41 protein-coding genes are annotated in these 57,671 nt (G+C 71.7%); 31 read left to right on the top strand and 10 right to left on the bottom strand.

Features of this window, described 5'->3' with window-relative positions; all coding sequences use genetic code 11:
• Window positions 1–238: 238 nt before the first annotated feature.
• Entirely contained in the window at window positions 239–3,190 is a 2,952-nt protein-coding gene (locus ACFRIC_RS27070; protein ID WP_382790585.1) for a glycoside hydrolase family 3 C-terminal domain-containing protein, read from the bottom strand.
• 361 nt (window positions 3,191–3,551) lie between these two features.
• Here ACFRIC_RS27070 and ACFRIC_RS27065 point away from each other — a divergent pair, with 361 nt between their 5' ends.
• From ACFRIC_RS27065 to ACFRIC_RS27040, 6 genes are all read left to right on the top strand, one after another.
• Window positions 3,552–5,231: a Tat pathway signal sequence domain protein gene (locus ACFRIC_RS27065; protein ID WP_382790582.1), complete on the top strand. Its 1,680-nt coding sequence runs from the start codon at window positions 3,552–3,554 to the stop codon at window positions 5,229–5,231.
• A gap of 26 nt (window positions 5,232–5,257) precedes the next feature.
• Window positions 5,258–6,310 carry an ABC transporter permease gene (locus tag ACFRIC_RS27060; RefSeq protein WP_382790579.1) on the top strand — a complete coding sequence of 351 codons (1,053 nt, stop codon included), beginning with the start codon at window positions 5,258–5,260 and terminating at the stop codon, window positions 6,308–6,310.
• Window positions 6,307–7,242: a carbohydrate ABC transporter permease gene (locus ACFRIC_RS27055; protein ID WP_382790575.1), complete on the top strand. Its 936-nt coding sequence runs from the start codon at window positions 6,307–6,309 to the stop codon at window positions 7,240–7,242. Before ACFRIC_RS27060 ends, ACFRIC_RS27055 begins: the two co-directional genes overlap by 4 nt.
• Window positions 7,243–7,371: 129 nt before the next feature.
• Complete coding sequence (locus ACFRIC_RS27050; RefSeq protein ID WP_382790573.1) at window positions 7,372–9,378, top strand: beta-galactosidase; 2,007 nt, start codon at window positions 7,372–7,374, stop codon at window positions 9,376–9,378.
• Window positions 9,375–11,651 (top strand): glycoside hydrolase N-terminal domain-containing protein, encoded by a 2,277-nt coding sequence (locus ACFRIC_RS27045; protein WP_382790571.1) that lies wholly within the window; start codon window positions 9,375–9,377, stop codon window positions 11,649–11,651. The genes ACFRIC_RS27050 and ACFRIC_RS27045 overlap by 4 nt, the downstream gene beginning before the upstream one ends.
• Window positions 11,652–11,687: 36 nt before the next feature.
• Window positions 11,688–12,404 (top strand): hypothetical protein, encoded by a 717-nt coding sequence (locus tag ACFRIC_RS27040; RefSeq protein WP_382790569.1) that lies wholly within the window; start codon window positions 11,688–11,690, stop codon window positions 12,402–12,404.
• A 57-nt stretch (window positions 12,405–12,461) separates the two neighbouring features.
• Here the strand turns inward: ACFRIC_RS27040 and ACFRIC_RS27035 are convergent, their stop codons facing one another.
• Window positions 12,462–14,510, bottom strand: coding sequence for a TIM-barrel domain-containing protein (locus tag ACFRIC_RS27035; protein ID WP_382790566.1), 2,049 nt, complete (start codon window positions 14,508–14,510; stop codon window positions 12,462–12,464).
• Between the two features lie 157 nt (window positions 14,511–14,667).
• Window positions 14,668–15,681 (bottom strand): LacI family DNA-binding transcriptional regulator, encoded by a 1,014-nt coding sequence (locus ACFRIC_RS27030; RefSeq protein WP_382790564.1) that lies wholly within the window; start codon window positions 15,679–15,681, stop codon window positions 14,668–14,670.
• A gap of 416 nt (window positions 15,682–16,097) precedes the next feature.
• Between ACFRIC_RS27030 and ACFRIC_RS27025 the strand changes: the two genes are divergently transcribed.
• The 8 genes from ACFRIC_RS27025 to ACFRIC_RS26990 all read left to right on the top strand — a co-directional run bounded on the left by ACFRIC_RS27025 (window position 16,098) and on the right by ACFRIC_RS26990 (window position 26,570).
• Window positions 16,098–18,029 carry an acyl-CoA dehydrogenase family protein gene (locus ACFRIC_RS27025; protein ID WP_382790561.1) on the top strand — a complete coding sequence of 644 codons (1,932 nt, stop codon included), beginning with the start codon at window positions 16,098–16,100 and terminating at the stop codon, window positions 18,027–18,029.
• Between the two features lie 252 nt (window positions 18,030–18,281).
• Window positions 18,282–19,538, top strand: a complete 1,257-nt coding sequence (dxr, locus tag ACFRIC_RS27020) for a 1-deoxy-D-xylulose-5-phosphate reductoisomerase (protein ID WP_382790559.1) — start codon at window positions 18,282–18,284, stop codon at window positions 19,536–19,538.
• Entirely contained in the window at window positions 19,535–20,839 is a 1,305-nt protein-coding gene (locus ACFRIC_RS27015; RefSeq protein ID WP_382790557.1) for a M50 family metallopeptidase, read from the top strand. The genes dxr and ACFRIC_RS27015 overlap by 4 nt, the downstream gene beginning before the upstream one ends.
• Before the next feature lie 170 nt (window positions 20,840–21,009).
• Window positions 21,010–22,167, top strand: coding sequence for a flavodoxin-dependent (E)-4-hydroxy-3-methylbut-2-enyl-diphosphate synthase (ispG, locus tag ACFRIC_RS27010; protein ID WP_382790554.1), 1,158 nt, complete (start codon window positions 21,010–21,012; stop codon window positions 22,165–22,167).
• A gap of 296 nt (window positions 22,168–22,463) precedes the next feature.
• Window positions 22,464–23,225 (top strand): SDR family oxidoreductase, encoded by a 762-nt coding sequence (locus tag ACFRIC_RS27005; protein ID WP_382790551.1) that lies wholly within the window; start codon window positions 22,464–22,466, stop codon window positions 23,223–23,225.
• A 105-nt stretch (window positions 23,226–23,330) separates the two neighbouring features.
• On the top strand, window positions 23,331–24,179 hold the full coding sequence (locus ACFRIC_RS27000) for a GNAT family N-acetyltransferase (RefSeq protein WP_382790548.1): 849 nt from the start codon (window positions 23,331–23,333) through the stop codon (window positions 24,177–24,179).
• Between the two features lie 61 nt (window positions 24,180–24,240).
• Window positions 24,241–24,807, top strand: coding sequence for a GNAT family N-acetyltransferase (locus tag ACFRIC_RS26995; protein WP_382790546.1), 567 nt, complete (start codon window positions 24,241–24,243; stop codon window positions 24,805–24,807).
• Window positions 24,808–24,878: 71 nt separating this feature from the next.
• Window positions 24,879–26,570: a proline--tRNA ligase gene (locus tag ACFRIC_RS26990; protein WP_382790543.1), complete on the top strand. Its 1,692-nt coding sequence runs from the start codon at window positions 24,879–24,881 to the stop codon at window positions 26,568–26,570.
• 436 nt (window positions 26,571–27,006) lie between these two features.
• Here ACFRIC_RS26990 and ACFRIC_RS26985 read toward each other — a convergent pair whose 3' ends face one another.
• From ACFRIC_RS26985 to ACFRIC_RS26975, 3 genes are read right to left on the bottom strand one after another with little or no spacing between them, the layout of a single operon-like run.
• Window positions 27,007–27,966: an aminoglycoside phosphotransferase family protein gene (locus tag ACFRIC_RS26985; RefSeq protein WP_382791266.1), complete on the bottom strand. Its 960-nt coding sequence runs from the start codon at window positions 27,964–27,966 to the stop codon at window positions 27,007–27,009.
• Window positions 27,967–28,005: 39 nt separating this feature from the next.
• The gene (locus ACFRIC_RS26980; protein WP_382790540.1) at window positions 28,006–28,479 is read right to left on the bottom strand and encodes a ferritin-like domain-containing protein; all 474 of its coding nucleotides are present in this window, start codon (window positions 28,477–28,479) and stop codon (window positions 28,006–28,008) included.
• Complete coding sequence (locus ACFRIC_RS26975; protein WP_382790537.1) at window positions 28,476–29,120, bottom strand: hypothetical protein; 645 nt, start codon at window positions 29,118–29,120, stop codon at window positions 28,476–28,478. The genes ACFRIC_RS26980 and ACFRIC_RS26975 overlap by 4 nt, the downstream gene beginning before the upstream one ends.
• Before the next feature lie 251 nt (window positions 29,121–29,371).
• Between ACFRIC_RS26975 and rimP the strand changes: the two genes are divergently transcribed.
• From rimP to ACFRIC_RS26930, 9 genes are all read left to right on the top strand, one after another.
• Window positions 29,372–29,869 (top strand): ribosome maturation factor RimP, encoded by a 498-nt coding sequence (gene rimP / locus ACFRIC_RS26970; protein ID WP_382790534.1) that lies wholly within the window; start codon window positions 29,372–29,374, stop codon window positions 29,867–29,869.
• 2 nt (window positions 29,870–29,871) lie between these two features.
• Window positions 29,872–30,870: a transcription termination factor NusA gene (gene nusA, locus ACFRIC_RS26965; RefSeq protein ID WP_355765230.1), complete on the top strand. Its 999-nt coding sequence runs from the start codon at window positions 29,872–29,874 to the stop codon at window positions 30,868–30,870.
• A gap of 101 nt (window positions 30,871–30,971) precedes the next feature.
• A complete protein-coding gene (locus ACFRIC_RS26960) occupies window positions 30,972–31,250 on the top strand; it encodes a YlxR family protein (protein WP_351869824.1) in 279 nt (92 codons plus the stop codon).
• A gap of 147 nt (window positions 31,251–31,397) precedes the next feature.
• Window positions 31,398–34,541: a translation initiation factor IF-2 gene (gene infB / locus ACFRIC_RS26955; RefSeq protein WP_382790531.1), complete on the top strand. Its 3,144-nt coding sequence runs from the start codon at window positions 31,398–31,400 to the stop codon at window positions 34,539–34,541.
• Window positions 34,542–34,762: 221 nt separating this feature from the next.
• Window positions 34,763–35,056, top strand: coding sequence for a DUF503 domain-containing protein (locus ACFRIC_RS26950; RefSeq protein WP_355767996.1), 294 nt, complete (start codon window positions 34,763–34,765; stop codon window positions 35,054–35,056).
• Between the two features lie 43 nt (window positions 35,057–35,099).
• Window positions 35,100–35,555 carry a 30S ribosome-binding factor RbfA gene (gene rbfA, locus ACFRIC_RS26945; protein ID WP_382790527.1) on the top strand — a complete coding sequence of 152 codons (456 nt, stop codon included), beginning with the start codon at window positions 35,100–35,102 and terminating at the stop codon, window positions 35,553–35,555.
• A complete protein-coding gene (truB, locus tag ACFRIC_RS26940; RefSeq protein ID WP_382790524.1) occupies window positions 35,552–36,457 on the top strand; it encodes a tRNA pseudouridine(55) synthase TruB in 906 nt (301 codons plus the stop codon). The genes rbfA and truB overlap by 4 nt, the downstream gene beginning before the upstream one ends.
• A 318-nt stretch (window positions 36,458–36,775) precedes the next feature.
• Window positions 36,776–40,702, top strand: a complete 3,927-nt coding sequence (locus tag ACFRIC_RS26935; protein WP_382790521.1) for a serine protease — start codon at window positions 36,776–36,778, stop codon at window positions 40,700–40,702.
• A gap of 181 nt (window positions 40,703–40,883) precedes the next feature.
• Window positions 40,884–41,837, top strand: coding sequence for a bifunctional riboflavin kinase/FAD synthetase (locus ACFRIC_RS26930; RefSeq protein ID WP_382790518.1), 954 nt, complete (start codon window positions 40,884–40,886; stop codon window positions 41,835–41,837).
• 126 nt (window positions 41,838–41,963) lie between these two features.
• Here the strand turns inward: ACFRIC_RS26930 and ACFRIC_RS26925 are convergent, their stop codons facing one another.
• Together ACFRIC_RS26925 and ACFRIC_RS26920 are read right to left on the bottom strand one after the other, a co-directional pair.
• The gene (locus tag ACFRIC_RS26925; protein WP_382790515.1) at window positions 41,964–45,815 is read right to left on the bottom strand and encodes an SCO5717 family growth-regulating ATPase; all 3,852 of its coding nucleotides are present in this window, start codon (window positions 45,813–45,815) and stop codon (window positions 41,964–41,966) included.
• A gap of 525 nt (window positions 45,816–46,340) precedes the next feature.
• Window positions 46,341–46,637: a DUF397 domain-containing protein gene (locus ACFRIC_RS26920; protein ID WP_382790512.1), complete on the bottom strand. Its 297-nt coding sequence runs from the start codon at window positions 46,635–46,637 to the stop codon at window positions 46,341–46,343.
• 264 nt (window positions 46,638–46,901) lie between these two features.
• On the opposite strand from ACFRIC_RS26920, the gene rpsO reads away from it, so the two are divergent.
• The 5 genes from rpsO (at window position 46,902) to ACFRIC_RS26895 (ending at window position 52,407) form a co-directional block, all read left to right on the top strand.
• The gene (rpsO, locus tag ACFRIC_RS26915) at window positions 46,902–47,189 is read left to right on the top strand and encodes a 30S ribosomal protein S15 (RefSeq protein ID WP_037741887.1); all 288 of its coding nucleotides are present in this window, start codon (window positions 46,902–46,904) and stop codon (window positions 47,187–47,189) included.
• Between the two features lie 362 nt (window positions 47,190–47,551).
• A complete protein-coding gene (locus tag ACFRIC_RS26910; protein ID WP_382790509.1) occupies window positions 47,552–49,768 on the top strand; it encodes a polyribonucleotide nucleotidyltransferase in 2,217 nt (738 codons plus the stop codon).
• Window positions 49,765–51,144 (top strand): M16 family metallopeptidase, encoded by a 1,380-nt coding sequence (locus tag ACFRIC_RS26905; protein WP_382790506.1) that lies wholly within the window; start codon window positions 49,765–49,767, stop codon window positions 51,142–51,144. Before ACFRIC_RS26910 ends, ACFRIC_RS26905 begins: the two co-directional genes overlap by 4 nt.
• 26 nt (window positions 51,145–51,170) lie before the next feature.
• A complete protein-coding gene (gene dapB, locus ACFRIC_RS26900) occupies window positions 51,171–51,923 on the top strand; it encodes a 4-hydroxy-tetrahydrodipicolinate reductase (RefSeq protein WP_382790502.1) in 753 nt (250 codons plus the stop codon).
• A gap of 31 nt (window positions 51,924–51,954) precedes the next feature.
• Complete coding sequence (locus ACFRIC_RS26895; RefSeq protein ID WP_382790499.1) at window positions 51,955–52,407, top strand: hypothetical protein; 453 nt, start codon at window positions 51,955–51,957, stop codon at window positions 52,405–52,407.
• An 83-nt stretch (window positions 52,408–52,490) separates the two neighbouring features.
• On the opposite strand, the gene ACFRIC_RS26890 is transcribed toward ACFRIC_RS26895, so the two are convergent.
• Window positions 52,491–53,048 carry a hypothetical protein gene (locus tag ACFRIC_RS26890; RefSeq protein WP_382790496.1) on the bottom strand — a complete coding sequence of 186 codons (558 nt, stop codon included), beginning with the start codon at window positions 53,046–53,048 and terminating at the stop codon, window positions 52,491–52,493.
• Window positions 53,049–53,138: 90 nt separating this feature from the next.
• Entirely contained in the window at window positions 53,139–53,378 is a 240-nt protein-coding gene (locus tag ACFRIC_RS26885) for a hypothetical protein (protein ID WP_382790494.1), read from the bottom strand.
• A 293-nt stretch (window positions 53,379–53,671) separates the two neighbouring features.
• On the opposite strand from ACFRIC_RS26885, the gene thyX reads away from it, so the two are divergent.
• The 3 genes from thyX to ACFRIC_RS26870 all read left to right on the top strand — a co-directional run bounded on the left by thyX (window position 53,672) and on the right by ACFRIC_RS26870 (window position 57,342).
• On the top strand, window positions 53,672–54,412 hold the full coding sequence (gene thyX, locus ACFRIC_RS26880; RefSeq protein WP_382790490.1) for an FAD-dependent thymidylate synthase: 741 nt from the start codon (window positions 53,672–53,674) through the stop codon (window positions 54,410–54,412).
• 211 nt (window positions 54,413–54,623) lie between these two features.
• A complete protein-coding gene (dapA, locus tag ACFRIC_RS26875) occupies window positions 54,624–55,523 on the top strand; it encodes a 4-hydroxy-tetrahydrodipicolinate synthase (RefSeq protein ID WP_355767956.1) in 900 nt (299 codons plus the stop codon).
• A 133-nt stretch (window positions 55,524–55,656) separates the two neighbouring features.
• Complete coding sequence (locus ACFRIC_RS26870) at window positions 55,657–57,342, top strand: ribonuclease J (protein ID WP_382790487.1); 1,686 nt, start codon at window positions 55,657–55,659, stop codon at window positions 57,340–57,342.
• Window positions 57,343–57,671: the final 329 nt, after the last annotated feature.

The raw sequence follows: 57,671 nt of genomic DNA, 5'->3' as shown, positions 1-57,671 counted from the left end.
AGACCCACCCGAGGCCGACGGCCCGAGCCCGACTGTGCGGGGGTTCGGGCCGTCGGCTTTTCCCTTTCGGGCATGCTCCGCCCGATGCCGGGTCCCGTCGTGCGAGGTGGACCCGGGGCCTCGGACGTGACCGAAAACGGCGTGTCTAGTGGCAATCGTTTTCAGTTAACGTCGGGAAAGAGGGGCCCGGCACCGATGCCTTCCGGTGCCGGGCCCCCGTGCCGGCCTCTCCGGACCCTCAACCGGAGAAGCCGACGTGCGCGAGCCGGAGCCGGCCGCGCAGTCCGAGGCGGACGTCGCGGACACCCGCGGCGGTGAACGCGGCGGTGAGAACGCGGTAGTCGTAGGGGCCGTCCGTCCCGCTCGACGCGAGTTCGACGGCAGGACCGGAGCCCGGCGGTTCCCCGGTGACCGGGTCGGGGCCCTGCACGGCGGCCGGCGCGAGAGCCTGCGTCGACACGCGCACCGACGGGCCTTCGTCCAGCGAGACCTCCACGACCCCCTCGCCCGCCACCTCGACGACCACACCGCCGACGCCCGCTCCGAAGTCGCAGCCCAGATAGAGGAGTTCGCCGGAGCCGCCGTCCACCGTGGTCACCGCGTCGCCCGCCGACCTCGTACGGTCGACGATGGCGATGCCGGTCTGTTCGTCGAAGTCGGCCGCGTTCAGGCCGTGTTCGCGCACCGGACGGAACGCGCCGGGTTCTCCGTCGAGTTCGACGGTCCCGGTCAGCCGGACGTCGTCGCTGGATGCCCCGACCAGCACCTCGTACGCGCCGGGTTCGAGGCGTCGGCGGCCGCAGGCCACGTCCCAGAACTCCATCTCGGAGAGCGGGAGTTCGAAGGTGACGTCGGTCGAGGCGCCCGGGGCGAGCCGGATCCGGCGGTGCGCCGCCAGCGCGCGGCGCGGGCGGGGCGCGGACGGCGCGACCGCCCGGGTGTAGAGCTGGACGACCTCGTCGGCGGTCACGGCCCCGGTGTTCGTCACGGCGCAGGAGACGGTCAGTGCGTCGTCCCCGCGGAGGACCCGCAGGTCCGCGTAGGCGAACGAGGCGTAGGACAGCCCGTGCCCGAACGGGAAGAGCGGGGTGCCCTCGAAGTAGAGGTAGGTCTGCCGGCCGCCGATCACGTCGTAGTCGAGCAGACCCGGCAGGTCGTCGTCCCCGGCGTACCAGGTCTGCGGGAGCCGACCTGCGGGGGAGACGTCCCCGGCGAGGACTCGGGCCAGCGCGGTGCCCGCGGCCTGGCCGCCGTGCGCGGTCCACAGCAGGGCGGGCAGACCGGTGTGGTCGACGGCGTACGGGTAGGCGGAGACCAGGACCAGCGCGGTGTGCGGGTTCGCCGCGCGGGCCGCCTCCAGCAGACGCCGCTGGTGGGCGGGCAGCCGCAGCGTCGTACGGTCCTCGGTCTCGCGGCCGTTGATGTGCGGGTCGTTGCCCGCGACGACGAGGACCACGTCCGCCGAGGCGGCGGCCCGCGCCACGGCGTCCTCCCCGCGCTCGGTGAACTCCACCTCGAAGATCTCGGCCTCCCGGGCGTCCCGCCCGGCAACCTTCACGCCGTCGGCGGCGACACAGACGTATCCGCCCGTCCCGAGGTGCTTCAGGAGGTGGCCGCTTCGATGGGGTGCGCAGGGTTCCAGCCGGAAGGTCTCCTGGACGACCCAGCCGCCCGGCTGTTCGGCGGAGGCGCGGAGGAATCCGTCCTCGGCGACCGACAGGTAGCGGCCGTCGGGGGCACGCAGCGTGAGGACGCCCTCGCCCCAGTCGGTCAGCGCCAGCTCGGTGCCGACGGCGTCGGCGGTCAGCGGGGGCAGGTCGGTGCGGCCCGCGATCAGCGCCGGATCGAGGGCGCCCTCGGCACCCCGCGCCCCGGCACCCCGCGCCTCCTCCGACGCGTCGTCCACGGTGGGCACCGCGAGGCACCGGCCGGACGCGGTCCTCAGGAGTACGCGGTCCACGCCCTCGGCGAAGTCCACCCGCTCGGCGCCGAAACGCTCGTACAGGCCCTCCAGCGGTGTCGACCGGTGGAGGAGCGTGCCGCTGTACCAGTCGAGCTTGCACTCGTCGGCGAGCAGTCCGACGACGGCGAGGCGGACGCCGGGGCGCAGCGGCAGCAGTCCGTCGTTCTTCAGCAGGACGACCGCCTGTTCCGCGGCCTCGAGGGCGAGCGCGCGATGAGCGGGCGTGTCGAAGTCCCCGGTGCCCGCGTACGGGTCGAGTTCCGGGTCGAACTCGCCGAGCCGGAAGCGCACGGCGAGCTGGCGCCGGACCGCGGTGTCGATGTCGGCCTCGGTCAGCAGGCCGCGCTCCAGGGCACCCCGGACGCGTGCGGTGATCCGCGAGCCGTCCGTGCCGTGGTCGGTGAAGCTGTCGACGCCGGCGAGGAGCGCGGCGGCGGTCGCCTCCTCGTGGGTGTCGAAGTAGTGCTCGGAGTCGGCCAGGTTGGAGGGCGCGCCCGCGTCCGAGCAGACCAGCAGTTCCTGGTCGGTCCAGGCCCGCAGGTGCTCGCGCAGATACGGCGAGACGTGGTTGGGGCGGCCGTTGACCAGGTTGTACGCGGGCATGACCCCGGCGACGGCGCCCGCCAGGACGGTGTCGCGGAAGGCGCGCAGGTCGTACTCGTGCAGCACGCGCGGCCGGACGGAGGAGGACGAGGTGTCCCGGTCCGTCTCGTTGTTGTGCGCGAGCCAGTGCTTGAGGACCGGTGCCGTGCGCCAGTAGACCGGGTGGTCGCCGCGCAGTCCGCGGGTGTAGGCGGTGGCGACGGCGGAGGTGAGCGCCGGGTCCTCCGAGTAGCCCTCCTCGTTGCGGCCCCACAACGGGTGGCGCAGCAGATTGACCGTGGGGGACCAGACGTTGAGCCCCACGCGGTCGTCCCGGGTGCGCATCGCGCGGGCCTCCGCGGCGACCGCCTCCCCGATCCGGCGCACGAGCTCCGTGTTCCAGGTCGCGCCGAGCCCCACGGCCTGTGGGAACACCGTCGCCGGGCCCATCCAGGCGACCCCGTGCAGCGCCTCCTGGCCGGTGCGGAAGGCGGCCACCCCGAGCCGCTCGACGGCGGGCGCGTACTGGTGCAGGAACGCGATGCGCTCCTCCAGGGTGAGCCGCGTCAGCAGGTCGTCGATGCGCTTCGCGAACGGCAGGCTCGCGTCACGGAAGGGCGGCATCGGTGGCATCTCTTCGGGCACGTGGTGATCCCTTCGCGGTGGGGCATCGAAGGTCTTTCGAAGCGCTTCGATGCTCGATCGACCGACGGGTGGGTGTCAAGACACCTGACCGCACGGCCTCCGTTTCTCGCCAACGGGGTCAAGTGCCATATGGACATGCTCTGTTGTCCGAGCCTCCGAGGAATCTTGGGAGCGACCCTTGTGCACCCCCAGGCGTTCACTTAACCTCGCAGCAACATCGAAGCGCTTCGATTGTCGGGCTCCCCTCTTCCCGGGAACAGTCCCCCGAGGACCGCTTCAGCTCAGGCAGATCCACTCAAGACACCGCAGCCGACGGCTCCACCGCCGGGTGTCCTGCTGTGCGCCATGAAGGGTTGACGCAATGACGCCGAACTCCGCCCCATCCGCCCCCAGCCGGAGAAGCTTCCTCGCCTCCACGGCGGTCGCAGCGGCCGCCGTGGCGGGCGGAACGCCCCTGCTCGCCGCGTGCGGCGGAGGACAGGACGGCAGCAAGGACGGCACCACCTCGGGGAAGGACGCCCAGAAGATCCTTCCGGCGTTCGTGGCGTCGAGCATCGTCACGCCCGACCTGCCGTCGAAGAACGGATCGGCGGCCGGCTTCACCAGGGCGATCGACCTGGACGCGCTGAAGACGTCCGTCCCGAAGAAGCTGGGAACCGGCGGCGACCTGAAGATCATGTCGCCGTTCTGGGGCACCCCGCCGGCGGGCGACAACGCCTACTACACGGCCATGAACGAGGCCATCGGCATCAAGGCGACCTGGCAGAACCAGGACGGCAACACCTACGACGAGAAACTGGGCGCGGTCCTCGCCTCCAGCGACATCCCGGACGTCGTGGTCGTCCCCGGCTGGAACCTGAACGGCAGGATTCCGAGCGCCATCGACGCCAAGTTCGCCGACCTCGGCCCGTACCTGTCGGGCGACAAGGTCAAGGACTACCCGAACCTCGCGGCCGTACCGACCGACGCCTGGCAGCGCTCCATCTTCGGCGGCCGGCTCCGCGCGATCCCGATGCCCGCCTCGTACGTCACCAACATCGCGCCCTTCTACCGCAAGGACGTCTTCGCCGCGAAGGGCTACACCCTCCCCAAGTCGCCCGACGAGTTCCTGGCCTGGGCGAAGGAGGCCACCGACGCCAAGGCGAAGGTGTGGGCCTGCGACGACCTCAAGTGGACGGCCTTCAACATCTACGGCGTCCTCAACGGCAGCGACAAGGCCCTGTGGTGGGACCTGAGGGACGGCAAGCTCGTCAACCGGATCGAGACCGACGCCTACCTCGAAGCCCTGGAGTGGACCCGCAAGCTGTACGCGGCGGGTGTCGTCCACCCCGACGCCAAGGCCGTCAAGGGCGACGCGTCCAACCGCTTCACCGCGGGCCAGTCCCTCGTCTTCAACGGCGACCTGTCCTACTGGTACGGATCGACGGCCGAACAGCGCACCCAGAAGACCGGCTTCGAGATGGGCGCCTTCGACATCTTCGGCCCCGACGGCGGCGACCCCACGCTCTGGGCGACCCAGCCCGCCGGGATCTTCACCTTCGTCAGCAAGAAGGCGTCCAAGCAGCAGATCAAGGACTTCCTCGCGCTCGCCGACTTCTGCGCCGCCCCGTACGGCACCAAGGAGTACATGCTGACGGTCTACGGCGTCGAGGGCACCGACTACACCGTCAAGAACGGACTGCCCACCAAGACCACCAAGGGCACCAACGAGGTCAACGGCGCCTACGACTACACCGGGGACCCGGCCGCCTACCTCGCCCACCCCGATCTGCCCGAGATCGCCAAGCTCCAGGTGGAGTGGCAGCAGCGCATGGGCGCCTTCACCAAGAAGTCCTCCTTCTACGGCCTGACCATCACCGAGCCCAGCCGGTGGACCAACCTCGCCAACGACTTCGAGCAGCTCGAGGACGACATCGTCCGCGGCCGCAAGAAGATCGCCGACATGCAGCAGGCCGTCGCGGACTGGAAGCAGAAGGGCGGCGACGACCTGCGCGCCTGGTACAAGAAGCTGCTCGACGACAACGGCTCCACGGCCAAGTGACCCGGAACTGAGGCAAGGAGAAGGCCGTGTCCCACAGCACGGTGCCTCGGAGCAGGGCCGGGGCCAGGGCGGGCGAGAAGGCGCAGGACGGGAACCCGCCGGACGGCGCGGCCGCGGAGCCCGCCGCCGGGAGCGCCCGGCACGGCGCGGGAAAGCAGGCCTTCCGGCTGCGGTTCAGACGCGACCGCACCCTGATCCTGATGACCCTGCCCGCGGTCGCCCTGTTGCTCGTCTTCACCTACATACCGGTGCTGGGCAACGTGGTCGCCTTCCAGGACTACGACCCCTATCTGAGCGACAACGGCTTCGTCGCCATCTTCGAGAGCCCCTGGACCGGACTCGAGAACTTCCAGCGGATCTTCGCCGACTCGCAGTTCTGGCACGCCGTGCAGAACACGTTCGTCCTGTTCTTCCTCCAGCTCGTGCTCTACTTCCCGATCCCGGTCGCCCTCGCCCTCCTCATCAACAGCGTGGTCAGACCCCGGGTCCGGGCCGTCGCCCAGGCGGTCATGTACCTCCCGCACTTCTTCTCCTGGGTCCTCGTCGTCACCGTCTTCCAGCAGATCTTCGGCGGCGCGGGGATCATCGCCCAGACCCTGCGCCGCCACGGCCACCAGGGCATCGACCTGATGACCGACCCGGGGATCTTCAAGTTCCTGGTGACGGCCGAGGGCGTCTGGAAGGACGCGGGCTGGGGCATCATCGTCTTCCTCGCCGCTCTCGCGTCCGTGTCGCCCGACCTGTACGAGGCCGCCGCCATGGACGGGGCCGGCCGCTGGCGCCGGATGTGGCACATCACCCTGCCCGCCCTGCGCCCGGTGATCGCCCTCCTGCTGGTGCTGCGCGTGGGCGACGCGCTCACCGTCGGCTTCGAGCAACTCCTGCTCCAACGTGACGCGGTGGGCCCCGGAGCCTCCGAGGTCCTCGACACCTACGTGTGGTGGAACGGCATCCGCAACCAGGACTTCGGCTACGCCGCGGCGGCCGGACTGATCAAGGGGGTGGTCGGCCTCGGGCTCGTCCTGGCGGCCAACAAGGCCGCCCACCTCATGGGCGAGCAGGGGGTGTACGAGAAATGACCGCCGTGACCCGGGCACCGGGCGACAGGCACCGCCGCTGGGCGGCGCCGCCCCGGCCGCCCTGGGAGGAGGAGCCGTCGAAGGCCGGCCTCGCGGGCAAGGGGATCGCCCTCGGCCTGGCCGCCTTCGCGATCCTCTTCCCGCTGTGGATCGTCGTCGTCACCAGTCTCCAGTCGAAGAAGACCATCGACGCGGCCGGCGGCCTCGTCGTCGTCCCCCAGGGCGTCACCTTCATCGCCTACCGGGAACTGCTCACCGGCGGCCAGGTGCAGCGCGCCGCGCTCGTCAGCGTCGGAGTGACCCTGACCGGAACCCTGTTCAGCATGGCGGTCTCGGTGCTGTGCGCGTACGGCCTCTCCCGGACCGGGTCGCTCGGCCACCGCTGGTTCCTGATGCTGCTGCTCGCCACGATGTTCTTCGGCGCCGGCCTCATCCCCACCTATCTGCTGGTACAGGCGCTCGGCCTGACCGACACCTATCTCGCGCTGATCCTCCCCAGCGCCGTGAGCGTGTTCAACATCCTGGTGCTGCGGGCGTTCTTCATGGGCATCTCGCCCGAACTCGTCGACAGCGCCCGCATCGACGGCGCGGGCGACTGGCGCATCCTGTGGCAGATCGTGATGCCGCTCTCCCGCGCCGTCCTCGCGGTCATCTCGCTGTTCTACGCGGTCGGTTACTGGAGCGCCTGGTTCAACGCCTCCATCTACCTGAGCGACCAGGACATGATGCCGCTGCAGAACGTCATGATCCAGTTGGTGCAGAAGCAGGAACGGCCGGTCGGCCTCGCCACCCAGATCAACACCGGCCAACTGTCGCCGCTCGCCGTCCAGATGGCCGTCATGGTGCTGGCGCTGCTGCCCGTCGCCGTCCTCTCGCCCTTCGTCCAGCGGCACTTCAAGAAGGGCATGCTCACCGGCGCCGTGAAGGGCTGACCCGGCCGGCCCTCCCCGCCGGGACACCCCAACCGCCCGCGCCATCCCTCCAGCTCGCCGCGGCCGGCCTGCTCCTGACCGGCGGCCGGCCGCGGCGGACCACATCTCTCACCCCGATCGAGGTGGCTCATGCGCACGCCCCCAGGAACCGGCGAAGAGACCGGGCGGCCGAGTCTGAGCGACGCCACCCGGGGCCGCATCCTGTTCGGCGGCGACTACAACCCCGAGCAGTGGCCCGAGGAGATCTGGCACGAGGACGTCCGCCTCATGAAGGAGGCCGGCGTCAACTCCGTCACCGTCGGGGTCTTCTCCTGGGCGAGACTCGAACCACGCCCGGGAGCCCGCGAGTTCGGGTGGCTGGACCGGCTGATGGACCTGATGCACGAGCACGGTGTCGGCGTCGTGCTCGCCACCCCCACCTCCTCGCCACCGCCCTGGATGGGCCGGCTGCACCCCGAGACCCTGCCCCGGGACGAGGACGGCCGCGTCGAATGGTGGGGGTCACGACAGCACTTCTCGCACTCCAGCGCCGTCTACCGCCGCTGTGCCGCCGCCATCACCGAGGACCTCGCCGCCCGCTACGCGGGCCACCCCGCGCTCACGATGTGGCACATCAACAACGAGTACTGCACCTTCGACCACGGCGACGAAGCGGCCACCGCTTTCCGGCGCTGGCTCCGGAGGAGATACGGCACCGTCGAGGCACTCAACACGGCCTGGGGCACGGCCTTCTGGGGCCAGGCCTACGACGACTGGCACGAGGTGATCCCACCGCGCCGAGCCCACTACATGAAGAACCCGACGCAGGTCCTCGACTTCAAACGGTTCACCTCCGACATGCTCCTGGAGTGTCACCTCGCCGAGCGGGACATCGTCCGCCGCCACAGCCCCGGCATCCCGGTGACCACCAACTTCATGCCGATGTGGGTGGGCCAGGACGCCTGGCGGTGGGCCCGGGAGGAGGACGTCGTCTCGGTCGACCTCTACCCCGACCCGCGCGACCCCCTCGGAGCGCAGCACGGAGCACTCGTCCAGGACATGACGCGCTCCCAGGCGGCGGGCGGCCCCTGGATGCTCATGGAACAGGCCGCCGGAGCGGTCAACTGGCGCGGGGTGAACCACCCCAAGCCACGCGGGCTGAACCGCCTGTGGTCCCTGCAGGCCGTGGCGCGCGGCGCCGACGCCGTCTGCTACTTCCAGTGGCGCCAGTCCCGGCAGGGCGCCGAGAAGTTCCACTCCGGGATGATCGGCCACGCGGGGGAGCGGGGCCGTACCTTCCAGGAGATCAAACGGATCGGTGCCGAACTGGCACTCCTCGCACCACACGTGACGGGCACCCGGGTCGAGGCGGACATCGCGGTCCTGCACGACTGGGATTCCTGGTGGGCGGGAGCGCACGACGGCCGGCTGTCCGCGGAGAACGACTGCGCCGAGGTCGTACGGGCCTGGCACCGCGCCCTGTGGGAGGCCCACCTCACCACGGCGTTCGCCCATCCCGAGCACGACCTCTCCGCGTACCGGATGGTCGTCGTGCCCCAGCTCTACCTGCTCACCGACGCGGCCGTCGAGAACCTCCTCGCCTACGCGCGCGCCGGCGGCACACTCGTCTGCGGCTTCCTCACCGGAGTCGCGGACCAGGACGACCGGGTGCGGCCGGGCGGCATGGACGAGCGGCTGCGCGCGCTGTTCGGCATCCGGGTGCTGCACGAATGGTGGCCGCTGGACGCGGGGGAGAAGGTGGCGTGCGACGGCTTCACGGGCACGCTCTGGTCCGAGGAGATCGAGGCCGAGGACGCCGCGGCCGTCGAGGCCCGCTACCGCGGCGGCGAACTCGACGGACTGCCCGCCGTGCTCCGCAGGGGCACCGCCCGCTACCTCTCCACGCTCCCCGAACCGGCCGCCCTGCGCGCCCTGCTGGCGCGGGCGGCCCTGAGCGCGGGCGCCCGGACGGTGCTCGACGGACTGCCCGAGGGGGTCGAGGCCGTCCGGCGCGGCGACCTGCTCTTCCTGCTCAATCACGGGCGCGCCCCGGTGACCGTCGAGGTGCCGGGCAGCCACCGCGACCTGCTCGGCGGCGCGTCCGTGCGGGACTCCGTACGACTGGAGCGGTACGGAGCGGCGGTGCTCGCCCCATGACCGCTCAGGCCCGCCCCGGCCCCCACACGGACCGCCCCGCGGCGGAGGACGGCCCCGGCTCCGTTCCCGTCCACGGCACCTGGGAACCCCGGCCCGCCGCCCGCTGGGAGGACGCCTTCCTGAGCGGCAACGGCACCCACGGCGCCATGGTGTTCGGCGATCCGGACGACGACCGGGTCATCGTCACCCATCACCGTCTGGTCCGCCCCAACGGCAGCTCGCGGGCCCGCCCGCCCGAACTCGCCGACCGCCTCACCGACGTGCAGGACCGGCTGCTCGCCGGAGACGTGAGAGCCGGCGAGGACTTCACCGACGGCCGGCCGCTGCTGTGGGTGCAGCCCTTCCACCCGGCGTTCCAGGTGCGGCTGCGCCGCCCCGTCGGGGAACCGCGCGGCTGCCGGCGCGAGAGCGACTTCACCACCGGGGTCGTCCGCGCCCTGTGCGGCGACCGGCGCGCCGAGGTGTTCGTCTCGCGCGCAGACGACGTGATCACGCAGTACGTGACCGCTCCCGGCCCCGCGACCGAGGTGACGCTGGACCACCGGCTGCCGGGAGCGCCCCCGGACCTGGCCGTGGAGCACGGAGCCGTCCACACCCCCGAGGGCGCCCTGCTCACCCTGCGCGCCCGCTATCCCGGCAGCGACCTGGCGTACACCGGAGTCACCCTCCTCGTCACGGACGGCGCCGTCCGTCCCGCGCTCACCGGCGTACGCGTCGACGGCGCCCGCTCGATGCTGCTGCTCACCCGGGTGCGCCGGCACCCCGGGGCCCCGGACGTCCTCGCCGAGCTCCGCGCACTGCGGGACCTGCTGCCCGAGGCCGGGCACGGCCCCGAGGACACCGGGCACGCGTACGCCCACCTGCTCGCCCGGCACACCGACCTCCACCGCGCCGCCTACCTCCGCGTCACCCTCGACCTGGGCGCCGACCCCGCCGAACGGGCGCTGCCCGGATCGGAACTGGTCCTGCGCCCGAGGAGCCCGGCCCTCCTGGAACGGCTCTTCGCGGCCGGCCGGTACCACCTGCTGTCCGCGTCCGGCACCCTCCCGCCACGCCTGACGGGCCTGTGGACCGGCGACTGGGACACCGCCTGGTCCGGGGCGTTCACCACGGACGCCAACCTCAACCTGCAGACGGCGTCCGCCGCCGCGGCCGCCCTCCCCGAGGTCACCGAGGCGCACGCGGCCCTGGTCCACGGCCAGTTGCCGCACTGGCGGGACAACGCCCGGGCCGTCTTCGGCGCCCGCGGCGTGGTCGCCCCCGCCCACACCGACGGCGAGTCGGGCCACACCTACCACCTCAGCCGCGCCTACCCGCTGCACGTGTGGACCGCGGGCGCCGACTGGCTGCTCAAGCCCCTCGTGGACCACGACGAGACCCGCGGCGCCCGCGACCCGCGCCTCGCCGCCGCCCTCGCCGAGACCGCCCGCTTCTACGAGGACTTCCTCACCCGGACCGACGCCGCCGGCCACCTGGTGATCGTGCCGTCCTACTCCCCGGAGAACCGGCCCGCGAACGCGAGCTGGGTGACCGTCAACGCCGCCATGGACCTCTCGGCGGCCCGGCACGCCCTGCACACGGCGGCCGCCTACCACCCGGGCCCCGCCGCCGAACGCTGGCTCGCCCTCGTCGACCGGCTGCCGCCCCACCGGGTCAACTCCGACGGCGCGCTGGCCGAATGGGCCCGCCCCGGACTCGACGACACCTACGACCACCGGCACCTCAGCCACCTCTACGGCGTCTGGCCCCTCGACGAGATCAACCCCTACGACACCCCCGGCCTCGCCGCCGCGGCCCACCGCGCCCTCGAACTGCGCGGTGCCGAGAACGACTCGGCGCACGGCCACCTCCACCACGCCCTGGTGGCCGCCCGGCTGCGCGACGCCGGACGGGTGGCGGGGGCCCTCGACGACGTCCTGGCCGGGGACTTCTTCCACGTCTCCCTGATGAGCGCCCACTACCCGAACCGGCACGTCTACAACGCCGACGCCGCCCACACCCTGCCGGCCGTCCTCATCGAGGCACTCGTCCAGTCCACCCCACGGCGGCTCGTCCTCTTCCCGGCGCTCCCCACGAGCCTGCCGAGCGGCGAACTCCACGGCGTCCGTACGAGGTTCGGCGCCCGGGCCGACCTCACCTGGACCCCCGAGGGCGCCATCGTCGTCCTGCGGCCGGACCGCACCTGCCGCATCGAACTCCGGACTTCCGCCGGCGCGCGACCGCTCTCCCTGAGCGCCGGAGAAGACCGCGTCCTCACCCTGGGGCCGCGGTAGCCCCCTGAACATCCCCCCACCCATGAAAGGGACCTCATGGCGCTTCGTACACGGAACAGGATCACCAGAGCCCTGATCGCCCCCGCCCTGGCGCTCGGAGCGACGATCGGTCTCGCCTCGGCCCCCGCCCAGGCCGCCGTCTGGTCCTCCTGCGACCAGTGGGGCAACACCACCCTCAACGGCTACACGCTCTACAACAACATCTGGGGCTCCGGAGCGGGCAGCCAGTGCGTCTGGGCCAACTCCGGCACCAACTGGGGCGTCTGGGCGAACCACCCCGCCACCGGCGGCATCAAGTCCTACCCCAACTCCAAGAAGTACGTGGGCAAGACGATCGCCGGGCTGTCCTCCCTCACCAGCAGCTACGACGTCACCGTCCCGTCCTCCGGCGCGTACAACACCTCGTACGACATCTGGGACACCGGCTACGCCCACGAGATCATGCTGTGGGTCAACTACAACGGAGCCGTCGGCGCGCTCGGCACCTCGCAGGGAACGCTCACGCTGAACGGCAACACCTGGACCGTGTACAAGGGCAACAACGGCGCGAACGACGTCTTCTCGTTCCTGCGCAGCTCCGACTCCAGCTCCGGCACCATGAACATCCTCCCGATCCTGCGGTGGATCGCGAACACCAAGGGCTGGATGTCGAGCGGCGCGACCATCGGCGACGTGCAGTTCGGCTTCGAGATCACCTCCTCGGCGGGCGGCCTCGACTTCGTCACGAACAACCTGACGGTCAGCAGCGGCTGACCCGGGCAGAAGGCGCGGCCGGTCCCTCGCCGGGGGCCGGCCGCACCTGGGGACGCTCTAGGCCGTGTCCGCCACGGGCAGCCGTGCGCCGTCCCGCAGGAACAGCGGGATCCGGTCCAGCGGCGCGTCCACCGTCACCCACGCGCCGCCCTCGTACGACTCCCCGGTCCACGCGTCCGTCCAGCGCGCGCCCGCCGGGAGATACGCCGTACGGGCCGTCGCGCCCGCGGTCAGGACCGGAGCCACCAGCAGATCGGGGCCCAGGAGATAGGCGTCGTCCACCGACCAGGCCGCCTGGTCGCCGGGGAACTCCAGGAGCAGCGGGCGCATCACCGGCAGCCCCTCCTCGTGCGCCTCCCGCATCACGTCCAGCAGATACGGCTTCAGGCGTTCCCGCAGCCGCAGGTACTTCTCCATGACGGCGCCGGCCTCCTCGCCGTACGACCAGACCTCGTTCGGGCCGCCGGTCATGGCGGGACCGAGCGGCAGCCCCGGGTCGCGGAAGCCGTGCAGCCGCATCAGCGGCGACAGCGCGCCGAACTGGAACCAGCGCACCATGACCTCGCGATACGCCGGGTCGTCCGGGTCGCCGCCGTGGAAGCCGCCGATGTCCGTGTTCCACCAGGGGATCCCCGACAGCGCGGTGTTGAGCCCCGCGGCGATCTGCCGCCGCAGGGTCGCGAAGTCGGTCCCGATGTCGCCCGACCACAGAGCCGCACCGTAGCGCTGACTGCCCGCCCAGGCCGAGCGGTTGAGGGAGACGATCTCGGTCTCCCCGGCGGCGCGCAGGCCCTCGTAGAACGTACGGGCGTTCTCCCGCGGGTAGAGGTTGCCCACTTCGAGCCCCGGGCCCGCGTGATAGCGGAGGTTCTCGGAGAAGCCCGGCTTCAGTTCCGGCTCGCACGCGTCCAGCCAGAAGGCCGAGATCCCGTACGGGTCGAGATAGTTCTCCTTCACCCGCGACCACAGGAAGTCACGCGCCTCGGGGTTCGTGGCGTCGTAGAAGGCCACCTGGACCGTGGACGCGACCTGCTTGTCCGGCCAGTCGGCGTGCGCCATCGGCCCGTACTCGGTGCCGATGAACCAGCCCCGCTGCTCCATGAGCGCGTGGTTCTCCGAGAGCGGCGAGACCGACGGCCAGACGGACACGACCAGCTTCACGCCGAGACCGGCGAGTTCGGCCTGCATGGCCGCCGGGTCGGGCCACTCGGCCGGGTCGAACCTCCAGTCGCCGAGATGGGTCCAGTGGAAGAAGTCGCAGACGATGACCGAGAGCGGCAGACCTCGGCGCTTGTACTCCCGTGCCACGTCCAGGAGTTCGTCCTGGGTGCGGTAGCGCAGCTTGCACTGCCAGAACCCGGCCGCCCACTCGGGCAGCATCGGCGTCCGGCCCGTGACCGCGCTGTAGCGGCGCTGGGCGTCGGCCGGCGTGCCCGCGGTGATCCAGTAGTCGATCTGCCGGGCCGAGTCGGCGACCCAGCGGGTGCCGTTGCCCGCGAGTTCCACCCGGCCGATGGCCGGGTTGTTCCACAGGAGGGTGTAGCCGCGGCTGGAGGTGAGCACCGGCACGGTGACCTCGGCGTTGCGCTGGATCAGGTCCAGGACCGCGCCCTTCTGGTCGAACAGCCCGTGCTGGTGCTGCCCGAGGCCGTACAGCCGCTCGCCGTCGTACGCGGCGAAGCGCTGCTCCAGCCGGTGGTGGCCGTTGCCGGTGGGGGTGTACAGCCGTGATCCGGGCCACCAGAAGTGGGCGCGCTCCTCGGCGAGGAGTTCACCGCCGTCCGAGGTCCGGGTGAAGCGGATCAGGCCCTCGGCGCTCACCTCGACGGTCAGCGTGCCCACCGTCAACCGGCTCTCGGCGTCGCCGAGTTCCAGCGTGCTCACGGTGTCCCGCGGCTCGTCGAGCAGCGCTCCGGGCAGCCCTTCGAGCAGGGGGCCGCCGAGCCGGGCGCGGACCCGCACGGCATCGGGACCCCAGGGCTCGATCCGGACCGTCTCGGTGCGCCCGCTCCACTCCAGCGCGCCGTCCCGTTCACGGAACGTGCCGACGGTGGGGGAGGACTGCGCGAGGCCGACCTGGGGCTGGACTGCGGCGGACTGATTCACGTGGATGCTCCTGAAGCGGGGTCCTGAAGCGGGGTCCTGAGGCGGGGTGCGGACAGAGCGGCACGGGGAGGGCACGCGGACAGCGGTGTCCGGCGGAGGGTTCGCCGGGGTCTCACGACGGGGGCGCCGGCCGGGTGTGCCCCCGAGGGGAAGCGGATCAGGGAGCGGCCGGCGCCGGCCCCGTGCTCGCCCGTACCGTCAACTCGGGTGCGAGCAGGACGACCTCGTCCTTGCCCCGCCCTTCGAGCTTGGCGATCAGATGCTCGACCGCATGGCGGCCCATGTCCTGCGCGGGGATGGCGACCGACGTCAGCCGCACCGAGGCCTGGGTGGCGACCTGGTCCGGGCAGATCGCGATCACCGAGACGTCCTCGGGCACGGCACGGCCCTTCTGGCGCAGCAGCGCGAGCAGCGGTTCGACCGCCGACTCGTTCTGCACGACGAAGCCCGTGGTGCCCGGGCGCTCGTCGAGGATGCGGGCGAGGGTGAGGGCCATCGCGTCGTAGCCGCCCTCGCAGGGCCGGTGCAGCACACCCAGCCCCAACTCCCGCGAGCGGGCGCGGAGTCCGTCGAGCGTCCGCACGGCGAAACCGGTGTGCCGCTCGTAGACGGCGGGGGCCTCGCCGATGACAGCGATGTCACGGTGACCGAGCAGCGCCAGATGCTCGGCACACAGCGCACCCGTGGCCCCGAAGTCGAGGTCGACGCAGGTCAGGTCGGTGGTGTCGGCGGGGAGCCCGATGAGCACGGACGGCTGGTCCGTGGCGCGCAGCAACGGCAGCCGCTCGTCGTCGAGTTCGACGTCCATCAGGATCATCGCGTCGGCGAGCCCGCTGCCGGTGACCCGGCGCACCGCGTCGGGCCCCTCCTCGCCGGTGAGCAGCAGGACGTCGTACCCGTGCGTCCGGGCGCAGGTGGCCACGGCGATGGCGATTTCCATCATCACCGGTACGTACATGTCGGTGCGCAGCGGGACCATCAGCGCGATGATGTTGGACCGGTTGCTCGCCAGGGCGCGGGCGCCCGCGTTCGGGTGGTAGCCGAGTTCCTGGATGCTCCGCTCGACCCGCTGCCGGGTGGTCGCGGAGATGGACCGCTTGCCGCTGAGGACATAGCTCACCGTGCTCGCCGAGACTCCGGCGTGCTGGGCGACCTCGGCGAGGGTGACCATCCAGCTCTCCCAGTTTTGTGAAGCGCTTCGACAGTGCGCGCGGTACCGATCGGGGCGAATGAGGGTGGCTCGACACTAGCCCGGTGGAGGAATGGTGTCCATAGGCTGTCGAAGCGCTTCGACAGCCCTTTCCCGGCCTCGGTTCCCCGCCGCGACGCGATGGTGGGTCCCGGCCGCGACGCACCTCCCGGCGGTCGGGCGGCACGTCGAGCGACACGTCCCCCGTTCGGCGCATCCAGACCGTCCCCCGGAGCGGGCCCCCGGCGCAACACCCATGGCCGGTTCGCGGGGGAGCGCATCGGGCCGAACGCTGCGCGAGGACTGGTGGGGTCATCCGGAATCGGGTAAATACGATCGAGTAGAACCGGTCGGTAATGGACTGTCCCAAGATCCCTATTCGCGGCGAGGTGAGCCTCATGTCCGCCACACCCCACCAGCCCACAGTCACCGAACGCGAAGCCCGACAGGTCGCCGAGGCCGCGCGCGAACAGGACTGGCGCAAGCCCAGCTTCGCGAAGGAACTCTTCCTCGGCCGCTTCCGGCTCGACCTGATCCACCCGCACCCGCTCCCGGCCGACGAGGACACGCTGCGCGGCGAGGAGTTCCTGGCCAAACTGCGGGACTTCTGCGAGACGAAGATCGACTCCGCCCGGATCGAGCGCGAGGCACGGATCCCGGACGAGACCATCACCGGGCTCAAGGAACTCGGCGCCCTCGGCATGAAGATCGACACCAAGTACGGCGGCCTGGGCCTCACCCAGGTGTACTACAACAAGGCCCTCGCCCTGGTCGGCTCCGTGAACCCGGCGCTCGGCGCGCTGCTCTCGGCCCACCAGTCGATCGGTGTGCCCCAGCCGCTGAAGCTCTTCGGCACCCAGGAGCAGCGGGACGTCTTCCTGCCCCGCTGCGCCCGTACCGACATCTCGGCCTTCCTGCTCACCGAGCCGGACGTCGGCTCCGACCCGGCGCGGCTCGCCACGACCGCCGTGCCGGACGGCGACGACTACATCCTCGACGGGGTGAAGCTCTGGACGACGAACGGCGTCGTCGCCGACCTCCTCGTCGTCATGGCGCGCGTCCCGAAGTCCGAGGACCGCAAGGGCGGCATCACGGCCTTCGTGGTGGAGGCCGCCTCGGAGGGCATCACCGTCGAGAACCGCAACGCGTTCATGGGCCTGCGCGGCCTGGAGAACGGCGTCACCCGCTTCCACCAGGTGCGCGTGCCGGCCGCCAACCGCATCGGACCCGAGGGCGCGGGCCTGAAGATCGCCCTCACCACGCTCAACACCGGCCGCCTCTCGCTGCCCGCGATGTGCGTCGGCGCCGGCAAGTGGTGCCTGAAGATCGCCCGTGAGTGGACGTCCGTGCGCGAGCAGTGGGGCAAGCCGGTCGCCTTCCACGAGGCCGTCGGCTCCAAGATCTCCTTCATCGCGGCCACCACCTTCGCGCTGGAGGCGGTGCTCGACCTGTCCTCGCAGATGGCCGACGAGAACCGCAACGACATCCGCATCGAGGCCGCGCTCGCCAAGCTGTACGGCTCCGAGATGGCCTGTCTGATGGCCGACGAACTGGTCCAGATCCGCGGCGGCCGCGGCTTCGAGACGGCCGCGTCTCTGGCGGCCCGCGGCGAGCGCGCGGTCCCCGCCGAACAGGTCCTGCGCGACCTGCGCATCAACCGCATCTTCGAGGGCTCCACGGAGATCATGCACCTGCTGATCGCCCGGGAGGCCGTCGACGCCCACCTCTCGGTCGCCGGCGACCTCATCGACCCCGACAAGTCCCTCTCGGAGAAGGCGAAGGCGGGCGCGAACGCCGGTGTCTTCTACGCCAAGTGGCTGCCGAAACTGGTCGCCGGCGCGGGTCAGCTCCCGCGCTCGTACAGCGAGTTCGACCAGGACGTGGACCTCTCCACGCATCTGCGGTACGTGGAGCGCAACGCCCGCAAGCTCGCCCGGTCCACCTTCTACGCGATGTCGCGCTGGCAGGGCCGCATGGAGACCAAGCAGGGCTTCCTGGGCCGGATCGTCGACATCGGGGCCGAGCTCTTCGCCATGAGCGCGGCCTGTGTACGGGCGGAGCACCTGCGCAAGAAGGGCGATCACGGGCGCGAGGCCTACCAGCTCGCCGACGCCTTCTGCCGCCAGTCCCGCATCCGGGTCGAGGAACTCTTCGGACGCCTGTGGACCAACACCGACGACCTCGACCGCAAGGTCGTCAAGGGGGTCCTGTCGGGCACCTACACCTGGTTGGAGGAAGGCGTCCTGGACCCCTCGGGCGAAGGCCCCTGGATCGCCGACGCCACTCCCGGCGCGAGCACCCGGGAGAACGTGCACCGGCCCATTCGCTGACCCTCGTCCCGCGACCGCGCACGGGCCCGCCGGCGGACGGCCCGTGCGCGGCCGTACCCGGCGGCCGCCGGGGCCCACGACCCGAGGCGGCGCGCACCGGGAGGCACACCCGGACACACGTCCGGACGCAACCTGGACGCACGCCTCCGCCCGGGCTTCCCGACGCGCCCGGGCACCCCGTTCACGGGGAGAGTCGGTGGGAATGAGGGACGCCCTGTCTTTCGGCGGCCGCGATGCGGCCACAATGGGGGGATGAGCGACAGTCCAGCCCCCCTCGCTGATCCGCATCTCGTCTTCGACCCCGTGAACGGAGTCCGGGATGTCGTGATCCTCGGTTCCACCGGATCGATCGGCACCCAGGCCATCGACCTCGTGCTGCGCAACCCCGACCGGTTCCGGGTCACCGCGCTGGCTGCCGCCGGCGGCAGGGTCGCCCTGCTCGCCGAGCAGGCGCACCGGCTGCGGGTACGGACGGTCGCCGTCGCGCGCGAGGACGCCGTCCCGGCGCTCAGGGAGGCCCTCGCGGCCCTGTACGCGCCCGGCGAGACCCTGCCCGAGATCCTCGCCGGACCGGACGCGGCCACCCAGGTCGCCGCGTCGGACTGTCACACCGTCCTCAACGGCATCACCGGTTCCATCGGCCTCGCGCCCACCCTCGCCGCGCTGGAGGCGGGCCGCACCCTCGCGCTCGCCAACAAGGAGTCGCTCATCGTCGGCGGCCCGCTGGTCAAGGCGCTGGCGAAGCCGGGCCAGATCATCCCGGTCGACTCCGAGCACGCGGCCCTGTTCCAGGCGCTGGCCTCGGGTACCCGTGCCGATGTGCGCAAGCTCGTGGTGACCGCCTCCGGGGGACCGTTCCGCGGCCGTACGAAGGCGGAGCTGGCGAACGTGGCACCGGCCGACGCCCTCGCGCACCCCACCTGGGCCATGGGCCCGGTCATCACCGTCAACTCCGCGACCCTGGTCAACAAGGGACTGGAAGTCATCGAGGCACACCTCCTCTACGACATTCCCTTCGACCGCATTGAGGTGGTCGTGCACCCGCAGTCGTATGTCCACTCGATGGTGGAATTCACGGACGGCTCGACGATCGCCCAGGCGACGCCCCCCGACATGCGGGGGCCCATCGCCATCGGTGTCGGCTGGCCCGAACGCGTCCCGGACGCGGCGCCCGCCTTCGACTGGACGAAGGCGTCGAGCTGGGAGTTCTTCCCGCTCGACAACGACGCCTTCCCGTCGGTGGGACTCGCCCGGCACGTGGGGCAGCTCGCGGGTACGGCCCCGGCGGTGTTCAATGCCGCCAACGAGGAGTGCGTGGACGCGTTCCTGAACGGCACACTGCCGTTCAACGGGATCATGGAGACCGTCACCCGGGTCGTCGAGGAACACGGCACACCGCGTACGGGAACTTCCCTGACCCTCGCGGACGTCCTCGAAGCGGAGACCTGGGCACGGGCCCGGGCCCGTGAACTGACGGCACAGACGACAATCGCGGAGGCTCGTGCATGACGACCCTGATGATGATCCTCGGCATAGTCGTCTTCGTGGTCGGCCTGCTGATCTCGATCGCGTGGCACGAGCTGGGACATCTGTCGACGGCCAAACTGTTCGGCATCCGGGTGCCGCAGTACATGGTCGGCTTCGGGCCGACCATCTGGTCGCGCAAGAAGGGCGACACCGAGTACGGCATCAAGGCCGTTCCGCTCGGCGGCTACATCCGCATGATCGGGATGTTCCCGCCCGGCCCGGACGGCCGGATCGAGGCCCGCTCGACGTCCCCCTTCCGGGGCATGATCGAGGACGCCCGGTCGGCCGCCTTCGAGGAACTGCAGCCCGGCGACGACACCCGCCTCTTCTACACGCGCAAGCCGTGGAAGCGCGTGATCGTGATGTTCGCCGGTCCTTTCATGAACCTGATCCTCGCCGTCGCGATCTTCCTCGGCGTGATGATGACGTTCGGCGTCCAGACCCAGACCACCACGGTCGGCAAGGTCTCCGACTGCGTCATCCAGCAGAGCGAGAACCGCACGAAGTGCGCCAAGGACGACCAGGCGGCCCCCGCCAAGGCCGCCGGGCTCCGCGGCGGCGACAAGATCGTCGCCTTCGACGGCAAGCCGGTCGACGACTGGGCGGCCCTCCAGTCCGACATCCGGGCCAACCCCGGCAAGGACGTCACGATCACCGTCGAGCGCAACGGACAGCAGGTCCCCCTGAAGGCCCACCTGATCAAGAACCAGGTGAGCAAGACCGACGGCAACGGCGGCTACGTCGAGGGCAAGTACGTGTACGCCGGCTTTCTCGGCTTCACGCCCGCCTCCGGCATCGTCGAGCAGTCCTTCGGCCAGTCCGTGGACCGCATGGGCGACATGATGCAGAACGGCATCGAGTCCCTGGTCTCGCTGCCCGGCAAGGTGCCCGACCTGTGGAACGCCGCCTTCGGCGACGCTCCGCGCAAGGCCGACTCCCCGATGGGCGTGGTCGGCGCGGCCCGCATCGGCGGCGACGTCTTCACCCTGGACATCCCCGCGTCGCAGCAGGTCGCAATGATGCTGCTGCTCGTCGCCGGGTTCAACCTCTCCCTGTTCCTGTTCAACATGCTCCCGCTGCTGCCGCTCGACGGCGGGCACATCGCGGGCGCCCTGTGGGAGTCCCTGCGCCGGAACCTCGCCCGGGTGCTGCGCCGCCCGGACCCGGGCCCGTTCGACGTGGCGAAGCTGATGCCGGTGGCCTACGTGGTGGCCGGGATCTTCGTCTGCTTCACGGTCCTCGTCCTCATCGCGGACGTCGTAAATCCCGTGAAAATCTCTTAGTCATACTGCGTTGGTGGCGGCCGGACACCCTGGGTGTCCGGCCGCCTTCCATTGAGTGGGTTTGAGTGCCGGGGGCGTGATGTGCTCGGTGGCGCGCTCGTACCGTAATCTCGAAGCCCGGAGCCCACGATTTCCGGGACCTTGATCCATAACTTGGGGTTGCACAGCAGATGACTGCGATTTCTCTCGGCATGCCGTCCGTTCCGACCAAGCTGGCCGAGCGCCGGAAGACCCGGCAGATCCAGGTCGGGACCGTGGCCGTGGGCGGAGACGCTCCCGTCTCGGTGCAGTCGATGACGACCACGCGCACGTCGGACATCGGCGCCACGCTCCAGCAGATCGCGGAGCTGACCGCGTCCGGCTGCCAGATCGTGCGGGTGGCCTGTCCCACCCAGGACGACGCCGACGCGCTCGCCACCATCGCCAAGAAGTCCCAGATCCCCGTCATCGCGGACATCCACTTCCAGCCGAAGTACGTGTTCGCCGCGATCGACGCCGGCTGCGCGGCCGTCCGTGTCAACCCCGGCAACATCAAGCAGTTCGACGACCAGGTCAAGGAGATCGCGCGGGCCGCCAAGGACACCGGCACCCCGATCCGGATCGGCGTCAACGCCGGCTCGCTCGACAAGCGGCTGCTCCAGAAGTACGGCAAGGCCACGCCCGAGGCGCTCGTCGAGTCCGCGCTGTGGGAGGCGTCCCTCTTCGAGGAGCACGACTTCCGTGACATCAAGATCTCGGTCAAGCACAACGACCCGGTCGTCATGGTCAACGCCTACCGCCAGCTCGCCGCCGCCTGCGACTACCCGCTCCACCTCGGCGTGACCGAGGCCGGCCCCGCCTTCCAGGGCACCATCAAGTCGGCCGTCGCGTTCGGCGCCCTGCTCTCCGAGGGCATCGGCGACACCATCCGCGTCTCCCTCTCGGCCCCGCCGGTCGAGGAGGTCAAGGTCGGCCTGCAGATCCTCCAGTCGCTGAACCTGCGCCAGCGCGGCCTGGAGATCGTCTCCTGCCCGTCCTGCGGCCGCGCCCAGGTCGACGTCTACAAGCTGGCCGAAGAGGTCACCGCCGGGCTCACCGGCATGGAGGTCCCGCTGCGCGTCGCCGTCATGGGCTGCGTCGTCAACGGTCCCGGCGAGGCCCGCGAGGCCGACCTCGGCGTCGCCTCCGGCAACGGCAAGGGCCAGATCTTCGTGAAGGGCGAGGTCATCAAGACCGTCCCCGAGTCGAAGATCGTGGAGACCCTGATCGAAGAGGCGATGAAGCTCGCCGAGCAGATGGAGGCCGACGGAATCGCCTCCGGCGAGCCGACGGTCTCCGTGGCGGGCTGACGCCCCCGGCAGTTCGTACGAGGCCCCCGGGCCCCGCGCGTCCCCCGAACCCAGCGATCCGACACCGGACCGGCAGGGCACTCGGGGAGCGCGGGGAACCGGGGGCCTTCGCCGTTCCGGCGCGTCCGGCGGCCCGGGTTCACCGACAGGCGCGCGGCGGGTCCGGGAGCGACGATGGGTCGGTGCGCCGGACGACACGGATCCGGCGCCGGTTTCCGCAGGCACGAAGGGCAGGGCGCGACCACCGTCCCCCTCACGCGACCGCACGGCCGGACGCCCGGCCCAGGAGGCACACCATGACCGCTGATCGAGAAGAGCGGGTGACACCTCGCCCGCCGGACATCGCCGGCCAGACGGTCGTGGTGATCGGAGCGAGCGCGGGTATCGGACGGGAGACGGCCCGGCAGGTGCGCGCGGGCGGCGGGCGCCTGGTCCTGGTCGGCCGGAATCCCGACCGTCTGGAGGAAGCGGCACGTGAACTCCGGCCGGTCGCCACCGCGGCCTTCGACGCGAGCGACAGCGGACGCCTCGCGGAGTTCTTCGAGAACCTGTCCGGGCCGGTCGACCACATCCTGCTCACGGCGGGGAGCCCGGCCTACATGCCCCTGGACACCATGGACCTGGCCGAGGCGAGCCGGGCGTTCGCCCAGCGTCTGTCCATGACCCTCGGTGTCGCCCTCGGCAGCCGCGACAAGGTCCGGGCCGGAGGCACCCTGATCTTCATCGGCGGCACCGGCGGCCGCCGGCCCGGACCCGGCATGGCGGTCGTGGGCGCCATGACCGCGGCCCTGCCCGCCCTCACCGCCAACCTGGCGCTCGAACTCGCACCGATCCGGGCGAACCTCATCGCCCCCGGATTCGTCGACACCCCCCTGTCCGCCGCGCTCCTCGGCGACCGGCTCGAAGCACGCCGGGAGGAGCTGCGCCGGACGCTTCCCATCGGACGGGTCGTGGGCCCCGGGGACGTGGCCGCGCTCGCCGTCCACGTCATGGTCAACGAAGCGCTCACCGGGGCGACCTTCGACGTGGACGGCGGCCAGCAGCTCGTGGCCCCCTGACCGGGCGCCCCGGTGGGACCGCTGCGCCGGGACGAGGGGCGGCGTGGCACAACCTCGCCAGGTACAGTGCGGAGATCAGCAGATCCCAGGGTGAGGGCCCCGCACGTGTTGACCCAGACCACCACCAGGGTCCTCGAACCGAGTGACCTGGACGCCGCGCTCGCCGTCCTCGGCCGCGAGCCGGTGGCGAACGCGTTCGTCACCTCCCGTGTACAGATCGCCGGACTCGACCCATGGCGGCTCGGCGGCGAGATGTGGGGCTGGTACGAGGACGGCATGCTCCAGTCCCTCTGCTACGCGGGCGCCAACCTCGTCCCGATCTGCGCCACCCCGCGCGCCGTACGCGGCTTCGCCGACCGCGCCCGCAGGAGCGGCCGCCGCTGCTCCTCGATCGTCGGGCCCGCCGAATCCACCGCCCAGCTCTGGCGGCTGCTCGAACCGAGCTGGGGCCCCGCCCGCGAGATCCGCGCCCACCAGCCGCTGATGGTCACCGACCGGCTGCCCGCCGACATCACCCCGGATCCGTACGTCCGCCGCATCCGCAAGGACGAGATGGAGACGATCATGCCGGCCTGTGTCGCCATGTTCACCGAGGAGGTCGGCGTCTCCCCGCTGGCCGGCGACGGCGGCCTGCTCTACCAGGCCCGCGTCGCCGAGCTCGTCGGCTCCGGCCGGTCCTTCGCCCGCCTCGACCAGGACGGCAACGTCGTCTTCAAGGCGGAGATCGGCGCCGCGACCGCCGAGGCCTGCCAGATCCAGGGCGTGTGGGTGGCCCCCGAGTACCGCGGCCGGGGACTCGCGGCCCCCGGCATGGCCGCCGTGCTGCGCTACGCCCTCGCCGACGTCGCCCCGGTCGTCAGCCTCTACGTCAACGACTTCAACACCGCGGCCCGGGCGACGTACCGCCGCGTCGGCTTCCAGGAGGCCGGCGCGTTCATGAGTGTCCTGTTCTGACGCCTGCCACGGGCCCGTCGGCACCTCACGCGTCACACGGTCCGCCAGGTAGTCTCCCGGCATGCTGCGCTTCCCCGGTCACGGCCACCGCGACGCCGACGTGGTCATCGGCCCGCTCGATCTCGCCGCGCGTGTCGACGAGGCGCTCGCCGTGCAGGCGCTCGCCTTCGGGCTCGGCGCCGACGAGATCGCCGTGCGCCGCCAGATCGTGCTGCGCCACCTCACGTACCCGGGAGCCCGCGCGCTCGGCGCCACCACCACCGACGGACGGCTCGTGGGATTCGTCTACGGCATGCCCAACGACCGCGCGCACTGGTGGTCCACCGTCGTCGAGCCGTATCTGCGCGGCCGGGGCCACGAGGGCTGGCTCGACGACTCCTTCGTGATCACCGAACTGCACGTCCACCCCCGGTTCCAGAACCGGGGCGTCGGCCGCACGCTGATCACCTCCATCACCGACACGGCGGCCGAACCCCGCTCGATCCTGTCCGCGATCGACATCGACAGCCCGGCCCGCGGCCTGTACCGCTCCCTCGGCTACGAGGACCTGGCACGGCAGGTCCTGTTCCCCAGCGCACCCAAGCCGTACGCCGTGATGGGCGCCCCGCTCCCCCTGCGACACTCCTAATGGATTTCCGGGGACGGCCGCTGCCCGGATAACCTCCAGGCATCACCCTTACGCAGCAGGAGTCGAGAACCATGGCCCAGGTCCAGCGCATGTCCCGTTTGATGGTCAAGACATTGCGTGACGACCCGGCGGACGCCGAGACGCTCAACCACAAGCTGCTCGTCCGCGCCGGTTACGTGCGCCGCAACGCCGCGGGCATCTGGACCTGGCTGCCGCTCGGCAAGAAGGTCCTCGACAACATCTCCCGCGTCGTCCGCGAGGAGATGGACGCGATCGGCGCCCAGGAGGTCCTCCTCCCGGCCCTGCTGCCCAAGGAGCCCTACGAGGCCTCGGCGCGATGGGAGGAGTACGGCGACCTCCTGTTCCGTCTCAAGGACCGCAAGGGCGCCGAGTACCTGCTCGGTCCGACGCACGAGGAGATCTTCACGCTGATCGTGAAGGACCAGGTGGCCTCGTACAAGGACCTGCCGGTCATGCTCTACCAGATCCAGACCAAGTACCGCGACGAGGCCCGTCCGCGCGCCGGTGTGCTGCGCGGCCGCGAGTTCCAGATGAAGGACTCGTACTCCTTCGACATCACGGACGAGGGTCTGGCCGAGTCCTACCGCCTGCACCGCGAGGCCTACCAGAAGATCTTCGCGCGTCTCGGCCTCGACTACCGCATCGTGTCCGCCGTCTCCGGCGCCATGGGCGGCTCGGCCTCCGAGGAGTTCCTCGCGCCGGCCCCCGCCGGTGAGGACACGTTCGTGGACTGCCCGGCCTGCGACTACGCCGCCAACACGGAGGCCGTGACCTTCAAGCTCACGCCCGTCTCCGAGGAGCACGGCCCGGTCGAGGAGCTGGACACCCCCGACACCCCGACCATCGAGACGCTCGCCGAGCACCTCGGCGTGAAGGCCTCGGCGACCCTGAAGAACCTGCTGGTCAAGGTCGACGGCGAGATCGTGGCCGTGGGCGTGCCCGGCGACCGCGAGGTCGACCTCGGCAAGCTGGGCGAGCACCTCGCCCCGGCCGTCGTCGAGCTCGTCACGGCCGAGGACTTCGAGGGCCGCGGTGATCTCGTACGCGGTTACGTGGGCCCGCAGGGCCTGGAGAAGGTCCGCTACATCGCCGACCCGCGCGTCGCCCCCGGCACCGCCTGGATCACCGGCGCCAACAAGATCAACACGCACGCGAAGAACGTCGTGGCCGGCCGTGACTTCGAGGTCGACGACTACCTCGACGTCGTCGTGGTGGAAGAGGGCGACCCCTGCCCGAAGTGCGATGCCGGCCTCAAGCTGGACCGCGCCATCGAGATCGGCCACATCTTCCAGCTCGGCCGCAAGTACGCCGACACCTTCGGCCTCGACGTGCTCGGACAGCAGGGCAAGCCGGTCCGCGTGACCATGGGCTCGTACGGCATCGGCGTCTCCCGTGCCGTCGCCGCGCTGGCCGAGCAGTCGGCGGACGAGCAGGGCCTGTGCTGGCCCAAGGAAATCGCTCCGGCCGATGTGCACGTGGTCGCCGCGGGCAAGGCCCTCCAGACCGAGCTGGCGCTCGACGTGTCCGAGAAGCTCTCCGCCGCGGGCGTCCGCGTCCTGGTCGACGACCGTGCGGGCGTCTCCCCGGGCGTGAAGTTCACCGACGCCGAGCTGATCGGCGTCCCGAAGATCCTGGTCGCCGGCCGCCGCTCGGCCGAGGGCGTCGTGGAACTGAAGGACCGCCGCACGGGCGAGCGCGAGGAACTGACCGTCGAAGAGGCGATCGCCCGCCTGACGGCGTAGCCGTTGACCTCCCGGTGCCCCGTACCTCCTCCCCGGAGGCACGGGGCACCGGCGCGTCGCCGTCCGTGGGCCGTGGTCCTTCGGGGGCCGTGAAGGGCCGGGGCGCGGCCTGGGTTGGCCGCTCATGCCGTTCGCCCGGGAGGGAGTCGGCGTGCCGGCCCCGCTGACGGGTCGGGGCGCTCCGCCCGCGTGGGCCGTCTCCCTTCGGGGGCGTGAGGGGCCGGCGCGGCCCGGGTCCGCCGTGCGTGCCGTCCGCTGTGCGTGCCGTCCGCTGTGGGGAGTGGGGTGCGCCGGTCGGGCGGCGGGGCAGGGTGTGGCGTGCGCGGGGGACCACCGTCTGCGCCGGCGGGACGGCACGGCGTCCGCGGGCCCGGCCCGATCAGGCCCGTCGCCGTCACGCCCGCGGTCGGGCCCGGCACCGTGGGCCGCCCGGTCCTCAGAGCCAGCCGGCGAATTCCAGGAGCAGTTCGGCGTCCTGGGGGCGGCCGACGCGGGACGCCCGGACACCGGACTCGACGGCGCGGAACAGGGTCCAGCCGCGCAGCCGCGCCTGGTCCACCTCCAGGGACTCGGCGAGCCGCTTGATCCGCCGCCGGGTGATCGACGGCCCCGAAGGCGAGGCGATCAGGTCCTCCACCCGGTCGCGGACCAGCCGGGCCAGGTCGAACGCGCACTCGCCGACCACCGGGTCCGGCCCCACCGCCAGCCAGGGCACCCGCTCCCCGGCGAGCACCTTGCTCTGCCGGAAGGTGCCGTGCAGCAGCCGTTCCTCCGGCGGCCCGGCCAGCAGTTCCTCGCGGGCCGCGAGCGCGGCGTCGACCAGGGCCGCGGTCTCGGCACCTGCACCCGGGCCGGCCGCGACCGTGGCCCGCATGGCCTCGGCCTGCCGCCCGGTCCGCTCCGCGACGGTCTCGAAGACGGGGTCGGCGGGCGGCTCGACCCACAGCCGCCGCAGCGTCCCGGACGCCTCCAGCAGGGCCTTCGCCTCGGGCAGCGACCGCACCGAGACGTCCGGGTGCAGCCGCTCCAGCAGCAGGACGCCGTCCGTGTCATCCGTGCCGGGCGCGTCCGGAGCGCCGTCGGCGTCGAGGAGACGGACCGCGCCGCGGCCGTCCCAGTGGGCGAGCGCGACCCGCTCGGCCTCCGGCCGCGCCCGTCCGGGCGCCAGCTTGAGCACGGCGGGCGTGCCGTCGGCCCGGCGCACCAGGACGACCAGACTGCTGCGCCCGCCCGGCGCCTGTACCCGCTCCACGGTCAACTCGCGCAGAGCGACGGCCCGTCGGGCCAGCTCGGGCAGGCGCTCCAGCCACTCGTCGGCCTCGTCGGCGCCCTCCGGCCCGCCGCGGCGGGTCTCGCCGAGCGCCCGGACAAGGCGTTGCGGCGGATCGAAGGCCATGCGCGAGTCCATGCGCGAGATGTTTCCTTCCAGTTCGCGTTACGTCGGCGAGGGTGCCGTGGCGGACGGGGTGCCCGCCCGCTCGGCGAGCCCAGGGAAGGCTACGCTCTCGCCGCTCCAGCGCACCGCGCGGACCGCGGCCTCGCGCAGCGCCCCGGCCGCCATGCGCCGCCGGTCGTCCGCGGAGGCGCGCACGAGGTCGGAGTACACGTCGGCGACGCGCTCCTCCAGCTCGGCCGCGAACCGTATGGCGGCGGCCGTGTCCGTCACGGGGAACGGCAGCATGTACGCGGCCGACGCGGCCTCGGGCTCGGCGCCCAAGTCCTTGACCGCGCGGGTCAGTTCATCCCGCCGGGCCCGGTGGGCGTCGTACGCCGACCGGGCGTCCGACTGCCGGGCCGCGCCGATCCGGGCGCCCACGACGCCGTAGCCGTAGACGGCCGCGTGCTCGGCGCCGAGCGCGGCCTGCAGGGCCTTGAGCTCGGCTTCCTCGGTCTTGCTCCGCTTGCTCACTTCGCCGCCTTCGTCAGCAGGAACGCGTGGGCCGCTCCGGCCGCCGCCACGGAGGCGAGCAGCCGGGCGAGTTCGCCGGGGACGTCCACCAGGGCCTGGGTCCGTTCGTCCGCGAGCTTCAGTTCGGCGGAGGCGAGGTCGGCGAGCGCGTCCTTGGGCCGCGCCGCGACACCGGGGGAGACCCCGGCGGATGCCGAACTCGATGCCGAACTCGATGCCGAACCGGAAGCGGACGGCGACTCCGAGGCCGGGGCGGACGAGGAGGCGGACGGGGACTCGCCCGAGGAGGCCGACGCCGTGGGCGCCCCGGACACCGGTGCCGACGCGGCCCCGGACGCCCCCGCGCTGCCGCCCCCGAACGCCGTCGCGTGCCGGACGACCTCGGCCCGCAGCGGGCCGAGCCGCTCCGCGAGCCCGGGATGGGCGGCGATCACCGCGGTGTACCGGTCGGAGAGCGTCATGCTGTCCCGGGCCGCGCGGGCGCGGGCGCGGTCGGCGAGCGAGGGGCTCCCGCCGGTCGTGTCGTTCGACGACTCGGGAGCGGCGGAACAGCCCGCGAGCGCGAAGGCACCCGCGGCGGCCGCGAGCAGGGTCCTTCGGCGCGGACCCGACGGGGTGCGCGACGGCAGGGGGAACGACACGGAAGACGTCCTCGGAGGGCTCGTACGAATGTATGGGCGAACTGCCCGTGATCACGGTACCCGCGCAGGGGCCGATCACGGCCCAGCGGCTCTCCTCCAACTGTTCACGGCGCTGTTCCGGGGCGGTCGGCGGGCACCCGTCCGCGTGGGAGCACCCGCCCGGTGGACGGCAACACCCTCCGCGACCGGATACCCTTTGAGCTGACACGCGACCAACCCACAACAGCACACGCGGCCGAGGAGTCACCCGGATGAGCACGACCCAGAGCGAGAGGCTTCGAGAACTCCTGGATCCGCTCGTGAGCTCCCAGGGCCTCGATCTGGAAGAGATCGAAGTGGAGTCCGTAGGCCGTAAGCGTGTACTGCGCGTCGTCGTGGATTCGGACGAAGGTGCCGACCTGGACGCGATCGCCGATGTGAGCCGCGCGCTCTCGGCGAAGCTCGACGAGACCGACGTGATGGGTTCGGGTGAGTACACCCTCGAGGTCGGAACCCCCGGTGCCGAGCGTGAGCTCAAGGAACACCGTCACTACGTACGCGCCACCGACCGCCTGGTGAAGTTCCAGCTCGCGGAGGAAGGCGAACTGCTCGCCAGGATCCTGCGGGTCGAGGACGACGGGCTCGACGTCGAGGTGCCGGGTGTGAAGGGGCGCAAGCCCACCGCCAGACGGCTCGCGTTCGGGGACATCGTCAAGGCCCGCGTCCAGGTCGAGTTCAGCCGCAAGGACAAGAAGGAAGAGGAGGCGTAGCCGTGGACATCGACATGAGTGCCCTGCGGGGTTTGGTGCGGGAGAAGGAGATCTCCTTCGACCTGCTGGTCGAGGCGATCGAGTCGGCCCTCCTCATCGCCTACCACCGCACCGAGGGAAGCCGCCGGCGCGCGCGCGTGAAACTCGACCGGGAGACCGGCCATGTGACCGTGTGGGCGAAGGAGGACCCCGAGGACCTGGAGGAGGGGCAGGAGGCCCGCGAGTTCGACGACACCCCCTCGGGGTTCGGCCGGATCGCCGCCACCACCGCCAAGCAGGTGATCCTGCAGCGTCTGCGGGACGCCGAGGACGACGCGACCCTCGGCGAGTACGCGGGCCGTGAGGGCGACATCGTCACCGGTGTGGTCCAGCAGGGCCGCGACCCGAAGAACGTGCTCGTCGACATCGGCAAGCTGGAGGCCATCCTGCCGGTGCAGGAGCAGGTCCCCGGCGAGAACTACGAGCACGGCCTGCGCCTGCGCTCGTACGTCGTACGGGTGGCCAAGGGCGTCCGCGGTCCGTCCGTGACCCTGTCCCGTACGCACCCCAACCTCGTGAAGAAGCTCTTCGCGCTGGAGGTGCCGGAGATCGCCGACGGTTCCGTCGAGATCGCCGCCATCGCCCGTGAGGCCGGCCACCGCACGAAGATCGCCGTCCGGTCCAACCGCAGCGGTCTGAACGCCAAGGGCGCCTGCATCGGCCCCATGGGCGGCCGGGTGCGCAACGTGATGGCCGAGCTGAACGGCGAGAAGATCGACATCGTCGACTGGTCGGACGACCCGGCGGACATGGTGGCCAACGCCCTCTCCCCGGCCCGGGTCTCCAAGGTCGAGGTCGTCGACCTCGCGGCCCGTTCGGCGCGCGTGACGGTCCCCGACTACCAGCTCTCGCTGGCGATCGGCAAGGAGGGCCAGAACGCCCGCCTCGCCGCCCGCCTCACCGGCTGGCGGATCGACATCCGTCCGGACACCGAGCAGCCCGCCGAGCAGCGCGGGGAATAGACCGGGAATAGATCCGGCCCGCGCAACGCTTACATCACGACAACAACCGTTCGATTCTTGCCCCAAAGGGGTGAGGTCGGTACGGGGAGGTAGACTTAAGAGTGTCTGGCCGGACGCGAGCCCGCGCATGCCCTGAACGCACCTGTGTGGGGTGCCGGGAGCGAGCGGCCAAGAGAGACTTGCTGCGCATCGTGGCGGTCGAGGGCGAATGCGCCCCCGATCATCGCGGTACGCTGCCCGGCCGGGGTGCGTACGTGCATCCCGTTCTGGTCTGTCTCGATCTGGCGGTCCGCCGCCGGGCGATCCCGCGGGCGCTGCGCGCTCCGGGACCGCTCGACACCGCGGCGTTGCGCCTCTACGTCGAGCAGGCAACACCGTAAGACGCGTCGTACGGAACCCCCGTGCGGCCTGGTATTCCGCGAGTTGGAAGTAGGTCGAGATTGCGATGAGCACTCGATGAGCACGCGATGAGTACGCCCATGAAGTAGCGACGGTCCGGACGCAGACCCGGACCTAAAAGGAGCGAAGTGGCTAAGGTCCGGGTATACGAACTCGCCAAGGAGTTCGGCGTAGAGAGCAAGGTCGTCATGGCCAAGCTCCAAGAACTCGGTGAATTCGTCCGTTCGGCGTCCTCGACGATCGAGGCCCCCGTCGTACGCAAACTGACAGATGCCCTCCAGCAGGGCAACGGTGGCGGCAAGCCCGCCCCGCGCAAGGCTGCCCCGGCCAAGCCGGGCGCCCCCTCTCCGGCGCAGGCCGCACGTCCGGCCGCCCCGCGCCCGCCGGCCCCGAAGCCGGCCGCGGCCGAGAAGCCCGCGGCCGCTCCGGTGACCCCGGCGGCTGCGGGCCCGCGCCCGACTCCGGGTCCCAAGCCGGCCCCGAAGCCCGCTCCGGCGGCTCCGGCTCCGGTCGCGGCCGAGTTCACCGCGCCCCCGTCGGCGCCGGCCGCGCCGCAGCAGCAGGCCCCCTCGGCTCCGGCCGCGGGTCCCCGTCCGGGCGCCCCGCGTCCCGCCGGTCAGGCCCCGCGTCCCGGTGCCCGTCCGGCCGGTGGTCCCGGCCAGGGCGGTCAGGGCCGTGGTGACCGTCCCGAGCGCGGCGACCGTCAGGGCGCCCCGCGCCCCGGCGGCCAGGCTCCGCGTCCGGGTGCCCGTCCCGCGGGTCCCCGTCCGGGCAACAACCCGTTCACCTCTGGTGGTTCCACCGGCATGGCGCGCCCGCAGGCGCCCCGTCCCGGCGGTGCCCCGCGTCCCGGTGGCGCCGGTGCCCCCGGTGGCCCGCGCCCGCAGGGTGCCGGCGGCCAGGACCGTGCTCCCCGTCCCCAGGGCGGTCCCGGCGGCGCTCCGCGTCCGCAGGGCGGTCCGGGCGGTGCCCGTCCCACTCCGGGCGGCATGCCCCGTCCGCAGGCCCCGCGTCCCGGCGGCGGTCCGGGCGGTAACCGTCCGAACCCCGGCATGATGCCTCAGCGTCCGGCCGCGGGCAGCCCGCGTCCCGGCGGCGGCCCCGGTGGCCGTGGTCCCGGTGCCGGTGGCGGTCGTCCCGGTGGTCCCGGTGGCGGTCGTCCGGGCGGCGGCTTCGCCGGTCGTCCGGCCGGTCCCGGTGGCGGTGGCGGCGGTTTCGCCGGCCGTCCCGGTGGTCCCGGTGGCGGTGGCGGCGGTTTCGCCGGCCGTCCGGGTGGTCCCGGTGGTGGCGGCGGCGGTCGTCCCGGCTTCGGCGGTCGTCCGGGTGGTCCCGGTGGCCGTGGTGGCACGCAGGGTGCGTTCGGCCGTCCCGGCGGTCCGGCGCGTCGTGGTCGCAAGTCGAAGCGGCAGAGGCGCCAGGAGTACGAGGCCATGCAGGCCCCGTCGGTCGGCGGCGTGATGCTGCCTCGCGGCAACGGACAGTCCGTCCGCCTGTCGCGCGGTGCCTCCCTCACCGACTTCGCGGAGAAGATCAACGCCAACCCGGCGTCGCTCGTCGCCGTGATGATGAACCTCGGCGAGATGGTCACTGCCACGCAGTCCGTCTCCGACGAGACCCTCCAGCTCCTCGCCGGTGAGATGAACTACGTCATCGAGATCGTCAGCCCGGAGGAGGAGGACCGCGAGCTGCTCGAGTCCTTCGACATCGAGTTCGGCGAGGACGAGGGTGGCGAGGAGTTCCTCGTCGCGCGTCCGCCGGTCGTGACCGTCATGGGTCACGTCGACCACGGTAAGACCCGCCTTCTCGACACCATCCGCAAGACGAACGTCGTCGCGGGCGAGGCCGGCGGTATCACCCAGCACATCGGTGCGTACCAGGTCACGACCCAGGTCAACGACGAAGAGCGCAAGATCACCTTCATCGACACCCCGGGTCACGAGGCGTTCACCGCCATGCGTGCCCGTGGTGCGAAGTCGACCGACATCGCGATCCTCGTGGTGGCGGCCAACGACGGTGTGATGCCCCAGACGATCGAGGCGCTGAACCACGCCAAGGCGGCCGACGTGCCGATCGTGGTCGCGGTCAACAAGATCGACGTCGAGGGTGCCGACCCGACCAAGGTGCGCGGACAGCTCACCGAGTTCGGTCTGGTGGCCGAGGAGTACGGCGGCGACACGATGTTCGTCGACATCTCCGCCAAGCAGGGCCTCAACATCGAGAGCCTGCTGGAGGCCGTGGTCCTGACCGCGGACGCCTCGCTCGACCTGCGGGCCAACCCGGAGCAGGACGCGCAGGGTATTGCGATCGAGTCCCACCTCGACCGCGGCCGCGGTGCCGTCGCGACCGTCCTGGTCCAGCGAGGCACCCTGCGGGTCGGCGACACCATGGTGGTCGGCGACGCGTACGGCCGTGTCCGCGCGATGCTCGACGACAAGGGCGAGAACGTGGAAGAGGCGGGTCCCTCGACCCCGGTCCTCGTCCTCGGTCTCACCAACGTCCCGGGCGCCGGCGACAACTTCCTGGTCGTCGACGAGGACCGCACGGCGCGTCAGATCGCCGAGAAGCGGGCGGCGCGCGAGCGCAACGCCAACTTCGCCCGCCGGGGTGTCCGGTTCTCCCTGGAGAACCTGGACGAGGCCCTCAAGGCCGGTCTGGTGCAGGAACTCAACCTCATCATCAAGGGCGACGCGTCCGGTTCGGTGGAGGCTCTCGAGTCCTCGCTGCTCCAGCTCGACGTCGGCGACGAGGTCGACATCCGTGTCCTGCACCGCGGTGTGGGTGCGGTCACCGAGTCCGACATCAACCTGGCGACCGGCTCCGACGCCATCGTCATCGGCTTCAACGTCCGCGCTGCGGGCCGCGCGGCGCAGATGGCGGAGCGCGAGGGCGTCGACGTCCGGTACTACTCGGTGATCTACCAGGCCATCGAGGAGATCGAGGCGGCCCTCAAGGGCATGCTCAAGCCGGAGTACGAGGAGGTCGAGCTCGGCACGGCGGAGATCCGCGAGGTCTTCAAGTCGTCCAAGCTGGGCAACATCGCCGGTGTCCTGGTCCGCTCGGGCGAGGTCAAGCGCAACACCAAGGCGCGCCTCGTCCGCGACGGCAAGGTCATCGCGGAGAACCTCAACATCTCCGGGCTGCGTCGCTTCAAGGACGACGTCACCGAGATCCGCGAAGGCTTCGAGGGTGGTATCAACCTCGGAAACTTCAACGACATCAAGGTCGACGACGTCATCGCGACGTACGAGATGCGCGAGAAGCCGCGCTCGTAAAGCGGTTCCCAGGCTGGCCGGCGGTGAGCAGTCACCGCCGGCCAGCCTGGCTTTTGCGGGATCATGCGACTCCCCGCGTCCCTTCCCGGGGCGCGGGGAATCGCGTGACCGGGCCCGGAAACCCCGTCGAGCGAGCCGACGGTTCGTTGTACGGTTCTGATGTCCCTGCCAAGTGCATTGGCAGGCCATCTACCCCGTACCGGCGGGACATCCGGTTACACATGTATGTGGGGACGCTGTCCTTCGATCTGCTCCTCGGCGACGTTCACTCGCTCAAGGAGAAACGCTCTCTCGTCCGGCCGATCGTCGCCGAACTCCAGCGGAAGTACGCGGTGAGTGCCGCCGAGACGGGCAACCAGGACCTTCACCGCAGGGCGGAGATCGGCCTGGCGGTGGTCTCCGGGGACACCACGCACCTGACCGACGTACTGGACCGGTGCGAGCGGCTGGTAGCGGCCCGACCGGAGGTGGAACTGCTGTCGGTACGACGCAGACTCCACAGCGACGAAGACTGACGAAGACCGACGCAACACGCAAGGCGAAGAAGGAGACGGACCAGTGGCCGACAACGCGCGGGCGAAGAGGCTGGCGGACCTCATCCGAGAGGTGGTGGCCCAGAAGCTGCAGCGCGGGATCAAGGACCCGCGGCTCGGCACTCACGTCACCATCACGGACACCCGGGTCACCGGGGACCTCCGGGAGGCCACCGTCTTCTACACGGTGTACGGGGACGACGAGGCGCGCGCCGAGGCGGCCGCGGGCCTGGAGAGCGCCAAGGGCGTGCTCCGCTCGGCGGTCGGCGCGGCGGCGGGCGTGAAGTTCACGCCGACGCTGACGTTCGTCGCGGACGCCCTGCCGGACACCGCCAAGACCATCGAGGACCTGCTCGACAAGGCACGGGCCTCGGACGCGAAGGTGCGCGAGGTCTCGGCCGGCGCGGCCTTCGCGGGTGACGCGGACCCGTACAAGAAGCCGGGCGAGGACGACGAGGACGAGGACGACTCGGCTCGATGACGCAGCAGACCAAAACGCCCGACGGGCTTGTCATCGTCGACAAGCCGTCGGGCTTCACCTCGCACGACGTGGTCGCCAAGATGCGCGGGATCGCCAGAACCCGCCGGGTCGGCCACGCGGGCACCCTCGACCCCATGGCGACGGGCGTTCTCGTCCTCGGCGTCGAGAAGGCCACCAAGCTCCTCGGACACCTCGCGCTGACCGAGAAGGAGTACCTCGGCACGATCCGGCTCGGCCAGAACACGCTGACCGACGACGCCGAGGGCGACATCACCTCCTCGACGGACGCCTCCGCCGTGAAGCGCGACGCGATCGACGCCGGGGTGGCCAAGCTGACCGGCGCCATCATGCAGGTGCCGTCCAAGGTCAGCGCCATCAAGATCGACGGCGTGCGCTCGTACAAGCGGGCGCGCGAGGGCGAGGACTTCGAGATCCCGGCCCGCCCGGTGACCATCTCGTCGTTCACGGTGTACGACATCCGTGACGCGGTCGCCGAGGACGGCACCCCGGTGCTCGACCTCGTCGTCTCCGTCGTCTGCTCCTCCGGGACGTACATCCGGGCGATCGCCCGCGACCTCGGCGCGGACCTGGGCGTCGGCGGTCACCTCACCGCCCTGCGCCGCACCCGCGTCGGCCCGTACAAGCTGGACTCCGCGCGCACGCTCGACCAGCTCCAGGAGGAGCTGACGGTGATGCCGATCGCGGAGGCGGCCGCGGCCGCGTTCCCGCGCTGGGACGTCGACGCCAAGCGGGCCCGGCTGCTGCTCAACGGCGTCCGGCTGGAGATGCCCGACGAGTACGCCGGCAACGGCACCGTGGCGGTCTTCGATCCCGAGGGCGCGTTCGTCGCGCTGGTCGAGGAACAGAAGGGCAAGGCCAAGAGCCTGGCCGTCTTCGCCTGAGGACCGCCCGCCCGCGTCGGACGCGCGGCCGGGCGGACTGCCGGTCGCGCGCGACACGGCGGACCTGCCGGTCGCGAGACCGGGCGGACAGGGCGCCCGTGGAGCGGCGGTCACGGGGTCTCGTGCCCGCCGCTCGACGGTCCCCCCTCGGTTCCCCCACCCAAGGGTGTATCCATCCGACCTGCCGTATTCACCCCATCGGGCGGGCGCTCGGAGTGAACCAGGGGAGTAGAGGGGGGCGCGTTCGCCTCACGATCTGTCCCATTGATCACCTCACCCCTACCGTCGTGAGCAGGAGCGCGGCGGGGAGGTTCGAGTATGGCGGGGCGAGGCCCGCGGACGGGGTACGAAGAGGCGGCGGACGGCACCGTTCAGCCGGGGGACGACGCCCTCGTACGCGTCCACGACCTGGCCGGCCGGCCACGCGGCACGGGATTCGCGGCCGATCACGACGGCACGGTGATCACCAGCCACGACGCCGTCGACGGCCTGGACCGGCTCGTCCTGCACGCCCCCGGCGGCCACACGTGTGTGCTGGGCGCCGACGCCGTCACTCCACTGCCCGACCTGGGACTGGCCCTCGTACGCACCCGAGGTCTCGGCCTCCTCCCGCTCCCCGTCACCGTGCGGGACCGCGTCGCGACCGGCACCTACGTCAGGCTCGCCGCGGGCGGCTGGCGCGAGGCACGCGTGCTGGGCTCCTCCGCCGTGCCGCCCCCGGCCGGCGGCCGGGCCCGTCTTCCTCACGAAGCACTGGAGTTGGCGATCGGCACGGCGGGCGCGGACGCGCTCAGGCCGGGCGGCGGGGCGGCCGGGGGGCCGGTCCTGGACGCCCGCACCGGCGCCGTCGTCGCGGTCGTCCGCACCGCCCCCCGCGCCGCCGGCCCGGACGGCACCGCGCCCGGGGACACCCCGCCGGGCCGCCGGGCGCCGGGATCCGCCGTCCCCCTGCGGCGCGGCGCGGGGCCGCTCGCCGAGCTGCTGGCCCGCAACGCGGCCACCGTGGCCGCCTACGGCGCCGATCTGAACCTCGCGGCCGCGCTGGAGCTCACCGCGACCTCGGTGGGCTCGGACGGACCCCGCCCACCGGTGCCGTCCGGATCCCCGGGCCCGCACCCGGGGATCGTCGAACGGGCCGATGTCGTCGGGGAGTTCGCGTCCTTCGAGCGCGGCCCGGCCCTCGTCCTCGGCCTCGTCGGCCCGCCCGGCAGCGGCCGTACGACGGAACTGGCCGCCCTCGCCGCCCGCCGCCTGCGGGGTCCCGAGCCGGCTCCCACCCTCTGGCTGCGCGGCGCCGACCTCCGCGCCGACGACACCTCCGTGGCCGACGCGGCGACACGCGCGCTGGAACGCGCCGGGCGGATCGTCGCCGCGTCCCGGCGCACCACCGGGGCGACCGGAGCGGCGGCCGCGCGGCGCGCCACGGCCGACCGGAGCGTCCTGCCCCCCGAGGGGTACGGCGGCGAACTGGGCGACATCGCGCCGGACCGCCTGGCCGCGCCCGCACGCGCAGCGGGCCGGCCCCTGCTGCTCCTGCTCGACGGCCCCGAGGAGATGCCCCCCGAGCTCGCCCACCGCCTCCCGGCCTGGACGGAGGCGACGACGGCCTGGCTGACGGAGACCGGCACCCGGCTCGCGGTCGCCTGCCGCGCGGAGTACTGGGAACGGGCCGGGGCGGAATTCCCCACGGCGCTGCTGCACCACCCGGCACCCCACTCGGCCGGGGAGGCGTCCGGCTTCGGAAAGGGCGCGGCGGAGGACATCGGAGGACCGGTGTACGCGGACGCGTGGGCGCGGACGGGCGCGAGCGGATCGCCGTCGGCGGACGGGGCCGGGGTGTCGGCGCCGGACGGGGCCAGCGTGTCGGCGCCGGACGCGGGCGGGAGGCTGCCCGCCTGTGTGCTGCTCGGTGAACTGACCGAGGCGGAGGCACGATCGGCGCGGGCGCGAGCCGGGATTCCGGAAGGCGCCCTGGCGCCGGCCGACGCCCGCCGCCCCCTGGTGCTGCGGCTGCTCGCCGAGGTGATGGCCGCGCCCGTGGACCCGCGGTCCGAACCGCTCGACCGGGACGACGTGTTCGCCGCTCACCTCGACCTGATGTGCCTGCGCGTCGCGGTCCGCCTCGCCGCGGCCAACGGACTGCGCGGCACCGCCGTGCGCCGGCTCGCCGCCCGCGTCTCCGGCCAGGTGCACGAGGCCGCCCGGCGCTGCCTCGGCCCAGGACAGGGGCAACTGGACCGGGCCTCCTTCGAGAGCGTCTTCCCCTGGGGCCCCTCCCGGGGACACCTCACCGGCATCACCGGCTGGGCGTCCGCCGTCCTCACCGAAGGACTCCTCGTCCCCGCGGGCGACGGCTACCGCTTCGCCCACGAGGAGCTCGCCGACTGGATCCAGGGCACCCATCTCGACCTGGACGGGGCCCTGGACAGCCTGGTCCACCGCGGCCGCCCCACCCTCGGCCCCGGGTCGACGCCCACCACGGCACCCGGCCGCCGGGACGCCCGCCGCGCCCGGTCCGCCCCTCCCGACGCCGGGGCACCCGACGTCAGAACCCCGGCCCCCGGGACGGGCGCCCTGCCCGTCCCCCGCCACCGGATCGGCCCCGTCGTCGAGACCCTGCTCCTGCTGGCCCGCCGCCAGGCCACCGCCGAACTGACGCTCCACCTCGAAGACCTCGTCCACGCGGTCGACGACCTGCTGCCCCCGCCCGAAACCCCGGACCGGCCCACCGCCCCGACGGGCGACCCCCTGTGGTGGGCCACCCGCCTGTGCGCGACCGTCCTGCTCCGGGTGCCCGACGCCACCCCGTACATCAGCGCGCTGCGGCTGCTCACCGAACGGATCGTGGTGTGGCGGCGGCAGGGCAGGGCCGTTCCGGACGCGTTCGGCCCGGGCTTCTGGGTGGCGCTGCCCGTCCCGGACGCGGAACGCTTCGACCTGCTCAGGCGCCTGGTGGCCGCCGACCCCCGCAGGCCGCCCACCACCGAGCCCCCGTACCCGGACGAGGCCCCCGCCGCCCCGCGCCACCTCGACACGGTCTCGCGGCTCCTCGCCGCCGACCCCGTCGCCGTACACCGCCACCTCACCCGCTGGTTCGACGACGAGCGACCCCTGGCCGCGACGCCGGACGCGACCGTCGCGACCGCCGCACAGGCACTGCTGTACGCGCACCGGCGGCGCGCCCCGGACGATCTGACCGAGGCCCTGATGACCGCCTCCCACCCACGCGGCGACGAACTGCTGGCCGTGCTGGCCGAGGAGGAACCCTCGGCCGTGTGCCGGGCGGTCGAACGGTGGGCCCAGGACGAACGGCCCGGGCGCCGGGCGGCGGCCGTCGCCCACGGGCTGCGCGCGGCGCCCTTCGCGGCCCGCCCGGCCGACCGCGAACCACTGCGTCACGCGGCGCTCGCCCTGCTCGCCCGTCCCGCCGACCGGGCCCTGCACGGCGGGGCGCTCGGCATCCTCGTACAGGATCCGCTCGCGCGGGCCCGGTGCCTGCCGCAGGCCCTGGAGCGCTTCGCGGCCGGCGACCCACGGCTGCCGGCGAGCGCTCTGGCCGCCGCGCTCGGCACCGACCCGGAGCCCGTCCTCGCCGCGTTCCGCGACCGGCTGCGGCGCCTCGGCCCCGACACGGCCGAGCTGCTGCGCGCCCTCGCCGACGCCACCACCCCCGCGCTGGCCCGCCCGGTCGCCGCGCTGGTGCGGGAGACGGTGGAGCTGTGCCCGGGAGTCGCCGCGTACCTGGCCGCCCACGTGGACCGCCGCATCGACCACGGAAGCGCCGCTCAAGGCGCACTGTTCCCCCTGGTCAGCGGACTGCTGGAGACGTGTGGCGGCACGGTGCGCAGCGCGCTCGCCCAGGTCCTGGCGACGCCCGGAGAGCCGGAGCGGGGAGACCGGGCGGCGGCCCCGCTGCGACGCGAACTGCTCGATCTGCTGCTGGCGCACGAGCGCGATCCGGTCGTCCTCGACACCGTGCTGAGAGCCGCCGCCGACGGCCTCGACCGCAGGGGGGAGACCCCCACCCGCGAGCTGGTGCACCGCGTCGGCCTCCTCCTCGTCCGCACCCCGGCGGGAGCCGGCGCCTTCGACCGGGGCCTGGCCGATCTGGCCCGGCGCGTCCCCGGCTTCGCCGCCCTGCTCGCCCGCTGGGTGACCGACACCCCCGAGGAAGGGGCCGTCCTCCTGAGCCCCGGCACCCGCCACCTGATCGAGGACCTGGCCGGGGCGAGGGCTCCCGCCTGACCCACGCCCGCACCGCGACGCCCGCGGTGACGAGCACCCCGACGCACTCGGCACCGCACACCGCGGCGCTGAGCGATCGGTCACAGCCTGATGCCGATGCAAGCCGAGAGCGCACGGCATGGCACCCTTAGAGCTGCGAATAAGGCAATCACGGACACGGGTTCGACAAGGAGCGGTCACAGTGCAGCGCTGGCGTGGCTTGGAGGACATCCCCGAGGACTGGGGGCGCAGCGTCGTCACCATCGGTTCCTACGACGGGGTGCACCGCGGACACCAGGTCATCATCCGGCATGCAGTGGACCGTGCCCGCGAGCTGGGCGTCCCGTCCGTCGTGGTCACCTTCGACCCGCACCCCAGCGAGGTCGTCCGCCCGGGCAGCCACCCCCCGCTGCTCGCCCCGCACCACCGCCGTGCCGAACTGATGGCCGAACTGGGCGTCGACGCCCTGCTCATCCTTCCGTTCACCACCGAGTTCTCGAAGCTGTCGCCCGCCGACTTCGTGGTCAAGGTGCTGGTCGACAAGCTGCACGCGAAGGCGGTCGTCGAGGGCCCCAACTTCCGCTTCGGCCACAAGGCCGCGGGCAACGTCGACTTCCTGCGTGAGCAGGGGGAGACCTACGACTTCGAGGTCGAGGTCGTCGACCTGTTCGTGTCCGGCGAGGCGGGCGGCGGCGAGCCGTTCTCCTCGACCCTCACGCGGCGTCTCGTCGCCGAGGGCGATGTCGAGGGCGCGCGCGAGATCCTCGGCCGGCCGCACCGCGTCGAGGGCGTCGTCGTCCGCGGCGCCCAGCGCGGCCGCGAACTCGGCTTCCCCACGGCGAACGTCGAGACCCTGCCGCACACCGCGATCCCGGCCGACGGCGTGTACGCCGGCTGGCTGCACGCCCAGGGCGAGGCCATGCCCGCCGCGATCTCGGTGGGCACGAACCCGCAGTTCGACGGCACCGAGCGCACGGTGGAGGCATACGCCATCGACCGCGTCGGCCTCGACCTCTACGGTCTGCACGTCGCCGTCGACTTCCTCGCGTTCGTCCGCGGCCAGGCCAGGTTCGACTCCATCGAGGCCCTGCTGGTGGCCATCGGCGACGACGTGAAGCGCTCGCGCGAACTGATCGAGGCGTACGACGGGGAGTAGCGCCCCGACCGAGCTCGGACAGAGCCCGGACAGCGCCCGGTACATGTGAAGGCCCGCACCGTTCAGGACGGTGCGGGCCTTCACACGTACCGGCTCACCGGCGGTGTCCGCCGGGGAGCCGGGCCGTTACTGCTGCGGGGGCGCCGGCGGCGGCGGGTTCTGCCCCTGGTTCGGCTGGTAGGGCTGACCGGGCTGGTACGGCTGCCCCGGCTGGTACTGCTGACCGGGCTGGGGCGGCTGCGGCTGCGGGTGGCCCTGTCCCGGCGCCTGCGGATAGGGCTGACCGGGCTGCGGCGGATAGGGCTGTCCCGGCTGTCCGTACGGCCCTTGCTGCTGCGGCTGCTGCGGCGGCTGCTGCGGGGCCTGACCAGGCGCGGGTTGTCCCGGAACCTGCTGTCCCGGAACCTGCTGTCCAGGAACGTACTGCCCGGGAACGTACTGACCCGGCATCGGAGGTGCGGCCACCGGCGGCGGGTTGCCGTCGTTGGTCCACAGCCCGTGCGACTGCTGGTGCCGCGCGAAGTCCTCGGCCACCATCGCGGAGAGGTTGAAGTACGCCTCGCGCACCTTGGGCCGCATCATGTCGAGGTCGACCTCGGCACCCGCGGCCAGGTGCTCGTCGAACGGCACGGTCACGACACCGCGGCAGCGCGTCTCGAAGTGGCTGACGATGTCGTCCACCTTGATCATCTTGCCGGTCTCGCGCACTCCGGAGATGACCGTGATGGACCGCGAGACGAGATCCGCGTACCCGTGCGCCGACAGCCAGTCCAGCGTCGTACTGGCGCTGCTCGCCCCGTCCACCGAGGGCGTCGAGATGATGATGAGCTGGTCGGCCAGATCGAGAACCCCGCGCATGGCGCTGTACAGCAGACCCGTGCCGGAGTCGGTCAGGATGATCGGGTACTGCTTGCCGAGGACGTCGATCGCGCGCCGGTAGTCCTCGTCGTTGAAGGCCGTGGACACGGCCGGGTCGACGTCGTTGGCGATGATCTCCAGCCCGGAGGGCGCCTGCGAGGTGAACCGCCGGATGTCCATGTACGAGTTGATGTACGGGATCGCCTGCACGAGGTCACGGATGGTGGCCCCGGTCTCGCGGCGCACCCGGCGGCCGAGCGTGCCGGCGTCCGGGTTGGCGTCGATGGCGAGGATCTTGTCCTGACGCTCGGTGGCGAGCGTGGAGCCGAGCGCGGTGGTCGTGGTCGTCTTGCCCACACCACCCTTGAGACTGATGACGGCGATCCGGTAGCAGGAGAGCACCGGGGTCCGGATCAGCTCCAACTTCCGCTGCCGCTCGGCCTCTTCCTTCTTGCCGCCCAGCTTGAACCGCGACTGCGCGGCGGCCGGACGGCCGCTCTTGACCTTCTGCCGCTTGTTGTTGAGCAGCCGGTCGGAGGACAGCTCCACCGCCGCGGTGTAACCGAGCGGCGCCGCACCGGGGTTGGTCGGCTGCCGCTGGTCGTGCCGCACCGGCTGCGGCCAGGCCGTACCGGTCCGCGGGTCCACGGGGGCGGCCGGGGCGGCGGGCTGCTGCTGCCCGGCCGGCGGACCCGGCTGGTACGGGGGCTGCTGCTGAGCCGGTGCCGGGTGGGCCGGGGCGGCCTGCGGCTGCGCGAGGTCGTAACCGGGCTGCGGGGCGGGCGAGTCGGATGCCGGCTGCGGGAAGCCGTAGCCGGGCTGAGGAGCGGGAGCAGGGGTGGGCGCCGGGGCCTGCGGCGGCGCGGCGTCCGGCGCGGGCTGCGGGAACCCGTAGCCGGGGGCCTGCGGGGCGGCGGGGTGGGCGGCCTGCTGGTCCTGGGGTGCGGTGCCCGGCTGCGGGAAGCCGTAACCCGGCCCGGGGGCCGGCTGTGCCGGGGCCTGGGACTGCGGGAAGCCGTAGCCGGGCTGAGGAGCGGGAGCAGGGGCGGGTGCCGGGGCCTGCTGCGGTACGGGGTCCGGCGCGGGCTGGGCGGCCGGGGCGGGCTGCGGGAAGCCGTAGCCGGGTGCTGCCTGCGGGGCGGCGGGGTGGGCCGCTTGCTGGTCCTGGGGTGCGGTGCCGGGCTGGGGGAATCCGTAGCCCGGGGCCGGGGCCGGGGCCGGGGCGGGCGGGGTCGCGGGAGCGGGGGCCGGAGCGGGCACGCCGGGGTGCGGGAAGCCGTAGCTGCCCTGCGGGGCGAACGCCGGGTCCGGGGCGCCGGACTGCGGGAACCCGTAACTCCCCTGCTGCGGCGCGGCAGGAGCGGGCGCCTCGGCGGGCTGGGCCTGCGGGGGAACCGGTACGTGCTGCGGCGCCGGGGGCTGGAAGGGCTGACCGGGTGCGGGAGCAGGCGCCGGCGCGGGTGCCTGGAAGGGCTGACCGGGAGCAGGTGCTTGTGGGGCCGGGGGCTGGAAGGGCTGACCGGGAGCCGGTGCTTGTGCGGCCGGTGCCTGGAAGGGCTGGCCCGGAGCCGGAGCCACGGGTGCCTGTTGCGGGATCGGCGCCTGGTGCGGCACCTGGCCCTGCGGGGCCGGCGCGGGTTCCGTCGTGGCGGGCCACTGCGGAGCCGGAGCGGGGGCGGCGGGCTGGTAGGAGGGCGGCAGCGGCGGCAGCCCACCCTGCGGCAGCGGCGGCGGAGCCCAGGCCGGAGGCGCGTCCTGGACACCCTCGGGCTCCTGCGGCCGGACCACGGGCACCGCGTCCTGGGGCTCGCTGTCCTGGGGCACCGAGTCCTGCGGCTCACCGTCCTGGCGTGAGACGTCCTGGAGCTCGTACTCGGCGTCGTCGTGCGCACCCGAGTCGGTGACGCCGTCCGTACCGGCGTCTGTACCGGTGTCCGTGCGGACCGCGCCGTCGGTCTCGGCCGGGACCCCGGTGGTCTCGAAGCCGGAGGGAACGGCGACGGCGTCGGCCGGGGCGGACCGATCGGCCACCGGCACGTCGGAAACGCCGCGCTGGGACTGGGAGGCCGCCTCGAGCGACTGATAGGCGAGCACGGGATCGATGACGGGCGCGGGCGCGGGGGAGGGGGCGGGTTCGGGCGCGGCCACGGGCCGGTCGGGAGCCCCCTGCTCGGACGGGGCGGCGTCCTCCGGCCGGACCAGGGCCAGGGCTGCGGGCGGGCCCGCGGCCTCGGCCGCGTCCTCGCCGGACACCGTGCCCTCGTCGCCCCGGTCGTCGCCTTCGTCGGAGGTGAAGGTGGAGGTGGAGGCGGTTTCGGCCTCGGCCTCCGTCTCGGCCGGGCCCTCGGCCTGAGCGTCCGTGTCGCCGGACTCGGCGACGACCGCCTCCTCGGCGGCCGCCCGTTCCGCGATCTCCCGCTGCAGCGCGACAGCGGAGAACCGCATGGTCGCGCCGCTCTCGAGGTCCCCGCTCGCGGAGTCCTGCGCGTCGGACGCGGGGCCGGGAACGGAGGCCACCGGAGCGGCAGCCGTCCACGGTGCCTGGAACCCACCCGCGGGCAGGTTCGGCAGAGCGGTCGGGCCACCGACTTCCGCGACCGGAGTCGGTGCGGGTGCCGATTCCGGCGCGGGCGCTTGAGGCTGTACGACATGGGGCGGGGCGACAGGCGGCCGGACGCCCTCGGGACCGGCGTCGGGCCCACCCTCGGGACCGGCGACGGGCGCCGAGCCGGTCACCGGAGCAGCCGACGGAGCAGCCACCGGACCGTGGTCGTCGGCCGTCGAGCCCTCCGCGGCGTCCGAGGCAGCCGAGTCACCCGAAGGCGCGACCTCCTCCGCACCCGGCGACTCCTGCCGCTCCCCGGTGTCCGTCACGCCCTCGGCCTCCTTCGGGCCGTCGGACTCCTCCGAGCCCTCCGAGCCCACCGGACCGTCCGAGTCCCCCGAGTCGCCCGTGCCGCCCGAATCCCCGGAACCGGCCGAGGCGTTCTGCGTGTACCAGGCGGGCGGCGCGTAGTCGATGGTGAACTCGCCCGTCGTCTCGACGGCGGACTCGGCGTCGGACTGGTCATCGCCGGGCGTGGCCCAGCCCCCGCGGATCCCGCCCCGATCGCTGTTCACAATTCCTCCTGGTGTGGCCGAGCACCCGCAAGCCGTGCCGGGTCGACCGTCTGCTTGTCGTCCGTTGACGTTCACGGACGACCGAGGCCGCCCGAAGTCCGTACGAGACCGCCCGGATTGACCGGCCCCCCGGATAACGCGAGCCCCCCGTGCACGGGTTCAGGCGTCGCGCCCGGTCCCAGCCTAATCACCATGACTGTTCGCGGGGCAGGCCCGTCCACCGCACCGCGGAAGCCCGTTACGGCACACCCTGCCCAGAAGTGGCCCACGCACGCTCACCATTGACCCCGAAAGCGGACAAACGACGGCACCGGAAGGACACTTGCGGGACGACGGCCGGGCGCACGGCACGGACGGACACGGACGGACAACGAAAGGTCAGGCACGCGCCACGGACGGACGACGGTCAGGCACGCGCCACGGACGGACGACGGTCAGGCACGCGGCACGGACGGACTACGGCCGGGCAGACGAAAGGGCCGCCGCGGAAGACTCTCCGCACCGGCCCCGGTTCCCCACGCCCCGCTACTCCGCCGGCAGTCCCCCCGCGCGCGGAGCCGGCTCCAGATCGAACTCGCCGTCGCGCGCGCCCAGCACGAAGGCCCGCCACTCCGCCTCCGTGTACCGCAGGACCGTCCCCGGGTCGAGCGAGGACCGCATGGCCACCGCGCCCCCGGGCAGGTGGGCGATCTCGACCCGCTCCTCGTGCTGCTCGGTGCCCGGCGCGCTCTGCCATTCGGCGCCCGAGATGTCGAGTGCGTAGAGCTCGTCCTTCTCCCGCTCCTTGCGCGCCCTGACGTCGTTCTCCGCTTCCTCGGCCATGTTCCGCCGGCCCCTTCCCCACGTATGAATGACCTCTGCCGTCACCCTAGTGGCCTGGTCCGCGCCGTCCGGGGAGGTTCGCGGACCCGGACAGACGTATCCGCCCCGGCTGGTACCCTGTGTAACGGCCGTTTGTGTACGCACCCCCGGAGCGCTGCTCTGGAGGCCGCGCCCAGCGGATCCCCGCCTCCCGAGTTACGGAAGCTCCCCTGAGAAGTGGACCAGGGGCACTCGGTGGCACACATGAGACTACGAGGAGTACGCGTGTCGCTCGACGCCGCTACGAAGAAGCAGATCATCAGCGAGTTCGGTCAGAAGGAGGGCGACACCGGCTCCCCCGAGGTCCAGGTCGCCATGCTCTCGCGCCGCATCTCGGACCTGACCGAGCACCTCAAGACGCACAAGCACGACCACCACTCCCGTCGTGGTCTGCTGATCCTGGTCGGTCAGCGTCGCCGCCTTCTCCAGTACCTGGCCAAGAAGGACATCCAGCGCTTCCGTGCGCTGGTCGACCGCCTGGGCATCCGCCGCGGTGCGGCGGGCGCCAAGTAAGACGCCGTGAAGGGAGCGGTTCCCACCTCTTGGGGACCGCTCCTTTTGCTGTATGTGCTGCCGAGGGAGCTCTCTACGTGCGGAGTGTCACCGACGCTTTGTAGTGTGGTAGCACAACGCAATACGCAGGAAACAGCACGGACGAACACAGCGTGACGACGCCGTACCCGCCGGGTAGGGCATCTCACGACAACGAACGAGGAGAAGCGCGCCTCATCGCCGCCGGTCCTCGGTAGTGGCCCCCGGGCGTCAGAGCCCCGGGTGCTTCGATCGAAGACCGGCCCGCACGAGAAGGAGCGCTTCTCCGCCACCGTCCCCCTGCCACACGGGCAGGACGGGACGAAGACGAGGAGAAAACGCTAGTGGAGAACGAGACCCACTACGCCGAGGCCGTTATCGACAACGGTTCCTTCGGCACCCGCACCATCCGCTTCGAGACGGGCCGCCTGGCCAAGCAGGCCGCCGGCTCCGCCGTCGCGTACCTGGACGACGACACCATGGTGCTGTCGGCCACCAGCGCTTCCAAGAAGCCCAAGGACCAGCTCGACTTCTTCCCCCTGACGGTCGACGTCGAGGAGCGGATGTACGCCGCGGGCAAGATCCCCGGCAGCTTCTTCCGCCGTGAGGGCCGCCCCTCCGAGGACGCCGTCCTCACCTGTCGTCTCATCGACCGTCCGCTGCGTCCGTCCTTCAAGAAGGGCCTTCGCAACGAGATCCAGGTCGTCGCCACGATCATGGCGCTCAACCCCGACCACCTGTACGACGTCGTGGCGATCAACGCCGCCTCCGCGTCCACGCAGCTCGCGGGTCTTCCCTTCTCCGGCCCGGTCGGCGGCGTCCGCGTCGCGCTGATCAACGGCCAGTGGGTCGCGTTCCCGACGCACACCGAGCTCGAGGACGCCGTCTTCGACATGGTCGTCGCCGGTCGCGTCCTGGAGGACGGCGACGTCGCGATCATGATGGTCGAGGCCGAGGCCACCGAGAAGACCATCCAGCTCGTCCAGGGTGGCGCCGAGGCGCCGACCGAGGAGGTCGTGGCCGCCGGTCTCGACGCCGCGAAGCCCTTCATCAAGGTCCTGTGCAAGGCGCAGTCGGACCTCGCCGCGAAGGCCGCCAAGCCGACCGCCGAGTTCCCGATCTTCCTCGACTACCAGGACGACGTCCTGGAGGCCCTCACCGCCGCGGTCAAGAGCGAGCTCGCCCAGGCGCTCACCATCGCCGGCAAGCAGGACCGCGAGGCCGAGCTGGACCGCGTCAAGGAGATCGCCGCCGAGAAGCTGCTCCCGCAGTTCGAGGGTCGCGAGAAGGAGATCTCCGCCGCCTACCGCGCGCTGACCAAGAAGCTCGTCCGCGAGCGCGTCATCAAGGACAAGGTCCGCATCGACGGCCGCGGCGTCACGGACATCCGTACGCTGGCCGCCGAGGTCGAGGCCATCCCGCGCGTGCACGGCTCGGCGCTGTTCGAGCGTGGCGAGACCCAGATCCTGGGCGTCACCACCCTCAACATGCTCCGCATGGAGCAGCAGCTGGACACCCTCTCCCCGGTGACCCGCAAGCGCTACATGCACAACTACAACTTCCCGCCGTACTCCGTCGGTGAGACCGGCCGCGTCGGCTCCCCGAAGCGTCGCGAGATCGGCCACGGCGCGCTCGCCGAGCGCGCGATCGTGCCGGTCCTGCCGACCCGCGAGGAGTTCCCCTACGCGATCCGTCAGGTGTCCGAGGCCCTCGGCTCCAACGGCTCGACGTCCATGGGCTCGGTCTGCGCCTCCACGATGTCGCTGCTCAACGCCGGTGTGCCGCTGAAGGCCGCCGTCGCGGGCATCGCCATGGGTCTCATCTCCCAGGAGATCGACGGCCAGACGCACTACGTCGCCCTCACCGACATCCTCGGTGCGGAGGACGCCTTCGGCGACATGGACTTCAAGGTCGCCGGCACCAAGGAGTTCGTGACCGCCCTCCAGCTCGACACCAAGCTGGACGGCATCCCCGCCTCCGTCCTGGCCGCGGCCCTCAAGCAGGCCCGCGACGCCCGCCTCCACATCCTCGACGTGATGATGGAAGCGATCGACACGCCGGACGAGATGTCCCCGAACGCCCCGCGGATCATCACGGTCAAGATCCCCGTGGACAAGATCGGTGAGGTCATCGGCCCCAAGGGCAAGATGATCAACCAGATCCAGGAGGACACCGGCGCCGAGATCACGATCGAGGACGACGGCACCATCTACATCGGTGCCGCCGACGGCCCGGCCGCCGAGGCCGCCCGCGCCACGATCAACGGCATCGCCAACCCGACCATGCCGGAGGTCGGCGAGCGCTACCTGGGCACCGTCGTGAAGACGACGACCTTCGGCGCGTTCGTGTCGCTGCTCCCGGGCAAGGACGGTCTGCTGCACATCTCGCAGATCCGCAAGCTCGCCGGCGGCAAGCGCGTGGAGAACGTCGAGGACGTCCTCGGTGTGGGCCAGAAGGTCCAGGTCGAGATCGCCGAGATCGACTCGCGCGGCAAGCTCTCCCTCATCCCCGTGGTCGAGGGCGAAGGCGACGACGACAAGAAGGACGACACCGACCAGTGACGTCGAGTAGCTCCACGACGACGGCCCGCACCTCTTCGGAGGCGCGGGCCGTCGCCCGTACCCAAACCCTCATCAAGGGCGCGAACGGCATCGGCACGGTCCGCAAGACCACCCTGCCCGGCGGGCTGCGCATCGTCACCGAGACGCTCCCCTCCGTGCGCTCCGCCACGTTCGGCATCTGGGCGCACGTGGGCTCCCGCGACGAGACGCCGTCCCTGAACGGCGCGACGCACTACCTGGAGCACCTGCTCTTCAAGGGCACCAGCCGCAGGTCCGCCCTGGACATCTCCTCGGCGATCGACGCGGTCGGCGGCGAGATGAACGCGTTCACGGCCAAGGAGTACACGTGCTACTACGCACGCGTGCTCGACACCGACCTGCCGCTGGCCATCGACGTCGTCTGCGACATGCTGACCGGCTCGCTCATCCTCGAGGACGACGTCAACGTCGAACGCGGCGCCATCCTCGAAGAGATCGCGATGACCGAGGACGACCCGGGCGACTGCGTGCACGACCTGTTCGCGCACACCATGCTCGGCGACACCCCCCTCGGCCGCCCGGTCCTCGGCACGGTCAACACCGTCAACGCGCTCACCGCGGACCGCATCCGCCGCTTCTACAAGAAGCACTACGACCCGACGCACCTCGTCGTCGCCTGCGCGGGCAACGTCGACCACAACAAGGTCGTACGCCAGGTCCGCGCCGCCTTCGAGAAGGCCGGCGCCTTCAAGAACGCCACGGCCGCTCCCATCGCCCCGCGCGACGGCCTGCGCAGCATCCGCACCGCGGGCCGCGTCGAGCTCCTCGGCCGCAAGACCGAGCAGGCCCACGTCGTCCTCGGCATGCCGGGCCTGGCCCGCACCGACGAGCGCCGCTGGGCCCTCGGCGTCCTGAACACCGCCCTCGGCGGAGGCATGTCCTCGCGCCTGTTCCAGGAGGTCCGTGAGAAGCGCGGCCTGGCCTACAGCGTGTACTCGTACACCTCGGGCTTCGCCGACTGCGGCCTCTTCGGCGTCTACGCGGGCTGCCGCCCGAGCCAGGTCCACGACGTCCTCAAGCTGTGCCGCGACGAGCTCGACCAGGTCGCCGAGCACGGACTCTCGGACGACGAGATAGGCCGCGCCATCGGCCAGCTCCAGGGCTCCACGGTCCTCGGCCTGGAGGACACCGGCGCGCTGATGAACCGCATCGGCAAGAGCGAGCTGTGCTGGGGCGAGCAGATGTCGGTCGACGACATGCTCGCCCGGATAGCGTCGGTCACCCCCGACGAGGTCCGCGCCGTCGCCCGGGACATCCTGGGACAGCGGCCCTCGCTGGCGGTCATCGGCCCGGTCAAGGACAAGCAGGCGTCCCGGCTGCACGACGCGGTCGCGTAAATCCCGTCTCGGTAAGGAACGAAGCAATGAGCAAGCTGCGCGTGGCGGTCCTCGGTGCCAAGGGCCGGATCGGAGCCGAGGCGGTACGAGCCGTCGACGCCGCCGAGGACATGGAGCTGGTGGCCGCGCTGAGCCGTGGCGACAAGCTGGAGACGCTGGTCGAGGCCGGCACCCAGGTCGTGGTCGAACTGACCACCCCGGCCTCGGTGATGGGCAACCTCGACTTCTGCGTCCGGCACGGCATCCACGCCGTCGTCGGCACGACCGGCTGGACCGAGGAGCGCCTCGCGCAGCTCGGCACCTCGCTCGCCGCGTCCCCGGAGACGGGCGTGCTCATCGCGCCCAACTTCTCCATCGGGGCCGTCCTGACGATGAAGTTCGCCGAGGCGGCCGCGCCGTACTTCGAGTCCGTCGAGGTCGTCGAACTGCACCACCCGAACAAGGTGGACGCGCCCAGCGGCACGGCCACGCGCACCGCCCAGCTCATCGCGGCGGCCCGTGAGCGCGCGGGCAGCGCCCCGCAGCCCGACGCCACGGTCACCGCCCTGGACGGCGCCCGCGGCGCCGACGTGGACGGCGTCCCGGTGCACGCGATCCGGCTGCGCGGTCTCCTGGCCCACCAGGAGGTCCTCCTCGGCGGTGAGGGCGAGACCCTGACCATCCGCCACGACTCCCTCCACCACAGCAGCTTCATGCCGGGCATCCTGCTCGGCGCCCGCCGCGTGGTGACCACCCCGGGCCTCACCTTCGGTCTGGAACACTTCCTCGACCTCGGCTGAGCCGGGGACGTACGACAGTTAGCCGGCAGACATGCGCGCGAAGATCACCTATGCCATCACGGCCGCCGTCCTGGTCGTCTATTTCGTCCTGGTCGGCAGCCGGGGGGTGCTGCTCATCCAGAACGGCACCCTGATCACCGTCACCTTCGGTGTCGCGGTGCTCATCCTGCCGGTCATCGGCATCTGGTTCCTCTGGCAGAACACCCAGTTCGTCCGGAAGGCCAACCGGCTCGCCTCGGTGCTCGACGCCGAGGGCGGACTGCCCGTCGACGAACTGCGGCGCACCGAGAACGGCCGCATCGACCGCGACTCGGCCGACGAGGTCTTCGCCCGCCGCAAGGCCGAGACCGAGGACGCCCCGGACGACTGGCGGAGCTGGTTCCGTCTCGCAGTCGCCTACCACGACGCCCGCGACACCCCGCGCGCCCGCAAGGCCATGCAACGGGCCATCGCCCTCCACGAGGGCCGGACCCTGGAAGCCTGACCAGGTCGTCCTCGTACGGCGAAGGGGCCGGCCCGCACCCCGTGCGGACCGGCCCCTTCGCCGTGACGTTTCTCCCCGGCGCCTCAGGCCCGGCGGTACTCGTCGGCCCACACCTCGACGACGTCCGCCGCCCGGTCGAAGGCTTCGGTACGCGCCAGGAAGTCGGCGTTGTGCGTGGTCATGAGCGGCGGCACGTCCCCCGGCTCCCGGTCCGTGCTCACCAGCGTCAGAGCCTGGCCCTGGACGGTGCGGGGCAGCCCCATCCAGCGCACCGGCTGCTGCACCGTGCGCACCGCCAGGACCTGCTTCCACGGGGTCGTCCGCGTGACGAAGAAGCCCACCCGGCGCAGCCCCCGGGCGCTGACCCACACGCCCATGCGCAGCAGGCGCAGCGCGCACAGGATGACGACCGCCGCGGCGGCCATGCAGGCCGCGGCACCGGGCAGCGTCCCGGCGACGGCGATGATCACGGCCGCGACGAGCACGTACGAGGCGAGCAGCAGGACGAGCGCGGCCGCGCCCACCCGCCAGGGGCCGGGCCGGTAGGGGCGCCTCCAGCGGTCGCGGTCGTCGAAGGGAAGCGCGACATCCTCCGCCGCCTCGTCAAAGGCGCGGTCCGCCGTCAGAAAGGCCAGGGGCACGTTCGATCCTCACTCGATCCACACAAGGGCAGTGCCCGGTGAGGTTATCGAGCCGGCTGCCGGCTCACCACCCTTGGGGGTCCGGAAGAGTCAGCGGCCGTCCGACGCCACGGAGTGCTGCGTCTGCGCGGGTGACGGATCCTGTGACAGGGCGGGCATTCCGAATATCAGGGATCCGGCTATCCCGGCGGCCAGGGTGAGGCCGAAGAGCCACCGGCCGGCTATCTGCCCGGCGGTGGACCGCTCACGCGGCGGCGGGGTGACGTTGCTGCGGAAGGAGTCGGCTTCGGCGGTGAAGGCGAACGGGACGGGCTCGCGCCGACTGGACATGGGCGGTGCTTCTCCTCTGGGGGGCCTGCGGGCACGGTGACGTGATCCGGGGTGTTCCGGGCGACCTGGGTGTTCCGGGCGACCGGGGCGATCCGATGGCAAGCGGCGCGAACCTCTCGAACACGTCGCTCTCACTCATACAGACGGGCGAACGTTACAAGAGGTGCCCGGAATCACCGAATTCGCAGAAGTTCGCCGATGAATGTCGCGGCCCGGCACCGAACGCCCGTTGTCGGTGCCGGGCCGTAGAGTGGTCGCCGCCCGAAGCCAGTGATGGAAGGACCCCGCTCACCGTGACCGACACCCCAGCCGACGACCTCAAGCCCAGCTTCCGCGGCGATGTCACCGTCGAGCTGATCAAGCACACGGCCTCCGACGCCGACGTGCTGTTCGCCGCCCGCGTCTCCACCGCCGGTGAGCAGTCGCTGGAGGAGCTGCAGAAGGACCCCGAGCGCTCCAAGGGCCTGATCAACTACCTGATGCGGGACCGTCACGGCAGCCCCTTCGAGCACAACTCGATGACCTTCTTCGTCAGCGCGCCGATCTTCGTCTTCCGCGAGTTCATGCGGCACCGCGTGGGCTGGTCGTACAACGAGGAGTCCGGTCGCTACAGGGAGCTGGAGCCCGTCTTCTACGTCCCCGCCGAGGACCGCAAGCTGGTCCAGCAGGGCCGCCCCGGCAAGTACGAGTTCGTCGAGGGCACCCCCGAACAGCACAGGACCGTCACCCGGGCCATGGAGGAGTCCTACCGGCAGTCCTACGCCGCGTACCAGGAGATGCTGAAGGCCGGTGTCGCCCGCGAGGTCGCCCGCGCCACCCTTCCGGTCGGACTCTTCTCCTCGATGTACGCCACCTGCAACGCCCGTTCGCTGATGCACTTCCTCGGACTGCGCACCCAGCACGAGCTCGCGAAGGTGCCGTCGTTCCCGCAGCGGGAGATCGAGATGGTCGCCGAGAAGATGGAGGCGGAGTGGTCCCGGCTCATGCCTCTCACGCACGCGGCCTACAACGCCAACGGGCGCGTGGCGCCGTAACGCGCCACCGCGCACCGGTCCGGCACAGATGTACGGTTCAGCCGAGCGAAGTGTCCGTATTGCGGCATTTCGCGAAGTTCATCTAGCCTGATCAAACGGACCCGGCACTGCTTGAACCCCCGAGCAGGCAGTGCCGGGTTCCACCTTTGTCATGCTTTGTCGTGGCCCCCGAGGGCAGACCACGCGGTGAGCAGCGAGTAGCGTATTACCCATGGCTCCGACCTCCACTCCGCAGACCCCCTTCGGGCGGGTCCTCACCGCCATGGTCACGCCCTTCACGGCGGACGGCGGACTCGACCTCGACGGCGCTCAGCGGCTCGCGACCCACCTGGTGGACGCAGGCAACGACGGCCTGATCATCAACGGCACCACCGGTGAGTCCCCGACCACCAGCAACGCGGAGAAATCGGAGCTCGTACGAGCCGTGCTGGAGGCGGTGGGCGACCGCGCCCACATCGTCGCCGGCGTCGGCACGAACGACACCCGCCACAGCATCGAGCTCGCCCGCGACGCCGAGAAGGCCGGCGCGCACGGCCTGCTGACCGTGACGCCGTACTACAACAAGCCCCCGCAAGAGGGTCTGTACCGTCACTTCTCGGCCATCGCCGACGCGACCGAACTGCCGGTCATGCTCTACGACATCCCCGGCCGCAGCGGCGTACCGATCAACACCGAAACCCTGGTGCGGCTCGCCGAACACCCGCGTATCGTCGCCAACAAGGACGCCAAGGGAGACCTCGGCCGCGCAAGCTGGGCGATCGCCCGCTCCGGCCTCGCGTGGTACTCGGGCGACGACATGCTGAACCTGCCGCTGCTGTCCGTCGGCGCGGTGGGCTTCGTCTCGGTCGTCGGTCACGTCGTCACCCCGGACCTGCGCGCGATGCTCGACGCCTATCTCTCGGGGGACGTCCAGAAGGCCACCGAGATCCACCAGAAGCTGCTCCCCGTCTTCACCGGCATGTTCCGCACCCAGGGCGTCATGACGACCAAGGCCGCGCTCGCCCTCCAGGGCCTGCCCGCCGGTCCGCTCCGCGCCCCGATGGTCGAACTGTCGCCCGAGGAGACCAGCCAGCTCAAGATCGATCTTGGCGCCGGCGGGGTAGAGCTCTAACCACAGACTTCACAACTGAATACGTATGAACGCAGGCCATGAGCCTGCACCCCACACACAACAGCTACTGCACGAACGTCACGCGCGCCACGTGCCTTGCCAGGTACGTGGCGCGCGTGGTGAGGAGAGTCTTTTGAGTCATCCGCATCCTGAACTCGGCGCACCGCCGGCCCTCCCGAAGGGCGGCCTGCGCGTCACCCCGCTCGGCGGCCTCGGCGAGATCGGCCGGAACATGACGGTCTTCGAATACGGAGGCCGTCTGCTGATCGTCGACTGCGGAGTGCTCTTCCCCGAGGAGGAGCAGCCCGGAATCGACCTGATCCTGCCGGACTTCACGTCCATCCGGGACCGCCTCGACGACATCGAGGGCATCGTGCTCACGCACGGCCACGAGGACCACATCGGTGGCGTGCCCTTCCTGCTCCGCGAGAAGCCGGACATCCCGCTGATCGGCTCCAAGCTGACCCTCGCGCTCATCGAGGCGAAGCTCCAGGAGCACCGCATCCGGCCCTACACGCTCGAAGTGGCCGAGGGCCACCGCGAGCGCATCGGCCCCTTCGACTGCGAGTTCGTCGCGGTCAACCACTCCATCCCCGACGCCCTCGCGGTCGCCATCCGCACCCCCGCGGGCATGGTCGTCCACACCGGCGACTTCAAGATGGACCAGCTCCCGCTGGACGGCCGGCTCACCGACCTGCACGCGTTCGCCCGGCTGAGCGAGGAAGGCATCGACCTTCTTCTCTCGGACTCCACGAACGCCGAGGTCCCGGGCTTCGTCCCGCCCGAGCGCGACATCCAGAACGTGCTGCGCCAGGTCTTCGCGAACGCCGGCAAGCGCATCATCGTGGCCAGCTTCGCCAGCCATGTGCACCGCATCCAGCAGATCCTCGACACCGCCCACGAGTACGGCCGCAGGGTCGCCTTCGTCGGCCGCTCGATGGTCCGCAACATGGGTATCGCGCGCGACCTCGGCTATCTGAAGGTCCCGCCGGGCCTGGTCGTCGACGTCAAGACGCTCGACGACCTTCCGGACCACGAGGTCGTCCTCGTCTGTACGGGATCCCAGGGCGAGCCGATGGCCGCACTCTCCCGGATGGCGAACCGCGACCACCAGATCCGGATCGTCCAGGGCGACACGGTGATCCTCGCGTCGTCGCTGATCCCGGGCAACGAGAACGCGGTCTACCGCGTCATCAACGGCCTGACCCGCTGGGGCGCCAACGTCGTCCACAAGGGCAACGCCAAGGTGCACGTCTCGGGTCACGCCTCCGCGGGTGAGCTCCTGTACTTCTACAACATCTGCAGGCCGCGCAACCTGATGCCGGTCCACGGCGAATGGCGCCACCTGCGCGCCAACGCCGAGCTGGGCGCCCTGACCGGCGTCCCGCACGACCGGATCGTCATCGCCGAGGACGGCGTCGTCGTCGACCTGATCGAGGGCAAGGCCAAGATCGCGGGCAAGGTCCAGGCCGGGTACGTCTACGTCGACGGCCTCTCGGTCGGTGACGTCGGTGAGCCCGCGCTGAAGGACCGCAAGATCCTCGGCGACGAGGGCATCATCTCGGTCTTCGTGGTGATGGACGCCAGCACCGGCAAGCTCACGGCCGGCCCGCACGTGCAGGCACGCGGCTCCGGCATCGACGATTCCGTCTTCGCCGAGGTCATCCCGAAGATCACGGAGGTCCTGGAGCGCTCGGCTCAGGACGGTGTGGTGGAGCCCCATCAGCTCCAGCAGCTCATCCGTCGCACGCTGGGCAAGTGGGTGTCCGACACCTACCGTCGGCGCCCGATGATCCTCCCGGTCGTCGTCGAGGTCTGACGGCCGGCAAGGCCTCGACCTGGAGCGGGCCGCCTCGATTTGCATCGGGGCGGCCCGCTCCAGTACGTTTACGGCTCCGCCTGAACGGGAACCACCGAAGCTTCGTGCTCGGAGGCAGTCCCCGAACCGGGTGGGAATTCCGACTCAGAGAATCTGATAAAGTCGGAGCCGCCGGAAAGGGAAACGCGAGAGCGGATTACCTGGAAAGCACCGAGGAAATCAGGTCCGGAAAGATCTGATAGAGTCGGAAACGCAAGACCGAAGGGAAGCGCCCGGAGGAAAGCCCGAGAGGGTGAGTACAAAGGAAGCGTCCGTTCCTTGAGAACTCA

It is taken from the genome of Streptomyces sp. NPDC056738 (assembly GCF_042790435.1).
Taxonomy (GTDB): Bacteria; Actinomycetota; Actinomycetes; order Streptomycetales; family Streptomycetaceae; genus Streptomyces.
The sequence above is the reverse complement of the archived record's forward strand: the minus strand, read 5'-3'. Positions and strand labels throughout refer to the sequence as shown.

Coding starts and splice junctions, on each gene's coding strand:
- ACFRIC_RS27065 (WP_382790582.1), top strand. CDS start 3,552: ATGACGCCGAACTCCGCCCCATCCGCCCCCAGCCGGAGAAGCTTCCTC.
- ACFRIC_RS27055 (WP_382790575.1), top strand. CDS start 6,307: ATGACCGCCGTGACCCGGGCACCGGGCGACAGGCACCGCCGCTGGGCG.
- ACFRIC_RS27050 (WP_382790573.1), top strand. CDS start 7,372: ATGCGCACGCCCCCAGGAACCGGCGAAGAGACCGGGCGGCCGAGTCTG.
- ACFRIC_RS27045 (WP_382790571.1), top strand. CDS start 9,375: ATGACCGCTCAGGCCCGCCCCGGCCCCCACACGGACCGCCCCGCGGCG.
- ACFRIC_RS27040 (WP_382790569.1), top strand. CDS start 11,688: ATGGCGCTTCGTACACGGAACAGGATCACCAGAGCCCTGATCGCCCCC.
- ACFRIC_RS27030 (WP_382790564.1), bottom strand. CDS start 15,681: ATGGTCACCCTCGCCGAGGTCGCCCAGCACGCCGGAGTCTCGGCGAGC.
- ACFRIC_RS27025 (WP_382790561.1), top strand. CDS start 16,098: ATGTCCGCCACACCCCACCAGCCCACAGTCACCGAACGCGAAGCCCGA.
- dxr (WP_382790559.1), top strand. CDS start 18,282: ATGAGCGACAGTCCAGCCCCCCTCGCTGATCCGCATCTCGTCTTCGAC.
- ACFRIC_RS27015 (WP_382790557.1), top strand. CDS start 19,535: ATGACGACCCTGATGATGATCCTCGGCATAGTCGTCTTCGTGGTCGGC.
- ispG (WP_382790554.1), top strand. CDS start 21,010: ATGACTGCGATTTCTCTCGGCATGCCGTCCGTTCCGACCAAGCTGGCC.
- ACFRIC_RS27005 (WP_382790551.1), top strand. CDS start 22,464: ATGACCGCTGATCGAGAAGAGCGGGTGACACCTCGCCCGCCGGACATC.
- ACFRIC_RS26995 (WP_382790546.1), top strand. CDS start 24,241: ATGCTGCGCTTCCCCGGTCACGGCCACCGCGACGCCGACGTGGTCATC.
- ACFRIC_RS26990 (WP_382790543.1), top strand. CDS start 24,879: ATGGCCCAGGTCCAGCGCATGTCCCGTTTGATGGTCAAGACATTGCGT.
- ACFRIC_RS26985 (WP_382791266.1), bottom strand. CDS start 27,966: ATGGCCTTCGATCCGCCGCAACGCCTTGTCCGGGCGCTCGGCGAGACC.
- rimP (WP_382790534.1), top strand. CDS start 29,372: ATGAGCACGACCCAGAGCGAGAGGCTTCGAGAACTCCTGGATCCGCTC.
- ACFRIC_RS26950 (WP_355767996.1), top strand. CDS start 34,763: ATGTATGTGGGGACGCTGTCCTTCGATCTGCTCCTCGGCGACGTTCAC.
- truB (WP_382790524.1), top strand. CDS start 35,552: ATGACGCAGCAGACCAAAACGCCCGACGGGCTTGTCATCGTCGACAAG.
- ACFRIC_RS26935 (WP_382790521.1), top strand. CDS start 36,776: ATGGCGGGGCGAGGCCCGCGGACGGGGTACGAAGAGGCGGCGGACGGC.
- ACFRIC_RS26920 (WP_382790512.1), bottom strand. CDS start 46,637: ATGGCCGAGGAAGCGGAGAACGACGTCAGGGCGCGCAAGGAGCGGGAG.
- dapB (WP_382790502.1), top strand. CDS start 51,171: ATGAGCAAGCTGCGCGTGGCGGTCCTCGGTGCCAAGGGCCGGATCGGA.
- ACFRIC_RS26895 (WP_382790499.1), top strand. CDS start 51,955: ATGCGCGCGAAGATCACCTATGCCATCACGGCCGCCGTCCTGGTCGTC.
- ACFRIC_RS26885 (WP_382790494.1), bottom strand. CDS start 53,378: ATGTCCAGTCGGCGCGAGCCCGTCCCGTTCGCCTTCACCGCCGAAGCC.
- dapA (WP_355767956.1), top strand. CDS start 54,624: ATGGCTCCGACCTCCACTCCGCAGACCCCCTTCGGGCGGGTCCTCACC.